Source organism: Streptomyces griseocarneus (genome assembly GCF_014655595.1).
Taxonomy (GTDB): Bacteria; Actinomycetota; Actinomycetes; order Streptomycetales; family Streptomycetaceae; genus Streptomyces; species Streptomyces griseocarneus.
The window spans coordinates 1-57,236 of record NZ_BNBL01000013.1; the positions used below are offsets into that span (position 1 = coordinate 1).

The window sequence follows — 57,236 nt, forward strand, 5'->3', positions numbered from 1 at the left end:
CCCTCTCGGGCTTTCCTCCGGGCGCTTCCCTTCGTTGTTTCCAACCTTACCAGATCCGTTTTCCAGTTCCTTCCGCTTCTCAATCGAAGCAGTCGGTCTGAATTCCGTTTCCGGTCCCCGTTGGCGGGGTTTCCGACTTTATCAGAAACCGTTCCGGCCGATTCACATCGGCTTTCCGATTCCAGAGGGAGTCGAAGTGCTTCGCCGTTGAATTGTCTTCACTGGCCGAAGCTGGTCAGATACTAACCGTTGCAGGGGACTGGGTCCACCTCGTCGCAACCGTTCGAATCTACCTCCCCGCGCATCCCGTGTCAACGGTCTTTGCGAGGCGAAGAGAACAGTACCAGGTTCAGGAGGCCCCGAAGGACGACGGCGGGCTCTCGAGGTCCTCGAGCTCGATGCCGGGGGCCGAGAGCACCACGTCGCCGGCCAGGTGAACGGCGTACTGCTCCCCCGTGTCCAGCTCGCTGACCTGGTACTCGTCCACTTCCAGCGGGTCGTTGTCAGTGGCGTGTGCTGTCCTGGCGACCAAGGCCCAGGACTGGTCGAGCGTGCGGGGGGCGAGGACGGGCGCGGTGAAGGAGACGAGGCGGATTCGAACGGCCTCGTCGCCGGGGGACAGCCGGAGGAGACGGGCGATGGCCACGTAGAACGCGGGGGAAGCGCCGGTGAAGGCGTGTGCGCGGACGTTGCCTTCCGTCGCGTGCTCGCCGGTCGGGTCGGTGCGCACCCATGTCATGCCGTCGATCGCCGCGCCGCGCACCTGCCAGTCCGATCGCTGGAGCTGGAGGCGGATGGGGCGGCCGAGGTCGTCGATGGCGAGGTCGACCGAGCCTGCGGGGGTGCCGGAGGGACCGGTCAGCTGCGAGACGTAGCGCCAGCCGGAGGGGCCGGTGGCGCAGTGGAAGTGCTCGTTGCCGAGGGGGGAGTGATCGTGGGGGTCGTGGAGCGAGTAGCGGCCACGGGGCATGGCGGGGTCCTTGACGCGAACGGGACAGGCCCCCGCCGTGCGGGCGGGGGCCTGTTCCACCGGTTACTGGGGCTCTACAAGTTACTCAGGAAGTCACTCGGGCCGGCGGCAGCCGTCTCGGTGGCCTCACGAGCATTCGGAGCAGCCCGGGCGGCCGGATCAGTAGCGGTAGTGGTCGGGCTTGTACGGGCCCTCGACCGGGACGCCGATGTACGCCGCCTGCTCCGGGCGGAGCACGGTCAGCTTGACGCCGAGGGCGTCGAGGTGGAGGCGGGCGACCTTCTCGTCCAGGTGCTTGGGCAGGACGTAGACGTCGGTCGGGTAGGACTCCGGCTTGGTGAAGAGCTCGATCTGGGCCAGGGTCTGGTCCGCGAAGGAGTTCGACATCACGAACGACGGGTGGCCGGTGGCGTTGCCGAGGTTGAGCAGGCGGCCCTCGGACAGCACGATCAGGACCTTGCCGTCGGGGAAGGTCCAGGTGTGGACCTGGGGCTTGACCTCGTCCTTGACGATGCCGGGGATCTTGGCCAGGCCGGCCATGTCGATCTCGTTGTCGAAGTGACCGATGTTCCCGACGATCGCCTGGTGCTTCATCTTGGCCATGTCGGAGGCCATGATGATGTCCTTGTTGCCCGTCGTGGTGACGAAGATGTCGGCGATCTCGACGACCTCGTCCAGGGTGGTGACCTGGTAGCCGTCCATGGCCGCCTGGAGGGCGTTGATCGGGTCGATCTCGGTGACGATCACGCGGGCGCCCTGGCCGCGCAGCGACTCGGCGCAGCCCTTGCCCACGTCGCCGTAGCCGCAGACGACGGCGACCTTGCCGCCGATCAGGACGTCGGTGGCGCGGTTGATGCCGTCGATGAGGGAGTGGCGGCAGCCGTACTTGTTGTCGAACTTCGACTTGGTGACCGCGTCATTGACGTTGATGGCGGGGAAGAGCAGCGTGCCGGTGTGCTGCATCTCGTACAGGCGGTGGACGCCGGTGGTGGTCTCCTCGGTGACGCCGCGGATCTCCGACGCCAGCTGCGTCCACTTCTGCGGGTTCTCGGTGAGCGTGCGGTTGAGGAGGGTGAGGATCTGGGCGTACTCCTCGCTGTCGGCCGTGGCCGGGTCCGGGGCGGCGCCCGCCTTCTCGAACTCCACGCCCTTGTGGACGAGGAGGGTGGCGTCACCACCGTCGTCCAGGATCATGTTCGGACCGCCGGTGGCGGTGTTCGGCCAGGTCAGCGCCTGCTCCGTGCACCACCAGTACTCCTCCAGCGTCTCGCCCTTCCAGGCGAAGACGGGCACGCCCTGCGGGTCCTCGGGGGTGCCGTCGGGGCCCACCGCGATGGCGGCGGCCGCGTGGTCCTGGGTCGAGAAGATGTTGCAGGACGCCCAGCGCACCTGGGCGCCGAGGGCCACGAGGGTCTCGATCAGGACGGCCGTCTGCACGGTCATGTGCAGCGAGCCGGTGATGCGGGCGCCGGCGAGCGGCTGCGCCTCCGCGTACTCCTTGCGGATCGCCATCAGGCCGGGCATCTCGTGCTCGGCGAGGGTGATCTCCTTACGACCGAAGGCCGCCAGCGACAGGTCCGCGACCTTGAAGTCCTGGCCGGTAGTGGTAGTCATACGGGCTGCTCCTCTAGGGGCGAGCGGGAGTGGGTACGGCTGTGCACGCGGCCGGCCGGCGCGGACACGGCTCGGTCCGCACTGATCCCCTGGCCGCAGCTCAGTCCGTCGGAGGCCCTCTCTCCCTCGGCCGGTCCGTCGTGCGGGCCGCCCGACCGCCATCAGCAGCGACGTCTGGCTTCTGGGCACGAATCTACACCGGGCGGTGCGGCGAACCCCAGCCCCCTTGGCCTCCGTTCGGCCCCGTCGTACCCGCCCGCGAGCCCTTCGTCTGATGCAGGATGCGGTTGCAGGATACGTGGACGATCAATGCGCGCGAACAGTGGACGACCGCCAGTGGACGGCCCCTGGTGAGCCAGTGGTGAGGAGACCAGTGGTGAGGAGAATCGTGTGACGCCCTCGGCCGATCCCCCCGTGCGCCCGGCGTCGAGCGGACGGCGGCTCAAGCTGCTCGCGGTCACCGCCTGCCCCACCGGCATCGCCCACACGTACATGGCGGCGGAGAAGCTCGTGCAGGCCGCGGAGGCGCTCGGCCATGACATCAAGGTCGAGACGCAGGGCTCGATCGGGGCCGAGAACGTCCTGTCCGACGCCGAGGTCCGGCAGGCCGACGGGGTCATCATCGCCGCCGACAAGGACGTCGACCGGAGCCGTTTCGCCGGCAAGCGGGTGCTGTCGGTGGGCGTGGCCGAGGGGATCCACCACCCCGAGCAGTTGATCGAGCGGGTGCGGGACGCGCCGGTGTACGAGGTCGGGGGCGGGGCCGGTGCCGGGGGTGCCGTCGTGGGCGGCGGCGAGGGGCGCGGGGGCGGGGGCGGGCGTGGCGTCGTCTACCGGGCGCTGATGAACGGCGTCTCGTACATGATCCCGTTCGTCGTGGTCGGCGGGCTGCTGATCGCGGTGTCGCTCGCGCTGGGCGGGCATCCGCAGCCGGACGGCGGGCTGGTGATTCCCGAGGGGTCGTTCTGGAAGCACGTCTTCGACATCGGGGACATCGGCTTCAAGTTGATGATCCCGGTCCTCTCCGGCTACATCGCGTACGCCATCGCCGACCGCCCCGCCCTCGTCCCCGGCATGATCGGCGGGTGGATCGCCAATACGGGCGCGCTCTACGACTCCGAGTCGGGGGCGGGCTTCATCGGAGCGATCGTGACGGGCTTCCTGGCCGGGTACGTGGTCCTGTGGATCAAGCGGGTCCGGGTGCCGAAGTTCGTCCGGCCGGTCATGCCGATCATCGTGATCCCGGTCCTGGCGACCTCGGTCGTGGGGCTCTTCTTCATCTACGTCCTCGGCCGTCCCATCGCCTGGGTCTTCGAGCACCTCACCGACTGGCTCAGCGGGCTGACCGGGGCGAGCTCGGCGGGGCTGGGCGTGGTGCTGGGCCTGATGATCGCGTTCGACATGGGCGGCCCCGTCAACAAGACGGCGTTCCTCTTCGGTGCGGGGCTGGTCTCCCGGAACCCGGAGATCATGGGCATGTGCGCGGCCGCCATTCCGGTGCCGCCGCTGGGGCAGGGGCTGGCCACGGTGCTGCGCCGCGGGATGTTCAGCGATCAGGAGCGGGAGACGGGGCTGGCCGCGCTGTTCATGGGGTTCTTCGGCATTACGGAAGGCGCGATTCCGTTCGCCGCCGCGCGGCCGGCCCGGGTGATCCCGGCGAACATGGCGGGCGGCGCGGTGGCGGGTGCCATCGCGGGACTCGCGGAGGTCACCGACAGCGTGCCGCACGGCGGGCCGATCGTGGCGGTGCTGGGGGCGGTCGGCGGGGTGCCGATGTACCTGACCGCCATCGCGATCGGCATGGTCGTGACCGCGCTGACGACCGTCACGCTCATGGCGCTGGGCGCGCCGGCCGTCCCCGCGCCGCTGCCGGTGCCGCGCCCCGCGGCGGGGGCACGGCCGCCCGGGGGCGCGCAGGGCGCACCGGCCGCGGGTCCGCCCGGCGCGCTCTCCGGCTACCTCGACGGGCGGACCGTGCGGCAGGAGCTGGCGGCGGGCCGGAAGGAGGAGGCGATCCGGGAGATGGCCGGACTGCTGGCGGCCTCCGGCAAGGTGACGGACGTCGAGGGCGTCGTCGGGGCCGTCCTCGCCCGGGAGGAGCTGGGCACGACCGGCCTGGGCGAGGAGATCGCGATCCCGCATGCGAAGACGGACGCGGTGACGGAGCCGGTCGTCGCCTTCGCCCGCTCGGCCGAAGGGATCGAGTGGGGGGCGCTGGACGGGACGAGGGCCCGGCTCGTGTTCATGATCGCGGTGCCGGAGGCGGCGGCCGGGGAGGAGCACCTGCGGATTCTGGCGCTGCTGGCGCGCAAGCTGCTGGACGCGGACTTCCGGGGGCGGTTGCTGGCCGCCCCGGATGTGGAGGCCGTCCTGCGGGTGCTGGAGGAGGTGGCCTGAGGCCGGACGGGGGCGGCCGGCCGCATGGGACCCGCCCCCTGCCGGCCCCCGCCCGGCTCGTGCTCAGGCCCCCGTGCCGCCCGGTGTCGCCGAGGGGTCCTCGCCCGCCGCGGCCGCCGCCTCGCTGTAGATGTCGGGCTCGAGGTAGATGACGCGGGCGATCGGGACGGCGGCGCGGATGCGGGCTTCCGCCTCGTCGATCGCGCGGGCGACCTGGGCGGCGGTGTCGTCGTGCCGGACCGCGACCTTCGCGGCGACCAGCAGTTCCTCCGGGCCCAGGTGGAGGGTGCGCATGTGGATGACGCTGATGACGGTCTCGCCGTCGACGGCGGCGGCGCGGATCCTCGCCACCTGCTCGGGTCCGGCGGCCTCGCCCAGGAGCAGCGACTTCGTCTCGGCCGCCAGCACCAGCGCGATCAGGACGAGCAGCGCGCCGATGCACATCGTGCCGATGCCGTCCCAGATGCCGTCGCCCGTCACGAGGGTGAGGCCGACGCCGCCGAGGGCGAGCACGAGGCCGACGAGCGCGCCGAAGTCCTCCAGCAGGACCACCGGCAGCTCGGGCGCCTTCGCCGTGCGGATGAAGGAGCCCCAGCTCTGCTCGCCGCGCAGCTCGTTGGACTCCCTGATGGCCGTGCGGAAGGAGAAGCCCTCGGCGATGATCGCGAAGACGAGGACCCCGATCGGCCAGTACCAGTTGTCGAGCTCGTGCGGCTCCACGATCTTCTCGTAGCCCTCGTAGAGGGCGAAGACGCCGCCGATGGTGAACAGCACGATGGAGACGAGGAAGCCGTAGATGTAGCGCTCGCGGCCGTAGCCGAACGGGTGCTCCTCGCTCGCCTTGCGCCGGGCCTTCTTGCCGCCGAGCAGCAGCAGTGCCTGGTTGCCGGAGTCGGCGACCGAGTGCACGCCCTCGGCGAGCATCGACGACGAGCCGCTGAACGCGAAGGCGACGAACTTCGCCGCCGCGATGGCCAGGTTGGCTCCCAGCGCGGCGACGATGGCCTTGGTTCCGCCTGATGCACTCATGGTGCGGGACTTCCCTTCCGCGACCCCGCGACTGCGGTCGCCTGCTTTGCTTTTCCTTTACCGGTTACGGCCGGTCATTGTCGCAGGAGGATCCGGGCAGGCGGTCATCGCGGCGCGGGGACCGAGGCGCGGAAGAGCGCGCCCTCGCCGTCCGCCGTCACCCGCTCCCCCGCCCGGACGTAGGCGGACTCGCCGCGTCCGAGGGTCAGTTCGGTGCCGTCCTCGCCGCGCAGGCGGGCCCGGCCGGCGACGCAGAGCAGGATCTGCGGCGTCCGGGCGTCGAGCCGGTGGGGCTCGGAGCCGGCGGCCAGGGCGTAGCGCGAGAGGCGGAACTCCTCGACGGGCGTCTCGTACACCTCCGCGCCGTCGGGGTCCGCCTCCGGGCGCAGGACGCGGGGCTCGGTGGCCTCGAAGCGGACGACGCGCAGCAGTTCGGGGACGTCGACGTGCTTGGGGGTCAGGCCGCAGCGCAGGACGTTGTCGGAGTTGGCCATGATCTCGACGCCGAGGCCCTCGAGGTAGGCGTGCGGCACTCCGGCGCCGAGGTAGAGGGCCTCGCCGGGCTGGAGGCGTACGTGGTTGAGGAGCATGGCGGCGATGACGCCGGGGTCGCCGGGGTAGTGCCGGGCGATGGAGGCGTAGGCGGCGTACGCGGCGCGGTGCGGGTGGTCGCCGGCGGCGAGGCGCTCGGCGGCGTGGGCGGCCGCGGTGACCGTCTCGGCCATGGCGGTGCGTTCGGCGCTCAGCACGGCGGTGAGCATCTCGCGCAGGGCGGCGCTCTCGGGGTGGGCGTGCAGGAGGTCGGCGTACGGCTTGAGGGAGTCGACGCCGAGGGCGGCGAGGAGTTCGGCGGTGGCGTCGGGGGCGCGGAAGCCGCACAGGCCGTCGAAGGGGGTCAGGGCGCAGATGAGCTCGGGCTTGTGGTTGGCGTCCTTGTAGTTGCGGTGCGCGGCGTCGCGGGGGACGCCGCGGGCCTCCTCCTCGGCGAAGCCGGCGGTGGCCTGCCCGAGGTCGGGGTGGACCTGCAGGGACAGGGGGTCGGCCGCGGCGAGGAGTTTGAGCAGGAAGGGCAGCCCGGGGCCGAAGCGTTGCGCGGTCGCGGCGCCGAGCTCGCCCTCGGGGTCGGCGGCGATGACGTCGCCGAGCGCGACCGGGCCGGCGCCGCGGTCGACGCGGGAGGGAGCCGCGGGGTGGGCGCCCATCCACAGCTCCGCCTGGGGCTCGCCGGTGGGCGGGGTGCCGAGAAGCTCGGGGATCGCGGTGGTGGAGCCCCACGCGTAGGGGCGCACGGGGTTGACGAGGCGGTCCATGGGCGTTCCTGACTGTTGGTGCGAAGTCTCGGGTCGGCCTGTTACTGCGCGCGCTGGACTCGTACGGGCTGGGACGGGGCCTGTTCTACGGGCTCGAGGCGAGCGCCAGGTAGACGGCGGCGAAATCGGTGATGGCCAGGAACTCCGCGGCGATCTCCAGGGGGCTGCTGCCCTCGGTCGCCTCGAGCTCGCTGACGGGGGTGTCGCGGTGCAGGGCCAGCTCGCGGGCGGCGGGGGCGGGCGAGGTGACCTCGGGTTCCCGTTCGCGCAGCAGGACGACGCGGGCGTGCAGCGCCTCGGGCTCCTCCACGCGGTCGCGGAAGAAGTCCTCGGGGTCGGCGCCGGCGGCGAAGGCGCCCGCGAGGAGGGTGCCGTGCGCGGTGAGCGCCTCGGGGAGCTCGGCGGCGAGCGCCGGGAGGCCGGCGAGGGCGGCCAGGACGGTCGCGAAGCGACGGCCGGCCGCGACGGCGAGGTCGCCCTCGGTCCAGATCAGCGGGACGGTGCCGGCCAGCTCGGCGGCGAGGGTCTTGGCGGGGTTGCTGTAGGTGGCGATGGCGGGCCCGCAGCGTTCGGCGACCTGGTCGAGGCGGTCGGCGAGCGATTCGAGGGCCGCGTGCGGGGCCTCGAGGAGGCCGACGCGGTCGCCGAGGGCGAGCAGCGGGGTGATCAGCGACCACAGGGTCCCGGGGCCGGTGGGCAGGACGGCGTCGGAGACGTCGCCCAGCATGCCGCCGCCCTCGCCGCCCGCCATCGTGGTCTCGTAGGGGGTGCTGGTCAGCGGGACCGCGAGGCCCCGGGCCTGGACGGTGGCCTCGGCCAGCGGGGAGCCGGCGGGGGCGACGGTGACGACGGAGCAGCCGCGGCGGTAGGCCTGCTCGAGGAGGAGGGCGAGGCCCGGTTCCGTGCCGTCCGGACTGGCGACGAGCAGGAGGTCGAGCGGGCCCGTCCAGCCCGGCAGGGTCCAGCGCAGGGCGCCGGGGGCCGGGGCGACGCCGGACGGACGGATCAGGGTGACGGGGCAGGCGTCGCCGGCGAGGGCGCTGAGCAGGTCGGCGGTGGAGCCGGCGGCGGGGCCGGGGCCGGCGACCAGGACGGTGCGCGGGCGGCCGTCGGGGCTCAGCGTGTCCACGCCCGCCTCGGCCGCGTTGCGGAGGGCCGTGCGCACCCGGGCGCCGGATTCGGCGGCGCCCCGGAGCAGGCCGTGCAGGTCGGCGCGGGAGAGGCCGTCGGGGTTATCGAGGAGTGACTCGTCGAACAACGGGGATCAGCCTCCGGTCGCCGTGGGGTACGGGGAAGCCTGCCGCCGCGTGCGGGCAGGCCGGGGCGGGTCAGGCGGGGCGGCGGGCCTCGTCCACGAGCAGGACGGGGATGTCGTCGCGGACGGGGTAGGCCAGGCCGCAGCTCGCGCCCTCGCACACCAGCTCGGGGGTCTCCTCGGTGGCGTTCTCCTCGCGGAGGGGGGCGTGGCACGCCGGGCAGGCGAGGATCTCCAGGAGGCCGGCTTCGAGCGGCATGGGGGTTCCCTTCGGGATGAACGGCTTCTTTGTGGTCAGCGTAAGCCACGTACCCGGCTGGACCGGGACGGACGTGCGGGGCCCGCCGGGCGGGCGGTTCACGCCCGCACGATCGCCAGGACCTCGTCCCTCACCCGGGTCACCGTCGCCTCGTCGCGGGCCTCCACGTTCAGCCTCAGGAGGGGCTCGGTGTTGGAGGCGCGGAGGTTGAACCACCAGTCGGCGGTGGTCACGGTCAGGCCGTCGAGCTCGTCCAGGGTGGCGCCCTCGAGGCCCTCGTAGGCGGCCTTGACGGCGGCGGCGCGGCCGGCCTGGTCGGCGACGGTGGAGTTGATCTCGCCGGAGGCGGCGTAGCGGTCGTACTGGCGTACGAGCTCGGACAGCGGGCCGTCCTGGCCGCCGAGGGCCGCCAGCACGTGCAGGGCCGCGAGCATGCCGGTGTCGGCGTTCCAGAAGTCGCGGAAGTAGTAGTGCGCGGAGTGCTCGCCGCCGAAGATCGCGCCGGTGCGGGCCATCTCCTGCTTGATGAAGGAGTGCCCCACGCGCGTACGGACGGCCTTGCCGCCGTGCTCCCCGACGACCTCGGGCACCGACCAGGAGGTGATGAGGTTGTGGATGATCGTGCCGCCGGGGTGCTTGGCCAGCTCGCGGGCGGCGACCAGGGCGGTGATCGCGGAGGGGGAGACGGGCTCGCCGCGCTCGTCGACGGCGAAGCAGCGGTCGGCGTCGCCGTCGAAGGCGAGGCCGATGTCGGCGCCCGTCTCGCGGACCTTGGCCTGCAGGTCGACGAGGTTCTTGGGGTCGAGCGGGTTGGCCTCGTGGTTGGGGAAGGTGCCGTCGAGCTCGAAGTACAGGGGGACGAGGTCGAGGGGCAGCCCGTCGAAGACGGTGGGGACGGTGTGGCCGCCCATGCCGTTGCCCGCGTCGACGACGACCTTCAGGGGCCGGATCCGGGTGAGGTCGACCAGGGAGCGCAGGTGCGCGGCGTAGTCCGCGAGGACGTCCTGCCGGGTGATCTCGCCGGGGGCGGCGGCGGGCTCGGGGGCGCCGGTCTCGGACCAGCCCTCCACGAGCGTGCGGATCTCGGTCAGCCCGGTGTCCTGGCCGACGGGGGCGGCGCCGGCGCGGCACAGCTTGATGCCGTTGTACTGGGCCGGGTTGTGCGAGGCCGTGAACATCGCGCCGGGCAGGCCGAGTTGGCCGCTGGCGAAGTAGAGCTGGTCGGTGGAGCAGAGGCCGATCTCGGTGACGTCCACGCCGCGGGCCGCCGCGCCGCGCGCGAAGGCGCGGGACAGGCCGGGCGAGGAGGGGCGCATGTCGTGACCGACCACGATCGCGCTCGCGTCGGTGACCTGCGCGAAGGCGGCACCGAACAGCTCGGCCAGCGGCTCGTCCCACTGGTCGGGCACGACGCCGCGCACGTCGTACGCCTTCACGATCTGCGACAGATCAGCCACAGCCATCCCCTCCTGGAGTGCCGGTACGGGACAACAAACCTACCTGTCGCAACCGGTGCCGCCGACCGTGCCGAGGGCCGTACGGACGTACGGCCCGTCAGGAGTCGGGGGAACGCAGGACCCTGAGGTGGCCTCGGCGGGCGACCTCCATGGGGTCGGCCCCGCGGCCGCTGGGCGCGACGGGCGGGGCGGTGTGGCGCTCCTGGGGGCGGGCGGCCTCGCGCACGGCGTTGGCCAGGGCCTCGAGGTCGTCACCGCTGGGGCGGCTGGGGCCGGTGTCCACGGCGAGACGGACGACTTCCCAGCCCCGGGGGGCGGTCAGCCGCTCGGAGTGCTCGGCGCACAGGTCGTAGCAGTGGGGCTCGGCGTAGGTGGCGAGCGGGCCGAGGACGGCGGTCGAATCGGCGTAGACGTACGTCAGCGTCGCGACGGCCGGGCGGCCGCACGCGGTGCGCGAACAGCGACGTACAGGGCTCACGAGGTGGGACGGTACCGCACTCTTGAGCGGGCCGCGACGACTCACCCCCGGCTCACCCCTCCGTGTCGTCCCGGTTCGTCCTGTGGACGCCGTTGCCGAAGGGCCTGGTTGGCCCGCACGGGGGCCGGAACTCAGGGGCGTCCGGCGACGAGAAATCTGTCACCACCAGGTGCACATAGTGTCATTCGGCATGCGAGCGCCTATCCCGGAGGTGGCCTTAATTGATCGCATAGATGGCCGGAACGCTCATCGGGCGACATGCCATGAGATGGGCGACTCCCGCGTGCGTACGCCCGCCCGGCGGATACCCTCGGAAGTGATGGACAACCCCGTATCACCCCGACCGAACGGACCGCGACCGCGCCACCGCGACCGCCATGGACGTGGCATGCGCGGACCGATCGCGCCCCCACAGGTGCCGTTGTCGGTCAGCCGGGCCGAGGCGTTCGTCGACCTCGTCCAGGATTCCGCCGAACGGCTGGAACGGCGCTGGCCACAGCTGTCGGCGGTGGAGTTCCTGGTGCTCGAGGTGCCCGTCACCACCGGGGGCGGCGGCCCGGAGGGGTCCGCCCTCCTGGACCTCCTCGACGGCGACTCCGTCCCGCTCGGCCGGTACGTCGCCGCCCGCGGGGACGTACCCGACCGGATCATCGTCTACCGCCGTCCGGTGGAGATCCGCACCAAGACGCGTGACGAGCGGGCGCTGCTCGTGCACGAGGTCGTGGTCGAGCAGGTCGCCGAACTCCTCGGGCTCGCCCCCGAGTCGGTGGACCCGCGCTACGGGCAGGACTGACGGCCGCCGCGCCCGCCGGCCGTCCGGTCAGTCGTTCAGCACCGACAGGTCCTGCTCCACCTCCGGCACCACCACCGTGGAGCGGTCGTCCGCGACCGGCTGGATCGTGAACATCGGCACGCCGTCCCGCGGCAGCGCCAGCATCCGCGAGGCGTGCACCGGCCCGCCGGAGACCTTCTCCACCGTCAGCGCGTACACGCCCTTGCCGCCGCGCGGCCGCGGCGGCTCCACCGCCAGCGTGCTGCCCGCCCCGACGGTGTAGATCCGGCTGACCGGGGCGCCTCCCCCGCTGCCCGCCGACGCCGTCACCCGCACCCGGGCCGCCTCCCTTGGGGCGGTGAGCGACAGGACGCCGCCCTGGAGGCGGTTGTCGGCGACGGTGGCGCGCGCGCCGACGGCGGGCGTGGCCGGGATGAACGCCGTCTCCCGACCCTCCCCCTTGCCGCGCGTGACGCGCAGCGCGGCGACGACCGGGGCGCTGCCGCGCTCGGCGGTCAGCAGCAGGGAGCCCGCCTCGCCCCTGGTGACGTCGCCCAGGTCCACGGCCTCGGTCATGCCGCTTCGCAGGTGCAGCGACTCGTGCCCCGCCGGGGTGATCGGGCCGTCGGGACCGGCCAGTCTCAGCCGGAGGTCGGCGTCCCGGCTGCCCGGCGCGAACGCGACGAGCCGTACGGACGTGGCGTCGGCCGGAATGCCCGGCAGCACCACGGCCGGTGACGCGTCGGCGGACGGCGGCAGCCAGTCGCCGCCCAGCGCGTCGTCCGTCGTGCGCACCGCCGCGCCGACCCGCCCGGAGCGGGCGGCCACGTGCAGGGTGAGGCTCTCGTGGGCGGCGTCCGTCAGCGACGACAGCAGCACCGGAACGGTCGAGCGGGGCGGGACGTTGACGCCGTCCTCGGCGGGGGTGCCGATCCGGCCGTCCCTGCCGTAGAGCTCCAGGTCGACGACGGCCGCCGCGCTGTCCGGATTGGTGAGGTGCACATAGTCCTGGCGGCCCTTGGCCGTGCTCGCGCCGGGGAACCAGAAGGAGGTGTCGGGCGCCGCGCAGGCCACGCCGTGCAGTCCGCGCCCGCCGCCCGAGGCGACGGTCGTGGTCTGCTGGGCGGTCCAGCCGGGGGCGAGCGCCCCGTCGGCCGTGCCGAGGAGGGCGGGGGCGTCGGCGCGGTCCGTGGTGACGGTGACGGGCCGGCCGGGCTCCCGCAGGGAGAGGACGGGGCGGCCGGCGTCCCGCCCGCTCGCGCCCTGGCGCCTGGCGTCCTTGCGCGTCTCCTTCACGGCGTCTGCCCGCGCCGGGCCCGCCGCCGGCAGCAGGTCCGCCGGGGACGTCCGCGGCCCGTCCGTGCCCGGGGGCGTGAACGCGGCATACGTCGTCTCGCTCGCGTCGGAGCTCACCGGGGCCGGGCACAGCAGGGTGGACCGCTGGACGGGCAGGCGCGAGGAACCCGTCCCGGCACCCGTGCCGGCGCCGTCGGACGGCGGGTTGAGGGCGGCCACACCCGTGACGACGGCGAGCGCGGCCGTCGCGGCGAACAAGGACAAGGTGGTGTGCTTCACCGCTGCTCGCTCCCGTCATGGCCGTACGGGTCGTAGGCGCCGCCCGCGTGGGGCCCGGGCCGCCCGTCCTGCTCGTGCCGCTCGTGGTCGTGGTGTCCGGGCCGGGCGCCCGCGGCCGTGCCGTAGCCGTCGTCGCGGTACGGCTGCTCGTAGCCCGCGCCGGCGTCCCACTCGGGGTACTGCTGGTGCGGCACGGCGGCGTACGGATCGGCGACGGGCACGGGCTCGGCCCGCTCCGCGACGGCGGCGGCCGGGGCGGTCCCGGACGCCGCCCCCGCCGCGGCCCGCAGCCTGCGCGCCCGGCGGCCCTCGCCCGCGCCGCCCTGCGCCGGCACGACGGCCGCCGCCCGCTCGGGCAGGTCGTCGTCCACCTGGCGCCGGCGCCCCGGCAGCGCGAGCACGACCAGCACGGCCGCGAGCAGCCCCTGCACCCACAGCCACGCCGTGCGCGCGCCCGACGGCTCGTAGGCCAGGGCGAGCCGCCCGCCTCCGGCCGGCAGGGCGAAGCCCTGTGCCCAGCCGTCGACCGTGCGGCGTTCGAGCGGGCGGCCGTCGAGCGTGGCCCGCCAGCCGGGGGCGGCCCGGTCGGCGATGCGCAGCACCCGTCCGGCGGGTCCGGCGGGGACGGTGGCCCTGGCCTCGACGGGACCCGCCGCGACCGGCACGGGGGCACTCTTCTCCGGCGCCTCGGCGGCGCCGCCGACGACGGTGACGCGGGCGACCTGCCGGTCGACCCGCCACAGCGCGCGGTGGTCCTGCCGGCTGAGGCGGGTCAGGCCGGGGGTGGCGTCCAGCACGCGGGCCGTCGCGCGGCGGCCGCCGCCGGGGGACGCGAGCGCGGGCGCGTCGTCGTGGACGAGCACATAGCCCACGGCGTAGTCGCCGAGGCGGTCCGCCTGGTCGGCGCCGGAGCCCGCCACGAGGTGGGCGACGACGGAGTCGAGGCGGGCGTCGCGCCCTGCCGCTGCCGCCGGTTCGGCGTCGCCCAGGCGGGCGCCCGAGCCGCGTACGAGCGTGTAGGCGACACGGTCGCCGTGCCCGCCGAGGACGAGGGTGCGGGCCTGGTCGCGGGTGGTGGCCTCCTCGGCGACGAACGCCGGCACCTGCACCGGATCGCGCCGCTGCAGCGGCCCGCCGGCCCCGGCGGCCGTCCACATCAGGGCGGCGGCCGCGGGCGCCGCCGCCGCGCCGAGGGCGATCAGGGCGGCGAGCGGCTGCCGCCAGCCGAAGCCGTGCGCGGCGAGGCGCTCGCGGGCGTCCTCGGCGCCGAGGACGGCGGCCGCGATCAGGGCCAGGCAGTAGACGAGCGTGGCGGGGCCCGGCCAGGCCCGGCCGCCCGCGAGCGCCGCGCACAGCAGCCCGGCCGGTGCCACGGCCCAGGCGGTACGGATCGCGGGCCGCCGGTCCTCGCGCAGCAGCGCGGCGAGCGCGGCCAGGACGAGGCCGCCGAGCAGCACCGCGCCGAAGGTGCCGGGCCCCCCGGGGTCGCCCGTCAGCAGGCGCAGCGGCGAGGCCGCGCCGGGCCCGTCGTCCGGCACCCCGGCCTCGGCCAGGAAGCGCCCGGGGTGGGCGAACAGCCCCAGCGACCAGGGGGCGAGCACGAGGACCGGGGTGGCGGTCACCGCCAGGACGCGCGGGGCGAGCACCCGGGCCGGCGCGGTCCCGCCGCGCGTCAGGCACCGCGCCAGCGCGCCGAGGCCCAGGGCGAGGGCCACGGGCCACACCACGGGAGTGAAGGCGGTGGTGACGGTCAGCAGCAGGGCGTACGTCCAGCACGCGCGCCGGGCGGCGGCGGTCTGCGGCCGCCCCCAGGCGGTGACGGCCGCGCGGGCCGTCACCGGCAGCAGGACGGCCAGCACGGCGGTGCCCAGGCGGCCCGTGGCGAGGGCGCCGGTGACGGCGGGCAGGAGAGCGTAGGTCACGGCCGCCCAGGCGCGCAGGGGGCGGGAGGCGGTCAGCGGGCGGGCGGCGAGGTAGGCGGCGAGGCCGGCGAGCGGGACCGCGCAGACCAGGAGGAGGGTGAGGGCGAGGTCGGCGGAGCCCGGGACGAGCGTCGCGAGGACGGCGAGGATCGCGAGGTAGGGCGGTGCGCTCTCGGTGGTTCCCACGCCCACCGGGTGCCAGTCACCGGTGTACGCGGCCCACAGGCCGGCGGCGTGGGCGGGGGCGGGCAGCAGGGCCCCGCCGGACAGCGCCCCGCCGCCGAAGAGGTGGCGGCAGGCGACGACGGAGACGAGCAGCAGGAGGGCGAAGAGGGCGGGGGCGGGCTTGCGCGCGAGGCGCTTGAGCCGGGCGAACTGCTCGGCTTCCAGGTAGTCCGCCTCGTCCCCGGTGGGCCCGGACTCGACGGCGCCGTGGCGGCCGGTGGGGGGATGGCGGTCGTCCGTCCTGCCGCCGACGTCGCTCAGGAGCTGTTCGACGGCCGCGCGGACGGTCGCGCCGGGCGGGGGGAAGAGCGGCCGCAGCGCGTCCGGGGCGGCCTTCGCGTGCGCGCGCCGCTTGCGGGCGGCGCGGACGCGCCCGGGGCGCAGGAGCACGCCGACGAGCCCCGCGGCTTCGTCGAGCGCCTGCCCGGGGGCCTTGCCGACGAGGTAGCCGAGGACGCGCAGCAGGGTGCCGAGGACGAGCCGGAGCATGACGTACGGCAGGAGCGGGCCGCGGGTGTTGGCGAGGAGGGCGTAGACGGAGCCCGCCTTGTCGACGCGGTGCGGGTTGACCCTGCTGCGGCCGACGCAGTCGACGGGGCGGCGCTCGCGGGCGGCGGCCTCGGCGTGGCGCAGCACGGCGTCGGGGGCGACGAGCACCTTGTGGCCGGCGGCGTGGGCGCGCCAGCACAGGTCGACGTCGTCGCGCATGAGCGGCAGGCGCGGGTCGAAGCCGCCGAGCCGGCGGAAGACGTCGCGGCGGACGAGCATGCCGGCCGTGGAGACCGACAGGACGCGCCGTACCCGGTCGTGCTGGCCCTGGTCCTGTTCGCGGCGTTCCAGGCCGGTCCAGCGGCGGCCGCTGCGGGCGATGGAGACGCCGGCCTCGAGCAGCTGCCGGCGGTCGTACCAGCCGCGGATCTTGGGGCCGATGACGGCGGCGTCCGGCTCGGCCTCGGCCACGCGCAGCAGTTCGTGCAGGGCGGTGGGTTCGGGGGCGCAGTCGTCGTGGAGCAGCCACAGCCACTGGACGGGTTCGAGGTCGGCGCGGTCGGTGCCGGGGGCGTCCTCGGTCCAGCCGCGGCTGACGGGGTCCCAGCCGCTGGAGCGCCTGAGGTAGGGAAGGTCGTCCGCGGTGTGTTCGGGGGCGGTGCGGACCGCCTCCTCGACGGCGGTTCCGAAGCCGGAGCGGCGGGCGAGGTGCAGGACGCGGTCGGCGCCGAGGGCGTCGGCCAGCAGGCGGCGGGAGTCGTCGGTGCTTCCGGTGTCGGCCGCCACGGCGTGCTGCACCGGCCGTTCCTGGCCGAGCAGGCCGGAGAGGGCGTCGGGGAGCCAGCGGGCGCCGTCGTGGGCGACGAGCACGGCGGTGACGACGTGACGGGGGAACGCCGGGGGAATGGTGGGGTCGAACATGGCAGGTGCGGGCCCCGGTTCGGAGTGCGGTGACGTCGGGCCCCGGGAGGGTATCGGCCGCGGACGGGGCGATGGCGCCACTCCGGAGGGCGCTCACCCTAGTGGTGGTAAAACCCTCTGCCGCGAAACACAGCGGTCCGCCTCTCGCCTGCGGGGCGCGAGAGGCGGACCGTGCGGTATCAAGCGGGTGGCGGTGGAGGGTGGAGCGGACGGGCCCTCAGTCCCCTTGCGCTGCCTCGGACACGACATCACGTCAGGTCACGACGTCGGTCGTCAGACCGCGGCCTTCTTCAGGCGGCGGCGCTCACGCTCCGACAGGCCGCCCCAGATACCGAAGCGTTCGTCGTTGGCCAGGGCATATTCAAGGCATTCCGAGCGGACTTCGCACGCCAGGCAGACCTTCTTGGCCTCGCGGGTGGATCCGCCCTTTTCGGGGAAGAAGGACTCGGGGTCGGTCTGAGCGCACAACGCGCGCTCCTGCCAGCCGAGCTCCTCGTCCGCCTCCTCGACCAGCAGTTGCTGGAACAGCTCGGTCATGTGCGCCCCTCGTCTGATTGCGTCCCCGTGTGCTGCCGCGCGTCAGGTGCGGCAGAACGACACGAGTGAAATTACAAGTGCGCCGATCCGGGCCAGTCAAGCCGGGATCTGCTATTGAGCCCCTTATTCACTCTGCGGAACCAAGGCTGAGCGGAAAGTTGCCAAACCACCACAAGAGTGGACACTTCCCTCAGTCGTCACAAGCGTCCCGTCCTCCCCACTTATATGAAGAGGACGCGGCACGCGGCGGAGCCGTTGCAGGACCGTCCCAACGGGGCACGGAACGATGTTTACGACTCCCCCTGCCGCCCGACTGTCCGCACACACCGCAACACAAACCTTTGACCTCACTCTGTAACCGCACGAGTGAAAGAAGCCACCAAAACGGACATGCGGTTGACAGGCGGGCGGTCGAGCCGGTCTCCTTGTTCGCATGCCAGCGACCTCTGCACTCCCCCTGGCCACCGCCCCGGGGACCCTCAGCCTGACCCGTGCCTACGGGTCCCGCTGTGCCGTGCACGCGCGCTGTCGCTGTTCCAGCTGTTGATGCCTGCTCGCCTTCGCTCCAGCTGATCTTTCCGAGCCCCTTGGGCTCTCTCTGATCGCTCCGGCCTACCGGTGATCCCTGTCGCCGGTTCCGCCGTCGTCGTCACGCTCCCGGCCCGCACCCCATCGGGTGCAACATCGCCGCGCAGCACCGACGCCACCAGCCTGATCGTCCGATCGTCCGACCTCGTGCCGCCGCACAGCACATCCGTCGAGGAATCCCGCACATGAACAGCGACGTCCAGATCGCCGGCGACCCGCTCGCCCTCCCGCACCTCATGCCGCCGCCCGCCGCCCACCCCGCCACCGTCGCCGAGTTCGCCGGCCTCGCCCGCACCATCGCCGCCGACGCCGCCTCCTGGGCCCCGCTGGTGCGCTACGACGCCACGAGCCGCTGGTACCACCGGCTGCGCACCGGCCCCGGGTACGAGGTCTGGCTGCTCAGCTGGGTGCCCGGCCAGGGCAGCGGGCCGCACGACCACGGCCCCTCCTCCGGGGTGATGACCGTGCTGCAGGGCGAGCTGTCGGAGCGTTCCGGCGACACGCACCGCGTGCTGGAGGCCGGGGCGCAGCGGGTCTTCGCGCCCGGCTACGCCCACGAGGTCGTCAACGACTCGCTCGAGCCGGCGGTGAGCCTGCACGTGTACTTCCCCGGGCTCACGGAGATGCCGATGCACCCGGCGCGGCAGGCGCACTGCGCCGCGCAGGAGCGGCCCGCCGCCTCCGCCTCCCCGGTCGCGGCGTCGTAAGGCCCGTCGCAGGGGCCGGGGGCTGGCGCGGACCCGTCGCAGGACCCGTCGCAGGGCCGCCCTTCTTCAAGCGCGTGTTCCTCTGCTGACAGACTGCGCTCATGCGCATTGTGGTTCTGGCCGGCGGGATCGGGGGCGCCCGCTTCCTCCGTGGCCTCAAGTCAGCAGTCCCCGACGCCGAGATCACCGTCATCGGGAACACGGGCGACGACATTCATTTGTTCGGGCTCAAGGTCTGCCCCGACCTCGACACGGTGATGTACACGCTCGGCGGCGGCATCCACGAGGACCAGGGGTGGGGCCGGGCCGGCGAGACGTTCGCGGTGAAGGAGGAACTGGCCGCCTACGGCGTCGGGCCCGAGTGGTTCGGGCTCGGCGACCGCGACTTCGCCACGCACATCGTGCGGACGCAGATGATCGGCGCCGGGTACCCGCTGAGCGCCGTCACCGAGGCGCTGTGCGCTCGGTGGCAGCCGGGGGTACGGCTGCTGCCGATGAGCGACGACCGCGTCGAGACCCACGTCCTGATCGACGACCCCGAGGGCGCCGAGGGCACCCGCAAGGCCGTGCACTTCCAGGAGTACTGGGTGCGGCTGCGGGCCTCGGTGCCCGCCCACGCCATCGTTCCGGTGGGCGCGGACCAGGCCAAGCCGGCACCGGGCGTGCTCGAGGCCATCGCGGCGGCGGACGTCGTGCTCTTCCCGCCGTCCAATCCCGTGGTGAGCGTCGGAACGATCCTGGGAGTGCCCGGGATCCGGGAGGCCGTCGCCGGCTCCTCCGCCCCCGTCATCGGCCTCTCCCCCATCGTCGGCGGCGCGCCCGTGCGGGGCATGGCCGACAAGGTGCTCGAGGCCGTCGGCGTCGAGGCCACCGCGGCGGCCGTCGCGCGGCACTACGGCTCCGGGCTGATCGACGGGTGGCTCGTGGACTCCGTGGACGCGGACGCCGTGGACGAGGTGGAGGCCGCGGGCATCCGCTGCCGGGCCGTGCCGCTGATGATGACCGACCTCGAGGCCACGGCCGCCATGGCCCGCGAGGCGCTGGCGCTGGCCGAGGAGGTGCGCGCGTGAGCGCCGCCGAGGTGCCGGCCCCCGGCTACCGCGTCTGGGCCGTGCCCGGGATTCCCGAGGTGCGTCCCGGGGACGACCTCGTCAAGCTCATCGCCGCCGCCGTGACGGCCGAGGGCCGGCCGGGGCTCGCCGACGGGGACGTCCTCGTCGTCACCTCGAAGATCGTCAGCAAGGCGGAGGGGCGGATCCTGGCGGCCGCGGACCGCGAGGCCGCGATCGACGCGGAAACGGTCCGGCTCGTGGCCCGGCGCGGCACGCTGCGCGTCGTCGAGAACCGGCTGGGCCTCGTCATGGCCGCCGCCGGTGTCGACGCCTCCAACACGGAGGCCGGCACGGTGCTGCTGCTGCCCGAGGACCCGGACGCCTCCGCGCGGCGCATCCGGGACGGGCTGCGGGACGCGCTGCGGGTCGACGTGGGGGTCGTGGTGACCGACACGGCCGGGCGGCCGTGGCGCAAGGGCGTCACGGACTTCGCGATCGGCGCGGCAGGTGTGCAGGTGGCGGACGACCTGCGCGGCGGCGTGGACGCGTACGGCAATCCTCTGGTCGCCACCGTCGTGGCGACCGTCGACGAGCTGGCCGCGGCCGGCGACCTGGTCAAGGGGAAGGCCGGAGGGCTGCCCGTCGCCGTGGTGCGGGGACTGCCGCACGTCGTCGGCGACGTGCCCGAGGACGAGGGCGCCCGGTGGCTGGTGCGGCCGGCCGAGGACGACATGTTCCGGCTGGGGACGTCGGAGGCCGTACGGGAAGCGGTTTCGCTGCGGCGGACGGTGCGGGAGTTCACGGACGATCCCGTGGACCCGGGGGCGGTGCGGCGGGCCGTGGCCGCGGCCGTGACGGCCCCGGCGCCGCACCACACGACGCCCTGGCGGTTCGTGCTGCTGGAGTCGGCGGACGCGCGGACGCGGCTGCTGGACGCCATGCGGGACGCGTGGGTCGCGGACCTGCGGGCGGACGGGCGTTCGGAGGCGAGCATCGCCAAGCGGGTGCGGCGCGGGGACGTGCTGCGCAACGCGCCGTACCTGGTCGTGCCGTGCCTGGTCATGGACGGCTCGCACGACTACCCGGACGCACGGCGCTCGGCGGCGGAACGGGAGATGTTCGTGGTCGCCATGGGGGCCGCGGTGCAGAACTTCCTGGTGACTCTGGCGAGCGAGCGGCTGGGGTCGGCGTGGGTGTCCTCGACGATGTTCTGCCCCGACGTGGTGCGCGAGGTGCTCGGACTGCCGGAGGACTGGCACCCGATGGGCGCCGTGGCGGTGGGGCGGCCGGCGGCCGCGCCGCGTGAGCGGGGCGCGCGGGACGCCGACGCGTTCGTGGTGGTGCGGTAGGCCGGCGCGAGGCGGGTGCGCCCCACGGTCCGGCTAGATCCCGGAGAAGTCCCGCACCGAGAAGCGCGGGGCGCGCCGCGGGGGCACCACGCCGCTCAGCAGGATGAGGCGGCACGCCCGGTGGCGCTGGCCCGCGTAGGGCGCGAGCAGCTCGAGCATGCCGTCGTCGTCCGTGCCGCGCACGCCCGTCAGGGCGTAGCCGACGATCCTCGGCAGGTGCAGGTCGCCGGTCGTGACCGCGTCGGCGGCGCCGTTGGTGCGCTGCAGCGTCTCCGCCGCCGTCCAGGGGCCGATCCCGGGGACCGCCTGGAGGCGGGCGGAGGCGGCGGCCTCGTCCATCGCCGCGGCCTCCTCCAGGCGCGCGGCGGCGCGGGCCGCCCGCACGATGGTCGCCGACCGTTTGCCGTCCACGCCGGCCTTGTGCCACTCCCAGGAGGGGATGAGGGCCCACGCCCGTGGGTCCGGCATCACCCGCAGGCCGGGGCCGGGGCCCGGAGCGGGCTCCCCGTGGCGCTGCAGCAGCAGGCGCCACGCGCGGTACGCCTCGTCGCTGGTGACCTTCTGTTCGAGGATCGAGGGGATCAGCGACTCCAGGACCAGGGCGGTGCGGGCCAGCCGGAGGCCGGGGTTGCGGCGGTGCGCCTCGTGGACGAGGCGATGGCGGGGGGTGAACTCCGCCGGGTCGTCGCTCGCGCCGCAGAGGGTCGGGAGCCGGTCCAGGAGCCAGTCGGCGCCCGGGCCCCACGCCTCGCCGTGGACCCGGCCGTCGTAGGTCAGCCGCAGCGTGCCGGGGCCCTGCGGGGTGCGGCTCGCACGCCAGAGGGAGCCGTCCGGGGCCACCCGGTAGGCGGGGTCGCCGGGGCCGCGCGCCAGGACGCACAGGGTGCGTTCCAGGTCGTACGGGCCGCCACCGGGCGGGGCCCACGTGCGGGTGGCCATCGGGCCAGGGTACGTCGTCCTGCGTCTACTGGTCGGAGGAGAAGCGGATCGCGCCCCGGGGGATCTGCGCGCCGCACCAGATCCGCGCCCCGTCGCGCAGCTCGTTGTCCGGGCCGATCTGCGCGCGGTCGCCGATGACCGCGCCGTCCAGGACCGTACGGGCGCCGATGCGGGCGCCCGCGCCGACGAGGGAGTCGCGCACGCGGGCGCCCGGCTCGATCACCGCGCCCTCCAGGACCGTGCTGCCGTCGACGTACGCGCCGGACTCCACCCGGGCGCCGGCGCCGATGACGGTGCCGCCCATGAGCTTGGCGTCGGGGGCGACCACGGCGCCGTCGAGGACCAGGCGGTCGCCGCAGCGGCCGGGGACGGCCGGGGACGGGGCGCGGCCCAGGACCAGGTCGGCCGAGCCGCGCACGAAGGCCTGCGGGGTGCCCAGGTCGAGCCAGTAGGTGGAGTCGACCATGCCCTGCAGGTGGGCGCCGGCGGCGAGGAGGCCGGGGAACGTCTCGCGCTCGACGGAGACCGGGCGGCCGGCGGGGATCTCGTCGATGACCGAGCGGTTGAAGACGTAGGCGCCCGCGTTGATCTGGTCGGTGACGATCTCCTCGGGCGTCTGCGGCTTCTCGAGGAAGGCCTGCACCCGGCCCGTGGCGTCCGTGGGCACCAGGCCGAAGGCCCTGGGGTCCGCCACCCGGGTGAGGTGGAGGGAGACGTCGGCGCCGGTGGTGCGGTGGGTGTCGACCAGCGCCTCGATGTCCAGGCCCGTGAGGATGTCGCCGTTGAAGATGAGCACCGGCTCGTCGGGGGCGGAGCGCAGGCGCGAGGCCACGTTGCGGATGGCGCCGCCCGTGCCCAGGGGCTCCACCTCGGTCACGTACTCCAGGTGCAGGCCCAGGGACGAGCCGTCGCCGAAGTACGGCTCGAAGACCTCGGCCAGGTAGGACGTGGCGAGCACGATGTGCTCGACGCCCGCCGCGCGGGCCCGGGCCAGCTGGTGGGTGAGGAACGGCACGCCTGCCGCCGGGACCATCGGCTTGGGCGTGTGCACCGTCAGCGGGCGCAACCGAGTGCCCTTGCCGCCGACCAGGAGGATCGCTTCTGTCACCTTGTCGTCTCTGCTTCCTGCTGGGGCCGGGCCGTGATCGGCGGCCAGTGTATGCAGAACGTGCGGCTCCGGCCGCGCCCGGTCAGCGGCCCTGGAGCCGGGCCGCCTCGGCACGGGCGGTGCCGAGCCGCTTGTAGAGGCGGTCGCCCGGGCATTCGGTGGAGTAGCCGTCGCGGTGCCCGGAGATCACCTTGAGCCTGACGGAGGTCCCCTTCTTGAAGAGGTTGCCGCCGCCGGACACCAGGGTGGTGCTGCCGGCGGGGTTGACGTCGTAGAGGCCGAGCTTCCATGCGGTGATGGCGGCCACGGCGTCGACCGCGGCCCCGGACGGGTTGGCCCTCCCGAAGGATCCGAGCACGGCGATTCCCATGCTGTTGGTGTTGAAACCGAGAGTATGGGCGCCTCTGACGGGTTTCGCCACACCGCCTGCCCGGCCTTCGTACACCGTGCCGCATTTGTCCACGAGGAAGTTGTAGCCGATGTCCCGCCAGCCGCTGCTCACCACGTGGTAGCGGTAGATCCCCCGGATGACGGAGGCGGACTGTGCGCAGCTGTAGCCGTTGCCGGAGGCGGTGTGGTGCACGAACGCGGCCCGCACGGTCTTGTTGTACGGGAAGCCGTGCTCGCGGATCGACTCGTCGGCGCCCCAGCCGGCCCGGGTGACGATGCGCGGGCGCGGCCCGACGTAGTAGCCGGGGACGACGCCGGCCTCGTCGTCGATGTCCTCCGGCGGGTCCGAGGGGTCGGGCGGTACGGGAGGGGCGGGCGGGCCGGGGGGACCAGGGGGACCGGGCGGGCCGGGGGGAACCGGCGGCGCCTCGGACTGGCCCTCGCCCTCGGGGTCGGTCTCGCCGTGGCCGTCGGGATCCGTCCGCTTGGCGTCCGTGACGACCGTGCTCGTGTGGACGAGGTCCACACGGGCGGCCAGGACGTCGCGGGCCGACTCCGGCCGGCCCAGGGCGGGGATCTCCGTGGCACCCAGCGGAGCCAGCGGGATGTTGGCCGCCGAGGCGGCGTTGTCCTCCTCGGCGGGCAGGGGGGCGGCGCGGCGGGCGGGGCGGGGCGCGGCCGGGTCCTTGCCGGGGTCGACGAGTTCCACGCGCAGGCCCGCGGGCAGGGGCGAGCTCTCGGAGGCCCGTCCCGCGGCCGCCTCCTGACGGACCCTGACCTGGACGGCGTCGCAGGCGCCGACCCACAGGGGGGCGGTGGATCCTCGCAGGGTGCCGCCGCGCGCCTCGGGCGAGCCGAGGTCGGGGCGGTCGTCGTCGTGCGTCTCGACGTCCTGCCAGCCCGACCACTCCTTGCCGCCCACCGGGCGGGTGCGCACCTGCGCCCGGGCCCTCAGCTCCTTGCCGGCGTCGTCCCAGACGATGCCGACCAGGGAGAAGGGATCCACGTTCCGGGGCGGCAGCCCGCGCTCCGCCTGGCCGCCGGCGCGGCTGCGGGGGCCGAGCGGCACGAGCGGCAGCGAGTGGGTGGAGCCCGGGGCGGCGGTCGGTGCGGGGCCGGGCGCGGGGGCGGACGCGGTGGCGTTGGAGGGGGCGGCGAGGAAGGGCAGGGTCAGGGCGGCGGCGCAGGCGGCGACGGCCGAGGAGACGAGGATTCCACGCATACCTGAAATCCTGGGCATATTTAGCCATATCTGTCCATTCGCGGGCTGACGGCGAGTCGGTCCCCACGGGCCTTCCCGGGCACCCGGCCGACTGCCCGTCAGCCCCTCCCCCGCGTACGCTGGCGGCGATGAACGCCACCGATCGCACCCCCGCCGACCTGCTGCGTTCCGCGCTCGCCGCGGACCCGGCCCGCCCGCTCGTGACCTTCTACGACGACGCCACCGGCGAACGCGTGGAACTGTCCGTGGCGACCTTCGCCAATTGGGTGGCGAAGACCGCCAACCTGCTCCAGGGCGACCTCGCCGCCGGCCCCGGCGACCGTCTCGCGCTGCTGCTGCCCGCGCACTGGCAGACCGCCGTCTGGCTGCTCGCCTGCTCCTCCGTCGGCGTCGTCGCCGAGGTGGGCGGCGACCCGGCCGCGGCCGACCTGGTCGTCAGCGGCCCGGACGCGCTCGAGGAGGCGGCCGCCTGCTCCGGCGAGCGGATGGCGCTGGCGCTGCGCCCCCTGGGCGGCCGCTTCCCGCAGCCTCCGGCCGGCTTCGCGGACTACGCCGTCGAGGTGCCCTCCCAGGGCGACCGGTTCGCCCCCTTCGTCCCCGTGGACCCCGACGCCCCGGCGCTGGTCGTGGGCGGCCGGGAGCTGACGGGCGCGCAGGTGGTCGAGCAGGCGCGCACGGACGCCCTCCAGCACGGCCTGGGCGCGGGCTCGCGCATGCTCTCGGGGCTGCCGTACGACCACTGGGAGGGGCTGTCGGCCGGGCTCTTCGCACCGCTGGCCGCGGGCGGGTCAGTGGTGCTGTGCCGCCACCTCGACCGGCTCTCCGGCGGCGGCCTGGAGAAGCGGCGCGAGAGCGAGCGCGTCACCGTGACGGCCCTCTGACGCTGCCGCGGCGCGCGTCCCGGGCGATGATCGGCGAGTACGCCGGCACCCGCCGAGGAGGGACGCAGCGCAGCCGTGACCCACAGCCCTGGCCCGCCCCCGTGGCCGGACGACTTCTTCGCCCCGGAGCCGCCCGGCCCGCCACCCGTGCGCCGGCGCCGCTGGGCGCGCAGGCTGGCGCTGGGCCTGGCGCTGCTGGTGCTGGTGGTGGCGGGGATCGGCTGGGTGCTCTACGAGCGGCTCAACGACAACATCACCACCGACACCGAGACGGCGGAGGAGCTGCGCCGCTGGGAGAAGGAGCGCCCCAGCGCGCTGGTGGCGGGCGCCCAGAACATCCTGCTCATCGGCTCGGACACGCGCAGCGGCTCGGGCAACGGCCGCTACGGCGGGGACAGCGGCACCCAGCGCTCGGACACCACGATCCTGCTGCACGTGGCCGCCGACCGGAGCCGCGCGACCGCCGTGAGCCTGCCCCGCGACCTGATGGCGAAGATCCCCACCTGCCGCAGGCCGGACGGTACGTACACGCATGAGCGCTTCGCCCAGTTCAACTGGGCGTACGAGCTCGCGGGCACCGCCTGCACCATTCGCACCGTCGAGAACATCACGCAGATCCGGATCGACCATCACATCGTGCTGGACTTCAACGGGTTCAAGGGCCTGGTGGACGCGATCGACGGCGTGGAGGTGTGCCTGAAGCGGCCGGTGGACGACCGTGAGGCGCGGCTGAAGCTGCCCGCGGGCCGCCAGGTGCTGCACGGGGAGCAGGCGCTGGGCTACGTCCGGGCCCGCTACAGCCTCGGGGACGGCAGCGACACCGAGCGGATGGGGCGTCAGCAGCAGTTCCTGGGGGCCCTGGTGCGCGAGATGCAGAGCGACGGGGTGCTGCTCAACCCGGCGCGGCTCTACCCCGTGCTGGACGCCGCAACGCGGTCGATCACCACGGACTCCGGGCTGGACTCGATCAGGAAGATGTACGACCTGGTGCGGACCGTGCGGGGCATCCCCACCGAGCGGGTGCAGTTCCTGACGGCGCCGCGCCGGCCGTACCCGTTCAACAGCGCCCGCGACGAGCTCGTCCAGCCGGACGCGGACCAGCTCTTCCGCCAGCTGCGCCTGGACCGGCCGGTGGCCGTGAGCGCCCATGTGCGCCCGGCGGACGGCAAGCCGCGCTCGCGGCGGGAGCCGGTTCCGGGGCCGGATGAGCTCGAGGGCACGGAGGGGCCGGAGCAGTCCGTTGTGCCCGGTGTGCCGGAATCCGTGCCGCCGTCGCCGCCTTCGTCGCCGTCCGTGTCGCCCTCCCCGCTGCCCACGACGCCGCCGACGTACGAGGGCACCACCGCCGCCCGGGGGATCTGCGGCTGACACGTGCGAGGGCCCGCACGAAATCCTCAAGAAACCCGCCAAAAGGTACGATCATCACTCCGTACCGGTGTTCGCTCCGACGTTCGTCTCCGCGAAGGGATTGGGCAGATTGCCCAGTTGTAGGGGAGTGCAATTTGTCACGGGCGTCGCTTGACGCTGAACTGGGCGGATAGTGTGAGCGATCCGGTGCGCACGGCCGGGCTGACCGCGCACTGCAAGATGACATGATCGAGCGCCTCGGGGGGGTAGGCGCCGCGTGGCACCGACGGAGGATTCAAGCGACCGTGGACGCGCAAGGCCGTGGGCGAGCGGGCGATATCGACCCCGCCGACCAGTGGGTGTTCGACCCCAAAACCGGCAGCTACGAGCTGCGGCTGGACCATGCCGGGGAGCCGGTGACACCGGCTGGTGACACCCCTGCCGCAACACCCTCCCCCGCTCCCGGGAAGCGCGCCGCCGCATCGGCCGCGCCGAGGCCCAAGCCGAAGCCCAGGCCGGGCGGCGGCGGGGGCGGCGGCAGGTCCGTGCCCGGACAGCGGGGCGGCGGCGGTGGCCGCCGGGCGGCGGCCAAGGCCGCGGCGACGGGACGCCGTAAACCCAAGCCGAAGAAGTCGGGCAAGAAGAAGGCCCTGATGTGGACCGGCGGCACGGTGGGCGTGGTGCTCGTCGTCGCCACCGTGGGCGGCTACCTGCTCTACCAGCACCTGAACGACAACATCGACAAGGTCGACGTCGGCATCAACAACGGAGCCGTCACCAAGGGCCCGGTGAACATCCTGGTCATCGGCACCGACAAGCGCTCCGGCAAGGGCAACACCGGCTACGGCGACGCCGGCAGCGTCGGACACGCCGACACCACGCTGCTCTTCCACGTCTCCGAGGACCGTACGAACGCCACCGCGCTGTCCATCCCGCGCGACATGATCACCGACATCCCGGACTGCCCGACCAAGCAGAAGAACGGCTCCACCAAGACCATCCCCGGCTCCAAGGGCGTCCGCTTCAACGAGAGCCTGGGCCAGGAGGACCGCGACCCCGGCTGCACCTGGCGGACGGTGGAGCAGCTGACGAAGCTGAAGGTCACTCACTTCATGATGGCCGACTTCAACGCCGTCAAGCAGCTGTCCTCGGCCGTCGGCGGCGTCGAGGTCTGCGTGGCCAAGGACATCAACGACCCCGACTCGCACCTGAAGATGAGCAAGGGCCGGCACACCGTCGAGGGCGAGGACGCCCTCGCCTTCGTGCGCACGCGCCACTCGGTCGGCTTCGGCGGCGACCTCAGCCGGATCGAGCTGCAGCAGCAGTTCCTCAGCTCCATGATCCGGAAGATGAAGTCCGGTGACACCCTCACCAACCCCAAGAAGCTCTACCAGCTCAGCGATGCCGCGACGAACTCCCTCACGGTCGACACCGGCATAGGATCCATCAGCAAGCTGACCGCGCTGGCCAAGGAGCTGAGCAAGGTCAACACGAAGAACATCACCTTCGCCACGGTGCCCGTCGTCGACAACCCCGCCGAGGGCAAGAACCACAAGACCGTCGTCCTCGACAAGACGAAGGCCGAGCCGCTCTTCGCCATGGTCCGTCAGGACGTCTCCCTCACCGAGGTGAAGGAGAAGGAGGAGAAGGCCCAGGAGGAGGCGGACGCCAAGCAGGCGGCCCTGCTCAAGGGGCCGCGCGCCGCGCCCGCGACCGTACGCGTCAAGGTGCTCAACGGCAGCGGGCGGATGGGCGCCGCCGGGGAGACCGTCGCCTGGATGCAGAACTCCAAGGGCATGCCCCGCACCAGCAACGGCGGCAACGCCTCCGGCGGCAAGAAGGACAAAACGGTCCTGGAGTTCGCCCCCAACCAGGCCGACCAGGCCCGCCGTCTGGCCGACGAGATGGGCCTGCCCGTCGACGCCCTGAAGCAGGGCTCGAGCAACGCGGCGCCCACCGCGGAGATGACGCTGATCCTCGGCGCGGACTTCAAGGGCGCCGGAACCCCGGTCTCCGCCCCGAAGAAGGCCCCGGAGGGCATTCAGAAGGTCGAAGCGGACGACAAGAACATCTGCGCCAAGTGAACCCCCCTGCCGGGCTTTCGCATCTCATTACGCAGTAATACTCATCAGGTACGACACGCCTGCCCATCGGGCCGGACGCACCATTCAGGGGAGGCCCGATGCGGCAGAGCAGCGGCGTGCGGGAAGAGCAGGCCGCGCAGTCCGAGGGCGACGAGGTCGAGGGCGGCAAGCCCGGGGCCGAGGAGACCGGGGACACGAAGGACGCCGAGGGCTCCATAGCCGGCGGCCGGCGCCGGCGCATCGGGCGAATAGCCCGCTGGGCGGCGCTCGGCCTCGCCGTGCTCGTCCTCGGCGTCTCCGCCGCGGGGTACTTCTACTACGAACACCTCAACGGCAACATCAGGAAGAACAAGCTCAACCTCGGGGACAAGCAGCTCGACCGCAGCGCCGCCAACGCCGACGGCCAGCGTCCCCTGAACATCCTGCTGCTGGGCTCCGACAGCCGCAACAGCAAGGAGAACCAGGACCTCGGCGGCGCCCGCGACGACGCCGACCGGCCCCCGCTGGCCGATGTGCAGATGCTGGTGCACGTCTCGGCCGACCGCAGCAACATGTCGGTCATCAGCGTCCCCCGCGACACCCGGGTGACCATCCCCAAGTGCACCGACCCCGAGAGCGGCAAGGTCTACCGCGAGACCAGCCGTCAGATCATCAACACCAGCCTGGGCAACGGCGGCCCCGGCTGCACCGTGGCGACCTGGGAGGAGCTCACCGGCATCCCCGTCGACCACTTCATGATGATCGACTTCGCGGGCGTGGTGAGCATGGCCGACGCCGTCGGCGGCGTCCCGGTCTGCGTCGACAGCAACATCTACGACGACAAGTCCGGCCTGCGCCTGCTCAAGGGCACCCGCACGGTCAAGGGCGAGCAGGCCCTGCAGTGGCTGCGCACCCGGCACGGCTTCGAGGACGGCAGCGACATCGGCCGCACCCACGCCCAGCACATGTACATGAACGCGATGGTCCGTCAGCTGAAGTCCGGCACCAAGCTCTCCGACCCGGGCCAGCTCACCGACCTCGCCGAGGCCGCCACCAAGGCGCTCACGGTCGACAAGGACCTCGGCTCGGTCAAGAAGCTCTACAACCTCGCCGACGACATCAAGCGCGTGCCCTCCGGCCGGATCACCATGACGACCATGCCCTGGGTCTCCGACCCGCAGAACCCGGACGCGCACGTGATCCCCAAGCCCGGCGACGCGGACAAGCTCTTCTCCCTCGTCCGCAACGACATCGCGCTGGACGGCAAGGACCCCAGGAAGGACCCGAAGTCCCTGCCCTCCGCTCCCCCGGCCGCGCCGAAGAAGGACATCGCGGTCACCGTCTTCAACGGCACCGGCACCGTCGTGGAGCCGCCGGTCACCGGCCGTGGCTCCGACATCGCCGCGTTCCTGGTCAAGCAGGGCTTCGCCAAGGTCACCTCCGACTCCACGCCGCGCGCCCAGGCGGACACCACGCTCACGTACCCGAGGGCGACCCAGCGCGGTGACGCCCTGGCCGTGGCCAAGGCCCTGGGCCTGCCGGAGACGGCGGTGCGGCACTCCCCCGAGGTCCAGCAGATCACCCTGGTCATCGGCGGCGACTGGAAGGGCGGCACGTCCTACCCCAAGGAGAGCGAGGAGGGGACGGCAGCGGACCCGTCCGCCACGCCCTCCACGAAGGACGGCAAGGACGTCGGGGACGAGAAGTCCGGGCAGGACGGCAAGTCCGGCAAGGACGGCGAGAAGGGCGAGAAGGGCGAGAAGGGCGACGGCAAGGGCACGAAGAAGCCCGACGACAACAAGGCCCCCGAGAGCTCGGACCCCCTCAACGGCGACGACAGGTCGGCCTGCATGAAGGTCAACCCGCTCAACCGCTTCTGAGCCCGCCCGCACAACGGATCAGGGCTCGTGGCCGGTGCGGCCACGAGCCCTGATCGGCGTCGTACGTCGGTCAGCTCGCCCGGACGGCCGGGCGGCGGCTGGCGATGACCTTCTTCGCCAGCGAGCGGGGGCTGGTCAGGAAGCCGAAGCCCCACGACATGTGCATCGTGGCCAGCGCCACGGGGATGCGCACCCGCGCCGCGAGCGGCAGCCCCTTGCCGGCGGGCACCGAGCCCGCCGTGATGGCCGCGAGGTAGCCGGCGGGAACGACCAGGCCCCACGGGGTGACCGTGACGCCGGCCACCAGACCGGCCGCGATGGCGACCACAGCGGTGGGGGCGGCGAGGTAGCGCAGGTTGATCGAGCCCTGGTGGTAGCGGGCGACGACGTGCCGCCAGCGGCCGTAGTCCTTGTACTGCTTGGCCAGCGCCTTGACGTTCGGGCGCGGCCGGTAGGAGACCAGCAGCTCGGGCGAGAACCAGATCAGCCCGCCGGCCTCCCGGATGCGGAAGTTCAGCTCCCAGTCCTGGGCGCGGATGAACTCCTCGTTGTAACCGCCCTGCTGCTCCAGCGCCTCGCGGCGGAAGACGCCCAGGTACACGGTCTCGGCGGGGCCCGCCGCGCCGCCGGTGTGGAAGGCCGCGTTGCCCACGCCGACCTTGGACGTCATGGCCGCGGCGACGGCCCGCTCCCAGGAGTTCTCGCCCTCGGCGTGCATGATGCCGCCCACGTTCTGGGCACCGGTCTCCTCCAGCAGCCGCACCGCCGTCGCGATGTAGTTCGGCGAGAGCATTCCGTGACCGTCGACGCGTACCACGATCGGGTGACGTGATGCCTTGATCGCGGCGTTGAGCGCGGCAGGGGTGCGACCGGTGGGATTCGGCACGGTATGGACCCGGGAGTCCTCCCGGACGAGCTCCGCGGCGATCTCGTCCGTGCGGTCCGTGGACGGACCGAGGGCGATGACCACCTCCAGCTCACCGGCATACTCCTGCTCCAGGATGTGCCGCACGGAGGTGCGCAGATGCCGCTCTTCATTGAGCACCGGCATGATCACGGAAACGGCGGGCGGCTGCTGATCGTGCATGGTTCCTCGGGGGTACGGGGGTCGGGGTCACCCCGCGGCGGACGGCTGGTTCGTCGGTATCCCCGGCCACGTTACCGCCAATGGGGGACACGCTTCCGCCCCGCCCGGGTGGCGGAGCCGCCGACGACGGCGTGGGGCCGCAGGCAGTTCATCGTATGGGCCTACGGTGTTCCCGGTTCCTCCCCCGTCTGGGGCCCGATCGTCGCGGAGGTCTCGCAGTGACCGCACCGGCCCGCTCCCCCCGGCCCCGCCCGGCCCCGCGCCCCCGCCCCGCCCGCCGCCCCCGCTGGGGCATGCGGCTGGCCACGGGCGTCGCCGTGGTGGTGCTGGGCACGGGCGGCATCGGACACGCGGTGGTCTACGGCATCGAGGGCGGCATCGGCCGGGTGGACCCCTTCGAGGGCCTGTCGAACCGGCCGGGCAGCGGGCAGGGCATGAACGTCCTGCTCGTCGGCACGGACGGCCGGGACAGGATCACCAAGCGGGACCGCGAGCGCTACCACCTCGGCGGCGCCCCCTGTCACTGCACCGACACGATGATGCTGGTGCACCTGTCCGCCGACCGCGACCGGGCCACCGTGGTCGGGCTGCCCCGTGACACCTACACCGAGATCCCCGAGCAGCCCGACGGCAGGGGCGGCATCCGCGCCGCCCACCCGCTCAAGCTCAACGCCGCCTACGCCGAGGGCGGCCCCAGCCTGACCGTGCGCTCCGTCGAACGCCTGACCGGCGTGCACGTCGACCACTACATGGAGGTCGACTTCACCAGCTTCATGGAGACCGTCGACGCGGTGGGCGGGGTGCAGGTGTGCACCGTGCGGCCGCTCCGGGACGCCTACACCGGCCTGAACCTCCCGGCCGGCACCAGCACCCTCGACGGCGGCAAGGCCCTGCAGTACGTCCGCTCCCGGCACCTGGACGGGGCCGCGGACCTGGGCCGGATGCAGCGGCAGCAACGATTCCTCGCCTCGCTCATCCACAAGGTGGCCGACGGCGGGGTGCTGCTGAACCCGGTGAAGTTCCAGGAGGTTGCCTCGGCCGTGGTCGGCTCGGTCCGCGCCGACCGGGGCTTCGGCAGCGACGACCTCGTCCAGCTCGGCCGGGCGCTGCGGAACCTGACCCCGGCGTCCGCCGAGTTCACCTCCGTGCCGATCGCCACCGCGAACTTCCCCGTCCCCGGCCTCGGCTCGACCGTGAAGTGGGACGAGCCGGCCGCCGGCAAGCTCTTCCAGGCCCTGCGCGAGGACCGCCCGGTCAACACCGCGCCGCGCGCCCCGCACCGGGCGCAGGACGCCAAGCCGCCCGGCGGCCGCAACGGGCGGGCGAAGGCGGTGGACGTGGCGCCCGAGCAGGTCAGGGTGCAGGTCCTCAACGGCAGCGGCCGTGACGGCCTCGCCCGCTCGACCGACCTGGCGCTGCGCGCCACCGGCTTCGCCACCACCGGCACCCCCGCCGACGCCCCGCGCGTGGTGCGGCACACCGTGATCACCTACGACCCGCGCTGGGACCGCTCTGTCCGCTCGGTGGCGGCCGCGCTGCCGGGCGCCGAGCTGCGGCCCGTCGCCGGGCAGGGGCCGGTGATGAAGGTGGTCCTGGGGAAGGACTTCACCGAGGTGCGCCCGGTGCGCGCCGAGGCCCCGCCGCTGCAGGCCGGGGGCTCCCCGGTGGTCACCGGGGACCAGGTGGTCTGCCCGGAACAGGAGTGAGGGCGGGAGGAAGCGGAGGAAGCCGGGGGGGGGAAGGCGTCAGTCCTCGATGCCGTCGGCGGCCCGCTGCTCGCGCAGCGCCATGATCGCGCGACGCCGGGCGAGCCGGTGCGTACGCCGGATCTGCGCCTCCTGGTAGCGCCGGCGGTCGCGCTCGGTCTCCGGCAGCACCGGAGGGACGCGCCGGGGCTTGCCCTCGCCGTCGACGGCGGCGAAGACGAGGTAGGCGCTGCCGACCTGGACGGCGGGCGTGGACTCGTTCCAGCGCTCGGCCAGCACCCGCACGCCGATCTCCATCGAGGACCGCCCGGTCCAGTTGACCTGCGCCTTCACATGCACGAGGTCGCCGACGCGGACCGGCTCGAGGAAGGCCATCTCGTCCATCGATGCGGTGACCGCCGGGCCGCCGGAGTGCCGCCCGGCCACGGCGCCCGCCACATCGTCCACCAGCTTCATGATCACGCCGCCGTGCACGGTACCCAGCAGATTGGTGTCGCTGCCGGTCATGATGTGGGAGAGCGTCGTACGGGAAGCCGAGGTGGGCTTGCCGGATATGTCCGCCTCCGGGCTCCGGTCCTGATTGGTCATGCCCACCACTGTATGCGGGGGCCGGTGCGACGGTCGGGTTTGCATCAGCTCTGCAACAGCACCGCCACGGTCCCGTCCGCACCCTGCGGGTCTCCGGCCCCCAGAGGGCACACTCGGTGACATGAACGATTGGCCCGAAGGGCGGACCCCCGACCGCCGTGATCGGTACGGGCGCGGCAGCACCAGCGCCGAGCCGGAGAGCGCCCGCCCCATGCCGCACATCCGGCGCGACACCCCGCCGCCGCAGTACCGGCCGCCCCAGGGCTACGACTCCCCCGGCGCCCTGCGCAACGACGCCGGCGGCGACGGATACAGCACCGGACAGGTCTACGGGCGCGGAGGCGGCGCCTCCGGAGGCACGGGCGGACCCGCCGGCGGACGGGCCCCGCGCGCGGGCGCGGCCGACTGGCGCAAGCGCGCCAAGATCGGCGCGGTCGTCCTCGTCACCGCGCTGCTGGCCGTCGGCGGCGGCACCTACTTCTGGGCCGACGGAAAGCTGCGCCGCGAGGTCGACCTGGGTCAGGTCAAGGACCGCCCCAAGGCCGGCGAGGGCACGAACTACCTGATCGTCGGCTCCGACAGCCGCGAGGGCCTGTCGGACGAGGAGAAGAAGGACCTCCACACCGGGTCGGCCGAGGGCAAGCGCACCGACTCGATGATGATCCTGCACACCGGCGACAACGGCACGACGATGCTCAGCCTGCCGCGCGACTCGTACGTGACGATCCCCGCCTTCACCGGCAAGGAGTCCGGCAAGCGCTTCCCGGCCGCCACCCACAAGCTCAACCAGGCGTACGCGGACGGCGGCCCCGAGCTGCTGACGCAGACGATCGAGTACAACACCGGGCTGCGCATCGACCACTACGCCGAGATCGGCTTCGGCGGCTTCCGCAACCTCGTCGACGCGCTCGGCGGGGTGGAGATGTGCCTGGACAAGCCGCTGAAGGACCGGGACTCGGGCGCGGACTTCAAGGCGGGCTGCCAGGAGCTCAACGGCGCCCAGTCGCTGGCGTTCGTCCGCCAGCGCCACCAGGAGGCCGACCAGGACCTGGGCCGGATGCGCAACCAGCAGAAGTTCCTGAACACCCTCGCCAAGCAGGCCGCCTCGCCCGCCACGGTCCTCAATCCCTTCCGCCTCTACCCGGTCATCGGCTCCGGCCTCGACACGCTCATCGTCGACAAGGACATGGGGCTGTGGGACCTGATGGACATGTTCTGGGCGATGAAGGGCGTCACGGGCGGGGACGGTCAGCAGACGACCGTGCCGATCGCCAACCCCAACTTCCCCACGCGCACCGATGGCGTGGCCGTGAAGTGGGACATGACCAAGGCGAAGCAGCTCTTCGGCCAGCTGGAGAAGGACGAGAAGGTCACCGTCACCGGCGGGTGACGGTGACGGTGACCCGGGGGCGGCGCCGCGCGGGGCCGGCGGTCAGCCGGCCTCGGGCGACGGCCCGGTCGCGTTGATGAGGGCGAAGACCGCGCCCTGCGGGTCCTGCACGACGGCCATGCGGCCGGCCACCATGTCGAACGGCGGCTTGAGGACGTTGCCGCCGGCCTTGACCAGCGCGTCGACGGTGCTGTCGGTGTCGTCGACGGAGAAGTACGTCAGCCAGTGCGAGGGCGACCCGGGCGGGGACTTCTCGAGGTCCTGCATGCCGCCGACCACCCGGCCCCCGGCCTTGAGGGCGAAGTAGCCGGGGGCCTCCTCCATGGGGGCGGCCGTCACGCCCAGGGCCTCCGAGTAGAAGGCGGCGGCCGTGTTCGGGTCGGCGGTGTTCAGCTCGTTCCACACCACCGAACCCGGCTCGTTGACCACCTGCGAGCCGAGGAAGTCCTTGGCCTGCCAGATCCCGAACACCGCGCCCGTGGAGTCGGCCACGACGGCCATCCGCCCGAGCGTGAGCACGTCCATCGGGTCCATCAGCGACGTGCCGCCGTTGTTGTTGATCTTCTCCATGGCGTCGTCGGCGTCGCCGACGGCGAGGTAGGTGGTCCACGCGGGCGGCGGCTTGGAGCCGCCCTCCTGGGCCATCGACGTCATGATCCCGGCGACGGCCTTGCCGTTCAGGCTGCAGACCGCGTACCCGCCGGTCTCGGGCGGCCCGGGCTCGCCCTGCCAGCCGAAGAGGTCCCGGTAGAAGTCGAGCGCCTCCCGCTGGTCGGGGACCACCAGATCCACCCAGCAGGGCGTGCCGGGGGTGTAGGGCTTGGTTACCTCGGGCATGACGCGGGCCTCCCTGGCAGTGCGGACTTACCCCGACCACCTTCACCCGCCGTGTGGCGGCCCGCCACCGGAGACGGCGAACGGCCCCCGGCGGCGACTGCCGGGGGCCGTTTTCGCGTGTCCGCGCCGGGCGGGACCGCCCCGGAGGGAGGCCGCCCGGGAAACCGGCTACGGGAGGTTGCGGGCCATGACGATGCGCTGGACCTGGTTCGTGCCCTCGTAGATCTGCGTGATCTTGGCGTCGCGCATCATGCGCTCCACCGGGTAGTCACGGGTGTAGCCGTAGCCGCCGAGGAGCTGGACGGCGTCCGTGGTGACCTCCATCGCGACGTCCGACGCGAAACACTTGGCGGCGGCGCCCAGGTAGGTGAGGTCGGCGTCGAGGCGCTCCGAGGCGGCGGCGGCCTGGTAGGTCAGGGCGCGGGCCGCGGAGAGCTTCATGGCCATGTCGGCGAGCATGAACTGGACGCCCTGGAAGTCGCCGATCGGCTTGCCGAACTGCTTGCGCTCCTGGACGTAGCCCTTGGCGTAGTCCAGGGCGCCCTGGGCGATGCCCAGCGCCTGGGCGGCGATGGTGATGCGGGTGTGGTCCAGGGTCTTCATCGCGGTGGCGAAGCCCGTGCCCTCCGCGCCGATCATGCGGTCGGCGGGGATGCGGACGTTGTCGAGGTAGACCTCGCGGGTCGGCGAGCCCTTGATGCCGAGCTTCTTCTCCGGGGCGCCGAAGGAGACGCCCTCGTCGGACTTCTCGACGACGAAGGCGGAGATGCCCTTGGAGCGCTTCTCCGGGTCGGTGACGGCCATGACCGTGTAGAAGTCGCTGACGCCGGCGTTGGTGATCCAGCGCTTGACGCCGTTGAGGACCCAGAAGTCGCCGTCGCGGACGGCCCTGGTCTTCATGCCGGCCGCGTCGGAGCCCGCGTCGGGCTCGCTGAGGCAGTACGAGAACATCGAGTCGCCCTTGGCGAGCGGGCTCAGGTACTTCTTCTTCAGCTCCTCGGAGCCGGAGAGCACGACCGGCAGCGAGCCGAGCTTGTTGACCGCCGGGATCAGCGAGGAGGAGGCGCACACGCGGGCGACCTCCTCGATCACGATGACCGTGGCGAGCGCGTCCGCGCCGGCGCCGCCGAAGGCCTCCGGTACGTGCACGGCGTGCAGGTCGGCCGCGCGCAGCGCGTCCAGGGCCTCCTGCGGGAAGCGGCCCTCCTCGTCCACCTCGGCGGCGAACGGCGCGATCTTCGCCTCGGCGAGCGAGCGCACGACCTTTCGGAGCTCGTCGTGCTCCTCGGACGGCCGGTACAGGTCGAAGTCCTTGTTTCCCGCCAAGGCGTACTCCCCAGAGAGTTAACTACTGTTTAGTAACCATGATTCTAGGGTCGGTGCCCCGGCCGGGGATACGTGAGCTTGCCGACAACGGGTGATCACCCGGGATCCTTCCCGCGCGGGCCCCGACTATGCTCGGGCAACGCAATCCGGCCCGGCGGCCTTATAAAGGCAGAAGGTCCTCGAGCACCGCCGGCCACCCCGTCAGCACCTGGAGCACCGCATGGCCCTCAAGATCACCGTGATCGGCACCGGTTACCTCGGCGCCACCCACGCCGCGGCCATGGCCGAGCTCGGGTTCGAGGTGCTGGGCCTGGACGTGGTGCCCGAGAAGATCGAGACGCTCTCGCGCGGCGAGGTCCCGATGTACGAGCCGGGGCTGGAGGAGCTGCTGCGCAAGCACGTCGCCGGTCTCGAGGGCTCCACCGGACGGCTGCGCTTCACCACCTCCTGGGAGGAGGTCGGCGAGTTCGGCGACGTGCACTTCGTCTGTGTGAACACCCCGCAGAAGCACGGCGAGTACGCCTGCGACATGTCGTACGTCGAGAGCGCGTTCGCCTCCCTGGCCCCGCAGCTGCGCCGCCCGGCGCTGGTCGTCGGCAAGTCGACCGTCCCGGTGGGCAGCGCGGCGCGGCTCGCCGACCTGCTGAACCGGCTGGCCCCGGCGGGCGCGGACGTCGAGCTCGCCTGGAACCCGGAGTTCCTGCGGGAGGGCTTCGCCGTCCAGGACACCCTGCACCCCGACCGCATCGTCGTGGGCGTGGCCGGTGAGCGCGGCGAGAAGCTGCTGCGCGAGGTGTACGCCACGCCGGTCGGCGAGGGCTCCCCCTTCGTGGTGGCCGACTATCCGACGGCCGAGCTGGTCAAGACGGCCGCCAATTCCTTCCTCGCCACGAAGATCTCCTTCATCAACGCCATGGCCGAGGTCTGCGAGGCCGCCGACGGCGACGTGGTGAAGCTGGCCGAGGCCATCGGGCACGACGAGCGCATCGGCAAGAAGTTCCTGCGGGCCGGCATCGGCTTCGGCGGCGGCTGCCTGCCGAAGGACATCCGCGCCTTCATGGCCCGCGCCGGCGAGCTCGGGGCCGACCAGGCGCTGACGTTCCTGCGCGAGGTCGACTCCATCAACATGCGGCGGCGCAGCCACATGATCGAGCTGGCCCGCGAGAGCGTGGGCGGCAGCTTCCTCGGCCGGCGCGTGGCCGTGCTCGGTGCGACGTTCAAGCCGGACTCGGACGACGTCCGTGACTCCCCCGCGCTCAACGTCGCCGGCCAGATCCACCTGCAGGGCGGCCAGGTGACGGTGTACGACCCCAAGGGCATGGACAACGCCCGCCGTCTCTTCCCGACCCTGGCCTACGCGCCGAGCGCCCTGGAGGCGTGCCGCGGGGCGCAGGTGGTGCTGCACCTGACGGAGTGGGCGGAGTTCCGGGAGCTGGACCCGGCGCAGCTGGGCGAGGTCGTCGAGGCCCGCCGGGTGCTGGACGGCCGCAATGCCCTGGACGCCGCCGCCTGGCGGGAGGCCGGCTGGGTCTTCCGCGCGATGGGGCGCCCCCGGGCGTAGCCCCGCCTCCGCCGCGACGGCCGGGGCCGTCGCGGCGAAGCACCGCTCTCGGTGTGCCGGGAGGCGTCAGGCGCCGGTGCCGTCCAGCTGGTCGATCGTCGCGATGGACGGGCCGCGCGTCGCGGACAGCTCGCGCGCCACGTCCTCCGCGGCCCGCAGCACGCGCACCGCGTTGCGCCAGGTCAGCTTGGCCAGGTCCGCCTCGGACCAGCCGCGCCGCAGGAGTTCGGCGATCAGGTTGGGGTAGCCCGACACGTCGGACAGGCCGTCGGGGGTGAAGGCCGTGCCGTCGTAGTCGCCGCCGAGGCCGATGTGGTCGACGCCGGCGACCTCGCGCATGTGGTCGAGGTGGTCGGCGACCGTGGCGACCGTGGCCCGCGGGCGCGGGTTCGCGGCCTCGAAGGCCTGGTGCACGGCCATCGCCTCGGCGGTGGTGGCCAGGTGGTGGAGTCCGTGGGCGCGCATGTTCTCGTCGGCCGCCCGGGTCCAGGCACCGGCCTCCGGGAGGATGAACTTGGGGACGAACGTCGCCATGGCCACGCCGCCGTTCGCGGCGAGCGAGCCGAGCACGTCGTCCGGGATGTTGCGCGGGTGGTCGCAGACGGCGCGTGCCGAGGAGTGCGAGAAGATCACCGGCGCCTCGCTGACCCGCAGCGCGTCGCGCATCGTGTCGGTGGCGACGTGGGAGAGGTCGACGAGCATGCCGACGCGGTTCATCTCGCGGACGACCTCCTCGCCGAAGCGGGTCAGGCCGCCCGCCGCCGGTGCGTCCGTCGCCGAGTCCGCCCACGGGATGTTGTCGTTGTGGGTGAGGGTCATGTAGCGGACGCCCAGCCGGTGCAGGGCGCGCAGCGTGGCCAGCGAGCAGTTGATGCTGTGGCCGCCCTCGGCGCCCATCAGGGAGGCGATGCGGCCCTCGGCCCGGGCCGCCTCCATGTCGTCGGCCGTGAACGCCAGGCGCAGGTCGGCGGGGTAGCGCTCGGCCAGCCGCCGGACCACGTCGATCTGTTCGAGCGTGGCGCTGACCGCTTCGTCGCCGGCCATGTCGGTGCGTACGTACACGGACCAGAACTGGGCGCCCACTCCGCCGGCGCGCAGCCGGGGCAGGTCGGTGTGCAGGCCGGCGCCGCTCTGGTCGACGGCGAGGTCGCGGCGGTCGAGGTCGTAGCCGACGTGCTCGCGCAGGGCCCAGGGGAGGTCGTTGTGGCCGTCGACGACGGGGTGCCCGGCGAGGAGCTCCCGGGCGCGGGCGAGGGTCGCGTCCGTCTCCGTCACGCCGGTCACTTCCCGAAGCCGAAGCCGGTGGCGCCCTGCACCTTGGCGCGCAGCCGGCGGCCCTTCTCGGTGGCCTGTTCGTTGAGCTCGTCCTGGAAGTGGCGCATGCGCGCGAGCAGGTCCTCGTCGTGGGCGGCGAGCATGCGGACCGCCAGCAGCCCGGCGTTGCGCGCGCCCGCCACGGAGACGGTGGCGACGGGCACGCCTGCCGGCATCTGGACGATGGACAGCAGGGAGTCCATGCCGTCGAGGTACTTCAGCGGTACGGGCACCCCGATCACCGGCAGCGGTGTGACGGAGGCGAGCATTCCGGGGAGGTGGGCCGCGCCGCCCGCGCCCGCGATGACCGCCTTGAGGCCGCGTCCGGCGGCCCGCTCCCCGTACTCGACCATCTCGCGCGGCATGCGGTGCGCGGAGACGACGTCGACCTCGTAGGGGATCTCGAACTCGTCCAGGGCCTGGGCCGCGGCTTCCATGACGGGCCAGTCGGAGTCGGAGCCCATGACGATGCCGATGAGGGGGGAGCGGGGGGAGGTCATTCCGTGATCGTTCCTCGCAGGTATCCGGCGGCGTGGCGGGCGCGCTCGCGCACCTCGTCCAGGTCGTCGCCGTAGGTGTTGACGTGTCCGACCTTGCGGCCGGGCTTGACGTCCTTGCCGTACATATGGATCTTCAGGCCCGGGTCGCGCGCCATGCAATGCAGGTACGCGTAATACATGTCCGGATAGTCGCCGCCGAGAACATTGGCCATCACGGTCCACTTGGCGCGCGGCCGCGGGTCGCCCAGCGGCAGGTCCAGCACGGCCCGGACGTGGTTGGCGAACTGCGAGGTGATCGCGCCGTCCTGGGTCCAGTGGCCGGAGTTGTGCGGGCGCATCGCGAGCTCGTTGACGAGCACCCTGCCGTCGCGGGTCTCGAACAGCTCCACCGCCAGGTGGCCGACCACCCCCAGCTCCTTGGCCACCCTGAGGGCGAGCTGCTGGGTGTGGGCGGACAGCTCCTCGGACAGCCCGGGGGCGGGGGCGATGACCGTGTCGCAGACGCCGTCGACCTGGATGGACTCGACGACGGGGTACGAGACGGCCTGGCCGTGCGGGGAGCGCACGACGTTGGCGGCGAGCTCGCGGACGAAGTCGACCTTCTCCTCGGCGAGGACGGGCACGCCGGCCCGGAAGGGCTCCTCGGCCTCCTTCGCGGAGCGCACGACCCAGACGCCCTTGCCGTCGTAGCCGCCGCGCACCGTCTTGAGGACGACGGGGAAGCCGTCACCCTCGGCCGCGAAGCGCTCGACGTCGGCGGGGTCCGCCACGATCCGGTGCCGGGGGCAGGGCACCCCGATCTCCGTGAGCTTCGCCCGCATCACGCCCTTGTCCTGGGCGTGCACGAGGGCGTCGGGCCCGGGGCGGACGGGGATGCCGTCCGCCTCCAGGGCCCTCAGGTGTTCGGTGGGCACATGCTCGTGATCGAAGGTGATCACATCGCAGCCTCGTGCGAAAGCACGAAGGGTGTCCAGGTCGCGGTAGTCGCCGATGACGACATCGCTGACCACCTGGGCCGCCGAGTCCTGTGGGGTATCGCTGAGCAGCTTGAACCTGATGCCGAGGGGGATGCCCGCCTCGTGGGTCATACGGGCGAGCTGGCCGCCGCCGACCATGCCGACTACCGGGAACGTCACGCCCCCAGGGTATCCGTACGCACGAACCATCCCTACCGCCTATGGATGTTCCTCCAAGCGCGGAGGCTTTCGCTCCCCCTACGATTCGCCGACGATGCGGTGGCGATAAGGACCGAAAAGCGCGCGTTCGCCGTTCGTTCACCGACTCTCCGGGTCGGCCGCGCCGCCCGCTGGTTAGCATGAACGACATGACTCAACGGCGCACAGTGCGTTCCCGGCTGGAGCGGCTGGCCCGCGAAATCGTGAAGTTCGGCGCCGTGGGTGCCATCGGCTTCGTGGTCAACTTCATCGTCTTCAACATCTGTGTCCACGGCATCGGCCTCGCCGTGGTGCGCTCCGGCGTCATCGCCACGGCCGTCGCCATCGCCACCAACTACGTCGGCAACCGCTACTGGACCTACCGCGACACCGACCGGAACCGGCGCAGCCGCGAGCTCTCGCTCTTCCTTCTCTTCAGCGGCATCGGCCTGGTGATCGAGAACGGCATCCTGGCCCTGTCCCACTACGGCCTGGGCCTGACCACCCCGCTCGCGGACAACATCGCCAAGAACGTCATCGGCCTCGGCATCGGCACGGTCTTCCGCTTCTGGTCCTACCGGACCTGGGTGTTCGGGAAGCTGCCCGCCCGCGATGCCGTCGAGACTGCCGAATCGTTCCTGGCCGACGCCCGGCCGCAGCGCGTGGACGCGGGCCAGTAACGGGCCGCAGGCCCCTCGTCCGGGCGGCCCGGCCGTCCTAGTCGTCCGCTTCCGCTTCCCTGCTGAGGAACAGCGCGAACACCGGCGGGTGCTGCTGCAGCAGCTCCAGCCGGCCCCCGTCCGCCTCCGCCAGGTCGCGCGCGACGGCCAGCCCCAGGCCCGTGGAGTTGCGGCCGCTGACCGTCCGCTCGAAGACCCGCGCCCCCAGGTCGGCCGGCACGCCCGGGCCCTCGTCGGAGACCTCGACCACCGCCTGGTTGCCGGTGACGCGCGTACGGATCGCCACCGTGCCGTCGCCGTGCATCAGGGAGTTCTCGATCAGCGTCGCCAGCACCTGAGCGACCGCGCCGGGGGTGCCCACGGCCCGCAGCCCCTGCTTGCCGGAGCGCACCAGGGCCCGGCCCGCCGTGCGGGTGGCGGGCCGCCACTCCTCGATCTGCTGCTTGACGACCTCGTCGAGGTCGAAGGTGACCGCGGAGCCCGTCTGCGGGTCGCGGGAGTTGGTCAGCAGCCGCTGGACGACGTCGGTGAGCCGCTCCACCTGCGCGAGGGCGACCGTGGCCTCCTCCTTGACCGTGTCGAGGTCGTCGGTGGCCGTGATCTCCTCCAGCCGCATCGACAGGGCGGTCAGCGGCGTCCGCAGCTGGTGCGAGGCGTCGGCGGCCAGCCGCCGCTCCGCGGTGAGCATCCGGGCGATGCGCTCGGCGCTGGCGTCCAGGACGTCGGCCACCCGGTCCAGCTCCGGCACGCCGTAGCGGCGGTGCCGGGGGCGGGGGTCGCCGGAGCCGAGCCGCTCGGCGGTCTCGGCGAGGTCGGTGAGCGGGGCGGTGAGCCGGTTGGCCTGGCGCACCGCCAGGAAGACGGCCGCGACCACGGCCAGCAGCGCCACCGCGAGGATCACCAGCAGGGTGCGGCCGACCTCGCGGCTGACCGTGGAGCGGGACTCCTCCACGCGGACGGTCTCGCCCTGCTCGCCCTTCTGGGTCGCGGTGATGACCCCGCCCTCGGGCCGGCTGCCGATCTCGATCGACTGCCGGCCGGGGATGTCGATGCGCGCGTACCGGTCGGGGGTGATCTGCTCGCGCAGCACCTCCGACTCCACGCGCTCGCCGCCCGCCAGCCGGCTGTCGACGATGCTCACCAGGCGCACGGCCTCGGACTGCACGCTCTCCTGGGCACTGCTCTCGATCGTGCGGGTCTCGACGATGACCAGCGAGATGCCGAAGACGGCGATCACGACGAGGACGACGGCGAGCGTGGAGTTGATCAGTCGGCGGCGCACGATGCCTGTCTTTCGAAGGTCTTTCGCTGGTCTTCCGGGAGGCCGTCCGGGAGCCGTCCGAGGTCGTCCGGCAGGGCCCCGGGGGCCCGGGGGGAGAGCCTCAGCTCTTCTCGAAGCGGAAGCCGACGCCCCGGACGGTGGCGATGTAGCGCGGGTTCGCGGCGTCGTCCCCGAGCTTCTTGCGCAGCCAGGAGATGTGCATGTCCAGGGTCTTGGTGGAGGACCACCAGGTGGTGTCCCAGACCTCGCGCATCAGCTGGTCGCGGGTGACGACCCGGCCCGCGTCGCGCACCAGCACCCGCAGGAGGTCGAACTCCTTCGCGGTCAGCTGCAGTTCCTCGTCGCCCATCCAGGCGCGGTGCGACTCGACGTCGATGCGCACGCCGTGGGTGGCCGGCGGCTGCTGGTGGCTGTCGGCGGTGCCGCGCCGCAGCAGGGCCCGTACGCGGGCGAGGAGTTCGGCGAGCCGGAAGGGCTTGGTGACGTAGTCGTCGGCGCCGGCGTCCAGGCCGACCACCGTGTCCACCTCGTCGGCGCGGGCGGTGAGCACCAGTACGGGGAAGCCGTGACCCTCCGTGCGGAGTCTGCGGCAGACCTCCAGACCGTCCATACCGGGCAGCCCGAGGTCGAGGACGAGCAGGTCCACGCCTCCCTGAAGGCCGGCGTCCAGCGCCGTGGGCCCGTCTTCGCGTACCTCCACCTCGTACCCTTCGCGGCGCAGGGCGCGTGCGAGCGGCTCCGAGATGGAAGCGTCATCCTCGGCGAGCAGTACTCGGGTCATGGACAGATGGTAGTCCGCTCGGGCGCACGTCAGAGGTGTGCCGAGGGCTACCTAGGGCAACACTTCACCGAAAGTGCTATCACCTTCGAATATGCGCGAACGGTTCCGGAAAACCATGTGATCCATATCTCAACGGCTTCCATTCCGGGGCAGGGTGTGACGTATGGTGACCCGACGTCTGTAGCACTACCGAGGGACCTTCGGCTTGTCCGACGCGCCGAAGGTCTCTGTTGTGCGCAGGGCTGGACCCCCAGTCTTGTTTCACAGTGAATGACCTGTCGGCCGGGTCCGTCGCGCGAAGGTGCGCGGGGGCGTGGATCCCGGTGTACGGCTGTCCTGCCGGCTCCTCGCCATCCTCAAGAGGGGCCGAACCCCTCGGGCGTGGGGGCGGACGGCGCGTAGCCGGTGCCGGCCAACCCCCACCCGGGCGCGCACTCGCTCCACCGCGCGTCCCGAGACACAAGGATTGACCATGGCGTCCAGCCTGACCAAGGACGAGGCGGAGCAGGAGAAGACCTCTTCGGCCTCCGACACGAGGTTCTTCGGCCACCCCATCGGCCTGGCCCCCCTCTTCCTGACGGAGATGTGGGAGCGCTTCAGCTACTACGGCATGCGCGCCCTTCTCGTCGTCTACCTGATCGCCGGCGGCCCGGACGCCAAGCCCGACAGCCAGGGCGGCGGTCTGGCGATGCCCGAGGCCAGCTCGGTCGCGATCTACTCCGTCTACGTGGCGATGGTGTACCTGCTCGCCATGCCCGGCGGCTGGTTCGGTGACCGCGTCTGGGGACCGCGCAAGACGGTCGCCATCGCGGCCAGCACGATCATGGTGGGTCACCTGGCCCTGGCCATCCCCGGCAAGCCCTCCTTCTTCGCGGGCCTCGCGCTCGTGGCGATCGGCTCGGGTCTGCTGAAGGCCAACATCTCCACGATGGTCGGCCACCTCTACGACGGTCCCCAGGACCCGCGCCGTGACGGTGGCTTCACGCTCTTCTACATCGGCATCAACCTCGGTGCCTTCTTCTCGCCGCTGGTCATCGGCACCATCGGCCAGAAGGTCAACTGGCACCTCGGCTTCAGCATCGCCGCCGCCGGTATGGCCATCGGCCTGGTGTGCTTCCTGTGGGGCACCCGCCACCTGAACCCCAAGAGCAGCGTCGTTCCCAAGCCGCTGTCGGCCGCCGAGAAGAAGTCGACGCTCACCAAGGGCCTGGTCTGGCTCGCCATCGCGGCGGTCTTCTACGGCATCGTGGGCGGCACCGGCCACTTCACCCTGAACTGGGCGCTGATCCCGATCACGATCGCCGGTCTGATCATCCCGATCACCGTGCTCGTCCGCATCAAGCGGGACAAGGAGCTCTCGGCGACCGAGCAGACCAAGGTCAGCGGCTACATCTGGTTCTTCGTCGCCGCCGCCGTGTTCTGGATGATCTTCGACCAGGCCGGCTCGACGATGTCGACCTTCGCCGAGAAGAAGACCGCGGACAACGTCTTCGGCTTCGGCTTCCCCTCCACCTGGTTCCAGTCGGTCAACCCGCTGTGGGTCATGGCCCTGGCCCCGGTCTTCGCCTGGCTGTGGCTGTTCCTGGCCCGCCGTGACCGCGAGCCGAGCACCACGGTGAAGTTCGCGATGGCCATGGTCGTCATCGGCGCCTCGTTCTTCGTCTTCGCCGTCCCGATGGCGATGGCCGGCGACGGCACCAAGGTCAGCCCCGCCTGGCTGCTGATGATCTACATGATCCAGACCATCGGCGAGCTGTGCCTCTCCCCGGTCGGCCTCTCGCTGACCACGAAGATGGCGCCGCAGAAGTACGCCAGCCAGATGATGGGCGTGTGGTTCCTCGCCGTCACCGCCGGTGACTGCACCACGGGTCTGCTCTCCATCGCGGGCGTGGACCTCAACGGCACCGGCATGATCCTGCTGCAGGCCGCGCTCGCCGCGCTGGCCGGTGTCGCGGTGTGGATGTACCGCAAGAAGATCGAGGCCCTGATGGGCGACGTGCGCTGACGCCGACCCGATCGGCCCGTACGTGAGAAGTGCCCCCGGCGCGAGGAAGCGCCGGGGGCACTTCGCGTTTTCCCGCGCCCCCTACCCCGCGCCCTCGGGCCCCTACGGCGGCCCGGCACGCGGGTCCGGGGGTGGTCCTGGTGGTGGCTCCGCACGCGGGTCCGCCGCCGGGGTGAACCAGGGCAGGGCGGGGGCGCCTCCCGGGTTCCCGGCCGCTTCCGGCGCCCCCGCGGGCGTACGCGGCCGGACCCGGTCCACGACCGCCATGCCGGCCCGGAAGACGGCCAGCGGGACCACGACGCCCAGCAGGATCCAGAAGAGCGTCACGCCCCACGGACGGCCGACGGCCCACGGCTGCTCGACCAGGGTCCTGCCGCCGTACGCCAGCGAGACCGTGTAGTCCCCGTACGCGCCCGCCGGCAGCTCCACGTCCAGCGCCACCCGCTCCCTGCTCCCGGCCGCCACCGTGCCGCGCCAGGGCCGCTCCTCCCAGGAGGGGGCGAGCACCCCGCGCGCCAGCCCGACCCGGAAGACCGGGTCCTTGGCGGGTCCGGGGCCCAGATTGGCGACGGTGACCACCAGGCGCCGCCCGGCCGGCGCCCCGAACCACGTCAGCAGCCCGCTCGAGCCCTCCAGACCCGCGTCCAGCACGCCCAGTCGCTCACCGCCCGGCTGCTCCGGCAGCGCGGCCACCGGGTGACCCGTGACGGCCAGCGGCGCGTCCGCCGCCGCGGCATCGCCCGTGACGGTCGCCACGTGCACGACACACGGGCACGGCCTGGGCGGGGCCACGACCGGAAGGTCCCGGCGGAAGGTGCCGTCGGCGCCGGTCGTCACGGCCCGGCCGTCGGCGTTCGCGCAGGCGTTCGTCCCCCCGATCATGTTCTGCCCGCACAGCAGGAGCGTGAGCAGGGTCCCGGGACGCCAGCCGCCGCCCGTCACGGTGACGGTGCCGCCCTTGGGCGCCTCACGGCGGTCCACGGCGGCCGTGGGCGCCCCGGGTGGCGCCGTGGCCGCCGCCTCCGGTGCCGCCGCGGTCAGGGCCAGGAGCAGGGCCGCCAGGGCGGCCGCGGGCCACGCCCGTACGCCGCCGCCGCTCATGAGCGGCTCCTGCGGCGCCGCAGGAGCCACCGGGCGGCGCCCAGGGCGGCCAGGGCGCCGAGCCCGGCCAGGGCCGGGCCGAGCCACGGCAGCGGGGCGTACGAGGCCGAGGCGGCGGCCCGGGTGCCGTCCGGGGCCGTGGCCGTGACGCGGACCGCCACCCGGTCCAGGCGCGGGGCGTCGGGCCAGCGCTCCTCCAGCCGCACGCTTTCGCCCGGGGGCAGCCGGGCGGGCACCCCGGTCGCCGGCCGGCTCAGGAGCTCCCCGAAGAGGCCCTCGGCGCGGATGGTCAGGCGCGGGGCCAGCGCGGTGTTGCCACGGTTGACCAGCGCGTAGCGGATCACCGCACCCCGGCCCGTACCGCTGACGCGCACATGCTCGACCGACAGCGCGGAGAGCGCCGGGCCGCCGACCCGTACGGCCATCGGCACCCGGACCCACCGCCCGCCCCCGGAGACGGCCACCGCCGCGGAGTGATCACCGGGCGGCGTGCCCGCCGGGACGGTCACGGTCAGGGGGACGTCCGCGCGGGTGCGGGGCGGCACGTCCACCCGCCGGGCGGCCAAGGAGATCCACGGCCCCGTGCCGCGCAGCTCCACGGAGAGCCGCCGGTCGCCGGGGTTGCGGACCGACAGCTTGTCCTCGAGGACCGTGCCCGGTGCGCCCTCGAGGTAGAAGGACGAACGGCCCTCCTGCGCGCCGTGTCCGCCCCCGCCCCCGCCCTTGGCGCCGGGTACGGGCGCCGCCGTCCACGGCACGGCGTCCGCGGCGGCCGCGGCCCGGACCGGCGGCGCGGCGAGGACGGCGAGGGCGGCGGCGAGGAGCGGGGCGGCGGCACGGGTGCGGGACGTCATCGGCGGCTCCCTGTGCGGTGCGTGGGCGTACGGCGGTCAGCCGGCGGTGCGACGCCTCCGGGTGAGCCAGAGGGTGCCGGCGACTCCGGCGAGGAGCACGGTGCCGCCGAGGGTGCCGAGCGCGACGGCGGAGTCGGAGGGCCCGGTCTGCGGGAGCTGGCCGCCGCCGGTGGCCGATGAGCCGCCGGTGACCGACGAGCCCCCCGTGGACCCGGACGTCGAGCCGCCGGTCGAGCCGGCCGTGGTCCCTCCGTCCGCCGAGCCGCCGGTGGTCCCGGCCGTGGACCCGCCCGTGGAACCGCTCGTCGAACCGCCGGTCGACCCGCTCGTCGAACCGCCCGTGGACCCGGACGTGGATCCGCCCGTGGACCCGGACGTCGAGCCGCCCGTCGTGCCCCCCGGCGCCTTGACGTCGAGGGTGAGGGAGGGCTTGGGGTTGTTGCTGGGGGTGCAGGTCGTCGTGGTGCCCAGGGCGAGGATGGTGAGGGTGCCCGCGGTGAAGGTGACCTGACCCGCCTTCTTCGGGGTGTACGTCCCCGAGAGGTCACTGATCTTGATGGGGGTGTTGGCCGGAATCGGCGCGTCGTTGGCGGGCCCGGAGACCGCCACCGTGCCGGAGTCCGCGCCGCCGAGCTTGATCACGGCACTTGGCTTCATCGCGCCCTTGCCGAGCTCGACGGGGCTGGAGGAGACGCCCTTCTGGAAGGACATGGTGAGTTTGTACGCGTCGCCGCTCGCGACGGCCTTGATGTCGATGGGCGAGACGGCGCTCTTGTCCCCGATCGGGGTCTTGCAGGCGTAGTTGACGTCGACGACCTCGGCGTGCGCGGCCGGTGTGACCAGCAGGACCGTTCCTGTGGCCAGGGCCGCCGAGACCGCGAGCGCGCCCGCGCGCCGCGCGGAATGGCGTGACATGGGGGACACCTGGGGCTCCCTTCGCATCCGGTGCCGCCACCCAAGGAAACTGACGACACATCAGATCGGACGCCGAAGGTACGCCCGGGACCGTCGAGAAGGAAGACGGTGAACCGGCTTTACGACGGCCCGGCCAGCTCCGCCCAGACCGTCTTGCCGACGCCGCCCTCGCTGCGCTGGACCCCCCAGTCGAGGCAGAGCCGCTGCACGATGAACATGCCGTGGCCGCCGGGCCGTCCGGCGCGGTGCGGGGTGCGGGGCGCGGGCGTGCCGGCGCCGAGGTCGGCGACCTCCAGGCGCAGCACCTTGCCCGAACGGCTGACGCGCAGCTCCTCGGGGCCGTCGGCGTGCAGGCAGGCGTTGGTGACCAGCTCGGAGACGACCAGCAGGACGTCCTCGGCGGCGGCGCGGTGATCGGCCGTGGCGGCGGGCAGCCAGCCCCAGTCGTGCAGCGCCTGACGGGTGAAGTCGCGGGAGAGCGGCACGGCGCCGCTGACCCCCACCAGACGCAGCCGGCGGCTCTGGGCGGGCGGCGGCGGTGAGCCGGCCGAGGTGGCGCCCTCCGCCTCCGGACCGGGACCGTCCGGCGGAGGGAACGCCCGGGTGGTGCTCATCAGCGCTTCACCTCACCGATTCACCGATTCGTACACGAACATCTTCCACGGATTAAGCAGACTCCTGCCCGGCGAAATCGTGGGAACACCCACGGATTCACCCCGGTCCTGTGACACAGGCAACGGAGGAGTCCCGGACCGGTCAGTCGGTCAGGGCCGACTCGAGGGTGTCGTGCACGGTGAAGACCGCTCCCGCCCCTGTGATCTCGAATACCCGGGCGACGACGGGCGTCATCCCGGCGAGGTGAATCGCGCCACCCGCGGCCTCGGCCTTCAGCCGGGCGCCGAGGAGGACGTTCAGGCCCGTGGAGTCGCAGAACTCCAGCCTGGAGCAGTCGACGACCACGCGCGCGTCCCCCTCCCGGACACAGCCCTCGAGAGGCTCGCGCAGCAATTCCGCCGTGTGGTGATCGAGCTCACCCGCCGGCGATACGACGGAACTCACACCGTGGCGCCGGACCTCCACCTGCAGCCGGCCCGTACTCGCGTTGCCGACCATCCCGCGATCCATGCGCTTCCCTTCGTGCCCTTCGTAGTTGTGCCCACGTGGCGCACGCGAAACCCTACGCCTTCCTTACGGCCGCCCGGAAGCCGAACCTCCGCCAATCAAGGACGTACAGGGACAAATTGGACTTGCCTTGATGAGGCAAAGCCGGGTAGGGCTAGTAGGGACACATCCGCCACGGACGGCTTTGGAGGCGCCGCAAACCGCAGCAAAGGGTCACGGCATCGGCAGCCATACGCCGAGAATGATGGAGGAGACCATGTCACCCCGGCTCGACGAAAAGCGTTCCCGCCCCTCTCGCGAGGCCCACGAGACCGCCTCGTCGGCAACCCCGCCCGAGCACACCGATCCCGGCCTGCCCGGCCTTCCGGAGATCCCGCCGTACGACGAGGTGGGAGCGGTCGACGCGCGTGCTCTGTCCAAGACTCTCTTCGCGCGCCTCGCGTCGCTCGAGGAGGGCACCCATGAGTACGCGTACGTCCGCAACACCCTGGTCGAACTGAACCTGGCACTGGTGAAGTTCGCCGCCTCGCGGTTCCGCTCCCGCAGCGAGCCGATGGAGGACATCATCCAGGTGGGCACCATCGGCCTGATCAAGGCCATCGACCGCTTCGAGCTGAGCCGCGGTGTCGAGTTCCCCACCTTCGCCATGCCGACGATCATCGGCGAGATCAAGCGCTTCTTCCGTGACACCAGCTGGTCCGTGCGCGTACCGCGCCGCCTGCAGGAGCTCCGGCTCGACCTGGCCAAGGCCGGCGACGAGCTCTCCCAGCGCCTGGACCGCTCCCCCACCGTCGGCGAACTCGCCGAGGCGCTGGGGCTGACGGAGGAGGAGGTCCTCGAGGGCATGGCCGCGAGCAACGCGTACACCGCGAGCTCGCTGGACGCCCAGGCCGAGGAGGACGAGACCGAGGGCGCGCTGTCGGACCGGATCGGCTACGAGGACCACAGCCTCGAGGGCGTCGAGTACGTCGAGTCCCTCAAGCCGCTGATCGCCGAACTGGGGCCGCGCGACCGCCGCATCCTCTCGCTGCGCTTCGTGGCCAACATGACGCAGTCCGAGATCGGCGACGAGCTGGGCATCTCCCAGATGCACGTCTCCCGCCTGCTCTCCCGCACCCTCGTGCACCTGCGCAGGGGCCTGCTGAGCGAGGGATGAGGGGCGGCCGGACCCTCCTCCACCATGCCGCGCGCGCCGTACGGATTCCGTACGGCGCGCGCGGCATGCCCGCCGGGCCTCAGACCTCGCGCACCCCGCGCCGCCAGACCGCCGAGACGAGCGGGACGCCGGGGCGGTAGGCGAGGTGGACGTGGCTGGGCGCGTCCAGCAGGGCCAGGTCCGCCCGGGCGCCCGGGGTCAGCCGGCCGATGTCGGTGCGGCGCAGGGCGGCCGCGCCGCCCGCCGTGGCGGCCCAGAGGGCCTCGTCGGGCGTCATCCCCATGTCGCGCACGGCCAGGGCGACGCAGAACGGCATCGAACTGGTGAAGGACGAGCCCGGGTTGCAGTCCGTGGACAGCGCGACGGTGACGCCGGCGTCCAGGAGCCGGCGCGCGTCGGGCCACTGGGCCCGGGTGGAGAACTCGGCGCCGGGCAGGAGCGTGGCGACCGTGTCGCCGTTCGCCAGGGCGTCCACGTCCGCGTCGCTCAGGTGGGTGCAGTGGTCGGCCGAGGCGGCCCCGACCTCGACGGCCAGCTGGACGCCGGGCCCGTGGCCCAGCTGGTTGGCGTGCACGCGGGGGATCAGGCCGTGCCGCATGCCGGCCTCGAGGACCGCACGGGCCTGGTCGCCGTCGAAGGCGCCCCGCTCGCAGAACACGTCCACCCAGCGGGCGTGCGGGGCACAGGCCTCGAGCATCTCGCCGGTGACGAGGGCGACGTAGCCCTCGGGGTCGTCGGCGAACTCCGGGGCGACCACGTGCGCGCCGAGGTAGGTGACCTCGTCGGTGTGGGCGGCGGCGATGCGCAGGGCGCGGGCCTCGTCGTGCGTGGTCAGGCCGTAGCCGGACTTGGTCTCGAACGTCGTGGTGCCCTGGCGCAGGGCCTCGCCGAGATAGCGGGTGAGGTTGGCCTCGAGCTCGGCGTCGGTGGCCGCACGGGTCGCCGCCACCGTGGTGCGGATGCCGCCCGCGCTGTAACTGCGGCCCGACATGCGGGCATTGAACTCTGCCGTCCGGTCGCCCGCGAAGACCAGGTGGGAGTGGGAGTCGACGAAGCCGGGAACGACCGCCCGGCCCCCGGCGTCGACGGCGTTGTCAGTGGCGGGTGCTTTGCTGGTCTCACCGACCCAGGCGACGCGGTCGCCGTCGACGACGACCGCCGCGTCCTGGATCAGACCGAGGGGGCCTTCACCGAGGGAGGGGTCGTTGGTGACGAGACTGCTGATGTTGATGATCGCCGTGCTCATGCTTTCTCCGGTCGTCGGCGTCAGCCGCGCAGGGCGGCGATGGAGTCGGCCAGGGCCCGGGGCACATCGGGTACGAGCTGGTGGACCCCGTCCCGTACGACGTGCCGCCCGCCCACGACCGTATGGGCGATGTCCGCGCTGGTCGCGGCGAATACGGCCGTCTCGGCTCCGTGCCGCGGGGACGGCCCGGCGGTCCGGACGGAGTCCAGCGCGACCGTGGTGAGGTCGGCGAGGGCGCCCGGCTCGATGCGGCCCGCGTCGCTCCAGCCGAGGGAGGCGTGGCCGTCGGCGGTGGCGGCGCGCAGCAGGGCGGACGCCGTCCAGTGGCCGCGGGTGCGGGTGCGCAGCCGCTCGTCGAGCTCCATGGCGCGGGCCTCTTCGAGCAGGTCGATCACGGCGTGGCTGTCGCTGCCCAGGGACAGCGGGCTGCCGGCCTGCTGAAGGCGGACGGCGGGGCCGATGCCGTCGGCGAGGTCCCGTTCGGTGGTGGGGCACATGCAGATCGTCGTGTTCGAGCCGCCGAGGAGGCTGATGTCCTCGTCGCTCAGGTGCGTGGCGTGCACGGCGGAGGTGCGGGGGCCGAGCACGCCGTGGTCGGCGAGCAGCTGGGTGGGCGTGCGGCCGTGTGCCGCCCGGCAGGCGTCGTTCTCGGCGGTCTGCTCGGAGAGGTGCACGTGGAGGGGCGCCTGGCGCTCCTCTGCCCAGCCGGCGACGGTCGACAGCTGGTCGGCGGGCACGGCGCGCACGGAGTGGACGGCCGCGCCGATGCGGGCGTGGCCGGCGGGCTTCAGGGCGGCCGCGCGCTCGGCCCAGGCGTCGGCCGTGCCGTCGGAGAAGCGGAGCTGGTGGCGGTTGGGGGCCTCCCCGAAGCCCGAGGAGAGGTAGGCGGTGTCGAGGAGGGTGATGCGGATGCCGGCCTCGGCGGCGGCCGCGATCAGGGCCTCGCCCATGGCGTTGGGGTCGGCGTAGGGGGTGCCGCCGGGGGCGTGGTGGACGTAGTGGAACTCACCGACGCAGGTGATGCCGGCCAGGGCCATCTCGGCGTAGGTGGCGCGGGCGAGGGCGTGGTAGCTGTCGGGAGTGAGCCGGTCGGCGACGCTGTACATCACGTCGCGCCAGGTCCAGAACGTCCCCGATCCCACCTGGGTGCGGCCGCGCAGGGCGCGGTGGAAGGCATGGGAGTGGCTGTTCGCCAGCCCCGGGAGGGTCAGCCCGCGCAGGGTGACCGCGCCCGGGGGCGGGGAGGGGACCTCGGTGCGGACGGCCGTGATCCGGCCGTCCGTCGCCTCGATGACCACGCCGGGCTCGACGTGGGTGCCGAGCCAGGCGTGCTCGGCCCAGTAGGTCACCTGCACGCGAGGCCCTCCAGAACGTCGGCGAGTGCGGTCACTCCGGCCAGGCAGTCGTCCTCGGCCGCCGTTTCGGCCGGGGAGTGGGAGACGCCGGTGGGGTTCCGCACGAACAGCATGGCGGTGGGGATGACGCCCGACAAAATACCCGCGTCGTGCCCCGCGCCCGTGGGCAGCACGGGCACGCCGCCCAGCAGCTTGGCGAGCTCGTCGCGCAGGCCGTGGGCGAACTCCACGACGGGGGTGAAGGACTCCCGGGTGACGCGGACGTCGACGCCGTCGCGGGTGCCGCGCTCGACGGCGGCCCGCTCGATCTCGGCGACGACGTCGGCGAGGGTCTCCTCGTCGGCGGCGCGGGAGTCCAGCCAGCCGCGCACGAGCGAGGCGATGGCGTTGACGCCGTTCGGCTCGACGCTGACCTTCCCGAAGGTGGCCAGGGCGCCCGCCAGGCGGGCCTTCTTGCGCGCGGCCAGCACGGTGTTGGCGTAGGTCAGCATCGGGTCGCGGCGGTCCTCGATGCGGGTGGTGCCGGCGTGGTTGGCCTCGCCGTGGAAGTCGAACCGCCAGCGGCCGTGCGGCCAGATCGCGGACGCGACGCCGACGGCGTGCGGGGTCTCCGCGAGGGCGCGGCCCTGCTCGACGTGGAGCTCGACGAACGCGCCGATGCGGGCGAGGCGCTCGGGGTCGGCCCCGATGGCCTCGGGGTCGTACCCGGCGCGCTCCATGGCCTGGGCGAGGGAGATCCCCTCGGCATCCCGCAGCGCGTGTGCCTTCTCGGTCGTGAGCTGCCCGGCGGTCAGCCGCGAGCCGACGCAGGCGAGGCCGAAGCGGGCGCCCTCCTCGTCGCCGAAGTTGACGATGGCCAGCGGGCGGTGGGGCCGTGCGCCGCGCCCGCGCAGCTCGTCGAGGGCGGCGAAGGACGACACGACGCCGAGGGGGCCGTCGAAGGCCCCGCCGTCGGGCACGGAGTCCAGGTGCGAGCCGGTGACGACGGCGTCACCCGCGGTGGGGTCGCCGAGCCAGGCCCACTGGTTGCCGTTGCGGTCCAGCTCGTAGGCCAGGCCCCGGCTTTCGGCCTGCGCCTTGAACCATTCGCGGCAGTCGGCGTCGGCGCCGGTCCAGGCGAATCGGCGGTAGCCGCCGGTGTCCGCGTTGCGGCCGATGGGAGCGAGGTCCCGCCACATCTCGTGGAAGCTCGCGCCTGTGGCAACCGGTGCCGCACCCGGCGACGTACGGTCAGCCGCGGTCACTCGCCCTCCCGCATCGGGATGCGCACGCCCCGGTCCTCCGCGACCGTCTCGGCGATGTCGTAGCCGGCGTCCACGTGGCGGATGACGCCCATGCCCGGGTCGTTCGTCAGGACGCGGCGGATCTTCTCGCCCGCCAGGGCCGTGCCGTCGGCGACCGTGACCTGGCCGGCGTGGATCGAGCGGCCCATGCCGACGCCGCCGCCGTGGTGCAGGGAGACCCAGGAGGCGCCGGAGGCGACGTTGACCATGGCGTTCAGCAGCGGCCAGTCGGCGATGGCGTCGGAGCCGTCGAGCATGGCCTCGGTCTCGCGGTACGGGGAGGCCACCGAGCCGCAGTCGAGGTGGTCGCGGCCGATGACGAGCGGGGCCTGCAGGGTGCCGTCGGCCACCATCTCGTTGAAGCGCTCGCCGGCCCGGTCGCGCTCGCCGTAGCCGAGCCAGCAGATGCGTGCGGGCAGGCCCTGGAAGTGGACGCGCTCGCCGGCCATCTTGATCCAGCGGTGCAGGGACTCGTTCTCGGGGAAGAGCTCCAGGATCGCCTTGTCGGTCTTGGCGATGTCGGAGGCCTCGCCGGACAGGGCGGCCCAGCGGAAGGGGCCCTTGCCCTCGCAGAACAGCGGCCGGATGTAGGCGGGGACGAAGCCGGGGAAGGCGAAGGCGCGGTCGTAGCCGGCCAGCTGGGCCTCGCCGCGGATGGAGTTGCCGTAGTCGAAGACCTCGGCACCGGCGTCCATGAAGCCGACCATGGCCTCGACGTGCTTGGCCATGGACTCGCGGGCGCGCGTGGTGAAGCCGGCCGGGTCCTTGGCCGCGGCGTCGGCCATGTCGTCGAAGGCGATGCCGACCGGCAGGTACGACAGCGGGTCGTGGGCCGAGGTCTGGTCGGTGACGATGTCGATGGGCGCGCCCTCGGCGAGCATCTGCGGGAGCAGCTCGGCGGCGTTGCCGAGGAGGCCGATGGAGAGCGGCTTGCGCTGGTCGCGGGCCTCGGTGGCGAGCTGGAGGGCGTGGGCCAGGTTGTCGGCCTTGACGTCCAGGTAGCGGTGCTCGATGCGCCGCTCGATGGCGCGGGGGTCGCAGTCGATGCAGATGGCGACGCCGTCGTTCATGGTGACGGCGAGCGGCTGGGCGCCGCCCATGCCGCCGAGGCCGGCGGTCAGGGTGATGGTGCCGGCGAGGGTGCCGCCGAACTTCTTCGCGGCGACGGCGGCGAAGGTCTCGTAGGTGCCCTGCAGGATGCCCTGGGTGCCGATGTAGATCCAGGAGCCGGCGGTCATCTGGCCGTACATGGTCAGG

Annotated in this window: 48 protein-coding genes (1 of these 48 running past the window's edge); 16 read left to right on the forward strand and 32 right to left on the reverse strand. The window is 73.1% G+C overall.

The genetic code is table 11. From position 1 onward, the window contains the following. On the forward strand, positions 1–211 hold a 211-nt coding region (locus IE295_RS33820; RefSeq protein WP_229923007.1), incomplete at its 5' end, for a hypothetical protein. 138 nt (positions 212–349) lie between these two features. Here IE295_RS33820 and IE295_RS27305 read toward each other — a convergent pair. Then, positions 350–970 carry a hypothetical protein gene (locus tag IE295_RS27305; RefSeq protein ID WP_190066431.1) on the reverse strand — a complete coding sequence of 207 codons (621 nt, stop codon included), beginning with the start codon at positions 968–970 and terminating at the stop codon, positions 350–352. A 159-nt stretch (positions 971–1,129) separates the two neighbouring features. Further along, positions 1,130–2,584 (reverse strand): adenosylhomocysteinase, encoded by a 1,455-nt coding sequence (gene ahcY / locus IE295_RS27310; RefSeq protein WP_190066432.1) that lies wholly within the window; start codon positions 2,582–2,584, stop codon positions 1,130–1,132. A gap of 390 nt (positions 2,585–2,974) precedes the next feature. On the opposite strand from ahcY, the gene IE295_RS27315 reads away from it, so the two are divergent. Then, positions 2,975–4,981: a fructose-specific PTS transporter subunit EIIC gene (locus IE295_RS27315; RefSeq protein WP_190066433.1), complete on the forward strand. Its 2,007-nt coding sequence runs from the start codon at positions 2,975–2,977 to the stop codon at positions 4,979–4,981. Between the two features lie 63 nt (positions 4,982–5,044). Here IE295_RS27315 and IE295_RS27320 read toward each other — a convergent pair whose 3' ends face one another. The 6 genes from IE295_RS27320 to IE295_RS27345 all read right to left on the reverse strand — a co-directional run bounded on the left by IE295_RS27320 (position 5,045) and on the right by IE295_RS27345 (position 10,814). After that, the gene (locus tag IE295_RS27320) at positions 5,045–6,010 is read right to left on the reverse strand and encodes a cation diffusion facilitator family transporter (protein ID WP_190066434.1); all 966 of its coding nucleotides are present in this window, start codon (positions 6,008–6,010) and stop codon (positions 5,045–5,047) included. Between the two features lie 104 nt (positions 6,011–6,114). Continuing rightward, positions 6,115–7,320 carry a mannose-6-phosphate isomerase, class I gene (gene manA / locus IE295_RS27325; RefSeq protein ID WP_190066435.1) on the reverse strand — a complete coding sequence of 402 codons (1,206 nt, stop codon included), beginning with the start codon at positions 7,318–7,320 and terminating at the stop codon, positions 6,115–6,117. An 85-nt stretch (positions 7,321–7,405) separates the two neighbouring features. Next, positions 7,406–8,578, reverse strand: a complete 1,173-nt coding sequence (locus tag IE295_RS27330) for an SIS domain-containing protein (protein WP_190066436.1) — start codon at positions 8,576–8,578, stop codon at positions 7,406–7,408. Between the two features lie 70 nt (positions 8,579–8,648). Beyond that, entirely contained in the window at positions 8,649–8,834 is a 186-nt protein-coding gene (locus tag IE295_RS27335) for a Trm112 family protein (RefSeq protein ID WP_190066437.1), read from the reverse strand. Between the two features lie 98 nt (positions 8,835–8,932). After that, on the reverse strand, positions 8,933–10,297 hold the full coding sequence (locus IE295_RS27340) for a phosphomannomutase/phosphoglucomutase (RefSeq protein ID WP_190066438.1): 1,365 nt from the start codon (positions 10,295–10,297) through the stop codon (positions 8,933–8,935). Positions 10,298–10,388: 91 nt separating this feature from the next. Then, the gene (locus IE295_RS27345; protein WP_190066439.1) at positions 10,389–10,814 is read right to left on the reverse strand and encodes a DUF3499 domain-containing protein; all 426 of its coding nucleotides are present in this window, start codon (positions 10,812–10,814) and stop codon (positions 10,389–10,391) included. Positions 10,815–11,088: 274 nt separating this feature from the next. On the opposite strand from IE295_RS27345, the gene IE295_RS27350 reads away from it, so the two are divergent. Continuing rightward, positions 11,089–11,562: a metallopeptidase family protein gene (locus IE295_RS27350; RefSeq protein ID WP_190066440.1), complete on the forward strand. Its 474-nt coding sequence runs from the start codon at positions 11,089–11,091 to the stop codon at positions 11,560–11,562. A gap of 27 nt (positions 11,563–11,589) precedes the next feature. On the opposite strand, the gene IE295_RS27355 is transcribed toward IE295_RS27350, so the two are convergent. From IE295_RS27355 to IE295_RS27365, 3 genes are all read right to left on the reverse strand, one after another. Next, positions 11,590–13,116 carry a DUF5719 family protein gene (locus IE295_RS27355; protein WP_190066441.1) on the reverse strand — a complete coding sequence of 509 codons (1,527 nt, stop codon included), beginning with the start codon at positions 13,114–13,116 and terminating at the stop codon, positions 11,590–11,592. Further along, entirely contained in the window at positions 13,113–16,673 is a 3,561-nt protein-coding gene (locus IE295_RS27360) for a glycosyltransferase family 2 protein (RefSeq protein ID WP_190066442.1), read from the reverse strand. Before IE295_RS27360 ends, IE295_RS27355 begins: the two co-directional genes overlap by 4 nt. Positions 16,674–16,946: 273 nt before the next feature. Continuing rightward, a complete protein-coding gene (locus IE295_RS27365) occupies positions 16,947–17,210 on the reverse strand; it encodes a WhiB family transcriptional regulator (RefSeq protein ID WP_004952403.1) in 264 nt (87 codons plus the stop codon). Positions 17,211–17,983: 773 nt separating this feature from the next. Between IE295_RS27365 and IE295_RS27370 the strand changes: the two genes are divergently transcribed. The 3 genes from IE295_RS27370 to IE295_RS27380 all read left to right on the forward strand — a co-directional run bounded on the left by IE295_RS27370 (position 17,984) and on the right by IE295_RS27380 (position 20,906). Next, positions 17,984–18,505 (forward strand): cysteine dioxygenase, encoded by a 522-nt coding sequence (locus IE295_RS27370; RefSeq protein ID WP_190066443.1) that lies wholly within the window; start codon positions 17,984–17,986, stop codon positions 18,503–18,505. Positions 18,506–18,606: 101 nt separating this feature from the next. Beyond that, the gene (gene cofD / locus IE295_RS27375; RefSeq protein ID WP_190066444.1) at positions 18,607–19,575 is read left to right on the forward strand and encodes a 2-phospho-L-lactate transferase; all 969 of its coding nucleotides are present in this window, start codon (positions 18,607–18,609) and stop codon (positions 19,573–19,575) included. Then, positions 19,572–20,906, forward strand: a complete 1,335-nt coding sequence (locus tag IE295_RS27380) for a coenzyme F420-0:L-glutamate ligase (RefSeq protein ID WP_190066445.1) — start codon at positions 19,572–19,574, stop codon at positions 20,904–20,906. The genes cofD and IE295_RS27380 overlap by 4 nt, the downstream gene beginning before the upstream one ends. A gap of 33 nt (positions 20,907–20,939) precedes the next feature. Here IE295_RS27380 and IE295_RS27385 read toward each other — a convergent pair whose 3' ends face one another. The 3 genes from IE295_RS27385 to IE295_RS27395 form a co-directional block, all read right to left on the reverse strand. Next, positions 20,940–21,845 (reverse strand): DNA-3-methyladenine glycosylase family protein, encoded by a 906-nt coding sequence (locus IE295_RS27385; RefSeq protein ID WP_190066446.1) that lies wholly within the window; start codon positions 21,843–21,845, stop codon positions 20,940–20,942. Between the two features lie 25 nt (positions 21,846–21,870). Then, positions 21,871–22,953, reverse strand: coding sequence for a mannose-1-phosphate guanylyltransferase (manB, locus tag IE295_RS27390; protein ID WP_190066447.1), 1,083 nt, complete (start codon positions 22,951–22,953; stop codon positions 21,871–21,873). Between the two features lie 82 nt (positions 22,954–23,035). Next, positions 23,036–24,565 carry a peptidoglycan recognition protein family protein gene (locus IE295_RS27395; protein WP_190066448.1) on the reverse strand — a complete coding sequence of 510 codons (1,530 nt, stop codon included), beginning with the start codon at positions 24,563–24,565 and terminating at the stop codon, positions 23,036–23,038. A gap of 128 nt (positions 24,566–24,693) precedes the next feature. Here IE295_RS27395 and IE295_RS27400 point away from each other — a divergent pair, with 128 nt between their 5' ends. The 4 genes from IE295_RS27400 to IE295_RS27415 all read left to right on the forward strand — a co-directional run bounded on the left by IE295_RS27400 (position 24,694) and on the right by IE295_RS27415 (position 30,736). Next, a complete protein-coding gene (locus IE295_RS27400; RefSeq protein WP_190066449.1) occupies positions 24,694–25,446 on the forward strand; it encodes a TIGR03089 family protein in 753 nt (250 codons plus the stop codon). 75 nt (positions 25,447–25,521) lie between these two features. Continuing rightward, positions 25,522–26,814 carry an LCP family protein gene (locus IE295_RS27405; protein ID WP_224323386.1) on the forward strand — a complete coding sequence of 431 codons (1,293 nt, stop codon included), beginning with the start codon at positions 25,522–25,524 and terminating at the stop codon, positions 26,812–26,814. Between the two features lie 284 nt (positions 26,815–27,098). Next, positions 27,099–28,877, forward strand: coding sequence for an LCP family protein (locus tag IE295_RS27410; protein WP_190066450.1), 1,779 nt, complete (start codon positions 27,099–27,101; stop codon positions 28,875–28,877). A gap of 98 nt (positions 28,878–28,975) precedes the next feature. Continuing rightward, on the forward strand, positions 28,976–30,736 hold the full coding sequence (locus tag IE295_RS27415) for an LCP family protein (protein WP_190066451.1): 1,761 nt from the start codon (positions 28,976–28,978) through the stop codon (positions 30,734–30,736). Between the two features lie 70 nt (positions 30,737–30,806). Here IE295_RS27415 and IE295_RS27420 read toward each other — a convergent pair whose 3' ends face one another. After that, a complete protein-coding gene (locus tag IE295_RS27420; protein WP_190066452.1) occupies positions 30,807–31,823 on the reverse strand; it encodes a glycosyltransferase family 2 protein in 1,017 nt (338 codons plus the stop codon). A 218-nt stretch (positions 31,824–32,041) separates the two neighbouring features. On the opposite strand from IE295_RS27420, the gene IE295_RS27425 reads away from it, so the two are divergent. Further along, complete coding sequence (locus IE295_RS27425) at positions 32,042–33,529, forward strand: LCP family protein (RefSeq protein ID WP_443732314.1); 1,488 nt, start codon at positions 32,042–32,044, stop codon at positions 33,527–33,529. 39 nt (positions 33,530–33,568) lie between these two features. On the opposite strand, the gene IE295_RS27430 is transcribed toward IE295_RS27425, so the two are convergent. Next, positions 33,569–34,117: an acyl-CoA thioesterase gene (locus IE295_RS27430; protein WP_190066453.1), complete on the reverse strand. Its 549-nt coding sequence runs from the start codon at positions 34,115–34,117 to the stop codon at positions 33,569–33,571. Positions 34,118–34,238: 121 nt separating this feature from the next. On the opposite strand from IE295_RS27430, the gene IE295_RS27435 reads away from it, so the two are divergent. Beyond that, on the forward strand, positions 34,239–35,507 hold the full coding sequence (locus tag IE295_RS27435; RefSeq protein ID WP_190066454.1) for an LCP family protein: 1,269 nt from the start codon (positions 34,239–34,241) through the stop codon (positions 35,505–35,507). 42 nt (positions 35,508–35,549) lie between these two features. Here IE295_RS27435 and IE295_RS27440 read toward each other — a convergent pair whose 3' ends face one another. Both IE295_RS27440 and IE295_RS27445 read right to left on the reverse strand, forming a co-directional pair. Further along, positions 35,550–36,344, reverse strand: a complete 795-nt coding sequence (locus tag IE295_RS27440) for a VOC family protein (RefSeq protein ID WP_190066455.1) — start codon at positions 36,342–36,344, stop codon at positions 35,550–35,552. Between the two features lie 168 nt (positions 36,345–36,512). After that, positions 36,513–37,670 carry an acyl-CoA dehydrogenase family protein gene (locus tag IE295_RS27445; protein ID WP_190066456.1) on the reverse strand — a complete coding sequence of 386 codons (1,158 nt, stop codon included), beginning with the start codon at positions 37,668–37,670 and terminating at the stop codon, positions 36,513–36,515. A 220-nt stretch (positions 37,671–37,890) separates the two neighbouring features. Here IE295_RS27445 and IE295_RS27450 point away from each other — a divergent pair, with 220 nt between their 5' ends. After that, positions 37,891–39,231 carry a UDP-glucose dehydrogenase family protein gene (locus IE295_RS27450; RefSeq protein WP_190066457.1) on the forward strand — a complete coding sequence of 447 codons (1,341 nt, stop codon included), beginning with the start codon at positions 37,891–37,893 and terminating at the stop codon, positions 39,229–39,231. Between the two features lie 66 nt (positions 39,232–39,297). Here IE295_RS27450 and IE295_RS27455 read toward each other — a convergent pair whose 3' ends face one another. Genes IE295_RS27455 through IE295_RS27465 form a run of 3 tightly spaced genes read right to left on the reverse strand, consistent with a single transcriptional unit; the run spans position 39,298 to position 42,211 of the window. Continuing rightward, positions 39,298–40,506: a dipeptidase gene (locus IE295_RS27455; RefSeq protein ID WP_190066458.1), complete on the reverse strand. Its 1,209-nt coding sequence runs from the start codon at positions 40,504–40,506 to the stop codon at positions 39,298–39,300. 5 nt (positions 40,507–40,511) lie between these two features. Further along, entirely contained in the window at positions 40,512–41,045 is a 534-nt protein-coding gene (gene purE / locus IE295_RS27460) for a 5-(carboxyamino)imidazole ribonucleotide mutase (RefSeq protein ID WP_190066459.1), read from the reverse strand. Then, positions 41,042–42,211 (reverse strand): 5-(carboxyamino)imidazole ribonucleotide synthase, encoded by a 1,170-nt coding sequence (locus IE295_RS27465; protein ID WP_190066460.1) that lies wholly within the window; start codon positions 42,209–42,211, stop codon positions 41,042–41,044. Before IE295_RS27465 ends, purE begins: the two co-directional genes overlap by 4 nt. 158 nt (positions 42,212–42,369) lie before the next feature. Here IE295_RS27465 and IE295_RS27470 point away from each other — a divergent pair, with 158 nt between their 5' ends. After that, positions 42,370–42,879, forward strand: a complete 510-nt coding sequence (locus IE295_RS27470; RefSeq protein WP_190066461.1) for a GtrA family protein — start codon at positions 42,370–42,372, stop codon at positions 42,877–42,879. Positions 42,880–42,916: 37 nt separating this feature from the next. Here IE295_RS27470 and IE295_RS27475 read toward each other — a convergent pair whose 3' ends face one another. Next, a complete protein-coding gene (locus IE295_RS27475; protein ID WP_190066462.1) occupies positions 42,917–44,161 on the reverse strand; it encodes a sensor histidine kinase in 1,245 nt (414 codons plus the stop codon). Positions 44,162–44,261: 100 nt separating this feature from the next. After that, positions 44,262–44,942 (reverse strand): response regulator transcription factor, encoded by a 681-nt coding sequence (locus IE295_RS27480; RefSeq protein ID WP_086568235.1) that lies wholly within the window; start codon positions 44,940–44,942, stop codon positions 44,262–44,264. Between the two features lie 472 nt (positions 44,943–45,414). Here IE295_RS27480 and IE295_RS27485 point away from each other — a divergent pair, with 472 nt between their 5' ends. Next, positions 45,415–46,947, forward strand: a complete 1,533-nt coding sequence (locus IE295_RS27485) for a peptide MFS transporter (protein ID WP_190066463.1) — start codon at positions 45,415–45,417, stop codon at positions 46,945–46,947. 102 nt (positions 46,948–47,049) lie between these two features. Here the strand turns inward: IE295_RS27485 and IE295_RS27490 are convergent, their stop codons facing one another. The 5 genes from IE295_RS27490 to IE295_RS27510 all read right to left on the reverse strand — a co-directional run bounded on the left by IE295_RS27490 (position 47,050) and on the right by IE295_RS27510 (position 50,942). Further along, on the reverse strand, positions 47,050–48,048 hold the full coding sequence (locus tag IE295_RS27490; protein WP_190066464.1) for a neocarzinostatin apoprotein domain-containing protein: 999 nt from the start codon (positions 48,046–48,048) through the stop codon (positions 47,050–47,052). Then, positions 48,045–48,902 (reverse strand): COG1470 family protein, encoded by an 858-nt coding sequence (locus IE295_RS27495; protein ID WP_190066465.1) that lies wholly within the window; start codon positions 48,900–48,902, stop codon positions 48,045–48,047. Before IE295_RS27495 ends, IE295_RS27490 begins: the two co-directional genes overlap by 4 nt. Before the next feature lie 36 nt (positions 48,903–48,938). Next, a complete protein-coding gene (locus tag IE295_RS27500) occupies positions 48,939–49,817 on the reverse strand; it encodes an LPXTG cell wall anchor domain-containing protein (RefSeq protein ID WP_190066466.1) in 879 nt (292 codons plus the stop codon). A gap of 119 nt (positions 49,818–49,936) precedes the next feature. After that, entirely contained in the window at positions 49,937–50,431 is a 495-nt protein-coding gene (locus tag IE295_RS27505) for an ATP-binding protein (RefSeq protein WP_190066467.1), read from the reverse strand. A gap of 142 nt (positions 50,432–50,573) precedes the next feature. Continuing rightward, positions 50,574–50,942 (reverse strand): STAS domain-containing protein, encoded by a 369-nt coding sequence (locus IE295_RS27510; RefSeq protein WP_190066468.1) that lies wholly within the window; start codon positions 50,940–50,942, stop codon positions 50,574–50,576. A 241-nt stretch (positions 50,943–51,183) separates the two neighbouring features. Between IE295_RS27510 and IE295_RS27515 the strand changes: the two genes are divergently transcribed. Further along, positions 51,184–52,095: an RNA polymerase sigma factor SigF gene (locus IE295_RS27515; protein WP_190066566.1), complete on the forward strand. Its 912-nt coding sequence runs from the start codon at positions 51,184–51,186 to the stop codon at positions 52,093–52,095. A gap of 79 nt (positions 52,096–52,174) precedes the next feature. On the opposite strand, the gene hutI is transcribed toward IE295_RS27515, so the two are convergent. The 4 genes from hutI to hutU all read right to left on the reverse strand — a co-directional run. Then, complete coding sequence (gene hutI / locus IE295_RS27520; protein ID WP_190066469.1) at positions 52,175–53,341, reverse strand: imidazolonepropionase; 1,167 nt, start codon at positions 53,339–53,341, stop codon at positions 52,175–52,177. A 20-nt stretch (positions 53,342–53,361) separates the two neighbouring features. Beyond that, the gene (locus IE295_RS27525) at positions 53,362–54,696 is read right to left on the reverse strand and encodes a formimidoylglutamate deiminase (protein WP_190066470.1); all 1,335 of its coding nucleotides are present in this window, start codon (positions 54,694–54,696) and stop codon (positions 53,362–53,364) included. Next, on the reverse strand, positions 54,687–55,874 hold the full coding sequence (locus IE295_RS27530) for an allantoate amidohydrolase (protein WP_190066567.1): 1,188 nt from the start codon (positions 55,872–55,874) through the stop codon (positions 54,687–54,689). The genes IE295_RS27525 and IE295_RS27530 overlap by 10 nt, the downstream gene beginning before the upstream one ends. 62 nt (positions 55,875–55,936) lie before the next feature. Continuing rightward, a protein-coding gene (hutU, locus tag IE295_RS27535; RefSeq protein ID WP_190066471.1) for a urocanate hydratase crosses the window boundary here: on the reverse strand, positions 55,937–57,236 show its 3' portion. It continues 359 nt past the right edge of the window; 1,300 of the gene's 1,659 nt are visible here — the last part of the coding sequence; the start codon falls outside the window, past its right edge; its stop codon occupies positions 55,937–55,939.

Coding starts and splice junctions, on each gene's coding strand:
- IE295_RS27420 (WP_190066452.1), bottom strand. CDS start 31,823: ATGCACGATCAGCAGCCGCCCGCCGTTTCCGTGATCATGCCGGTGCTC.
- IE295_RS27395 (WP_190066448.1), bottom strand. CDS start 24,565: ATGCGTGGAATCCTCGTCTCCTCGGCCGTCGCCGCCTGCGCCGCCGCC.
- purE (WP_190066459.1), bottom strand. CDS start 41,045: ATGACCTCCCCCCGCTCCCCCCTCATCGGCATCGTCATGGGCTCCGAC.
- manA (WP_190066435.1), bottom strand. CDS start 7,320: ATGGACCGCCTCGTCAACCCCGTGCGCCCCTACGCGTGGGGCTCCACC.
- IE295_RS27350 (WP_190066440.1), top strand. CDS start 11,089: ATGGACAACCCCGTATCACCCCGACCGAACGGACCGCGACCGCGCCAC.
- IE295_RS27470 (WP_190066461.1), top strand. CDS start 42,370: ATGACTCAACGGCGCACAGTGCGTTCCCGGCTGGAGCGGCTGGCCCGC.
- IE295_RS27385 (WP_190066446.1), bottom strand. CDS start 21,845: ATGGCCACCCGCACGTGGGCCCCGCCCGGTGGCGGCCCGTACGACCTG.
- IE295_RS27305 (WP_190066431.1), bottom strand. CDS start 970: ATGCCCCGTGGCCGCTACTCGCTCCACGACCCCCACGATCACTCCCCC.
- IE295_RS27495 (WP_190066465.1), bottom strand. CDS start 48,902: ATGACGTCCCGCACCCGTGCCGCCGCCCCGCTCCTCGCCGCCGCCCTC.
- IE295_RS27480 (WP_086568235.1), bottom strand. CDS start 44,942: ATGACCCGAGTACTGCTCGCCGAGGATGACGCTTCCATCTCGGAGCCG.
- IE295_RS27510 (WP_190066468.1), bottom strand. CDS start 50,942: ATGGATCGCGGGATGGTCGGCAACGCGAGTACGGGCCGGCTGCAGGTG.
- IE295_RS27340 (WP_190066438.1), bottom strand. CDS start 10,297: ATGGCTGTGGCTGATCTGTCGCAGATCGTGAAGGCGTACGACGTGCGC.
- IE295_RS27320 (WP_190066434.1), bottom strand. CDS start 6,010: ATGAGTGCATCAGGCGGAACCAAGGCCATCGTCGCCGCGCTGGGAGCC.
- IE295_RS27370 (WP_190066443.1), top strand. CDS start 17,984: ATGAACAGCGACGTCCAGATCGCCGGCGACCCGCTCGCCCTCCCGCAC.
- IE295_RS27450 (WP_190066457.1), top strand. CDS start 37,891: ATGGCCCTCAAGATCACCGTGATCGGCACCGGTTACCTCGGCGCCACC.
- IE295_RS27435 (WP_190066454.1), top strand. CDS start 34,239: ATGAACGATTGGCCCGAAGGGCGGACCCCCGACCGCCGTGATCGGTAC.
- IE295_RS27440 (WP_190066455.1), bottom strand. CDS start 36,344: ATGCCCGAGGTAACCAAGCCCTACACCCCCGGCACGCCCTGCTGGGTG.
- IE295_RS27335 (WP_190066437.1), bottom strand. CDS start 8,834: ATGCCGCTCGAAGCCGGCCTCCTGGAGATCCTCGCCTGCCCGGCGTGC.
- IE295_RS27485 (WP_190066463.1), top strand. CDS start 45,415: ATGGCGTCCAGCCTGACCAAGGACGAGGCGGAGCAGGAGAAGACCTCT.
- cofD (WP_190066444.1), top strand. CDS start 18,607: ATGCGCATTGTGGTTCTGGCCGGCGGGATCGGGGGCGCCCGCTTCCTC.
- hutI (WP_190066469.1), bottom strand. CDS start 53,341: ATGAGCACGGCGATCATCAACATCAGCAGTCTCGTCACCAACGACCCC.
- IE295_RS27430 (WP_190066453.1), bottom strand. CDS start 34,117: ATGACCAATCAGGACCGGAGCCCGGAGGCGGACATATCCGGCAAGCCC.
- IE295_RS27415 (WP_190066451.1), top strand. CDS start 28,976: ATGCGGCAGAGCAGCGGCGTGCGGGAAGAGCAGGCCGCGCAGTCCGAG.
- IE295_RS27530 (WP_190066567.1), bottom strand. CDS start 55,874: ATGTGGCGGGACCTCGCTCCCATCGGCCGCAACGCGGACACCGGCGGC.
- IE295_RS27490 (WP_190066464.1), bottom strand. CDS start 48,048: ATGAGCGGCGGCGGCGTACGGGCGTGGCCCGCGGCCGCCCTGGCGGCC.
- IE295_RS27465 (WP_190066460.1), bottom strand. CDS start 42,211: ATGGTTCGTGCGTACGGATACCCTGGGGGCGTGACGTTCCCGGTAGTC.
- IE295_RS27360 (WP_190066442.1), bottom strand. CDS start 16,673: ATGTTCGACCCCACCATTCCCCCGGCGTTCCCCCGTCACGTCGTCACC.
- ahcY (WP_190066432.1), bottom strand. CDS start 2,584: ATGACTACCACTACCGGCCAGGACTTCAAGGTCGCGGACCTGTCGCTG.
- IE295_RS27400 (WP_190066449.1), top strand. CDS start 24,694: ATGAACGCCACCGATCGCACCCCCGCCGACCTGCTGCGTTCCGCGCTC.
- IE295_RS27365 (WP_004952403.1), bottom strand. CDS start 17,210: ATGACCGAGCTGTTCCAGCAACTGCTGGTCGAGGAGGCGGACGAGGAG.
- IE295_RS27505 (WP_190066467.1), bottom strand. CDS start 50,431: ATGAGCACCACCCGGGCGTTCCCTCCGCCGGACGGTCCCGGTCCGGAG.
- IE295_RS27500 (WP_190066466.1), bottom strand. CDS start 49,817: ATGTCACGCCATTCCGCGCGGCGCGCGGGCGCGCTCGCGGTCTCGGCG.
- IE295_RS27515 (WP_190066566.1), top strand. CDS start 51,184: ATGGAGGAGACCATGTCACCCCGGCTCGACGAAAAGCGTTCCCGCCCC.